This window comes from Dysgonomonas sp. ZJ709 (assembly GCF_011039195.1).
In the GTDB taxonomy this organism is placed as follows: domain Bacteria; phylum Bacteroidota; class Bacteroidia; order Bacteroidales; family Dysgonomonadaceae; genus Dysgonomonas.
This window is the reverse complement of the sequence record NZ_JAAKEM010000003.1, coordinates 1-57671: the sequence shown is the minus strand read 5'-3', so window position 1 is coordinate 57671 and position 57671 is coordinate 1. Positions and strand designations below refer to the sequence as shown.

Below are 57671 nucleotides of genomic sequence, written 5' to 3'. Positions count from 1 at the left end.
ATTTTGATATAACCAATTTTATCGTCCAACATATAGGCAGCATCAACACTTTTTACCGGTACATCTGCACGAGTAACAGTGAAAGAAAGAAGTTCCTTACTGGTTAATCTTTTGATGCCGAGTTCTATCTTAGTATCTTTGGGGCCTCTTAAGCTACGGAAAACTTTTTCGTTGCTTATGCCTTTACCGACAAGTGTACTATCGTTTGCAGTAACGATACGGTCGCCGGGCATAATGCCGGCAGCTTCGGAAGGACCTCCATATATAACATTTACAATAGTTACAGTATCATTTTGTATCATAAATTCGACACCGATACCAGAGAAATGCCCGTCGAGCTCATCGCCTGTAAGTGCCATATCTTCTGCAGATATATATGTAGAATGTGGATCAAGTCCCGAAATAATGCCTGGGATTGCATTTTCTATTAACTCGTTTATATTTACAGTGTCCACATACGATTTGTTGATGTAGTTAAAGATGTCTTCGAGTTTGTTTTCTTCTTTACCAAAAATGCTACCAATGGAATTTATTCCGGAAAATTTATTGCCTATAAATATACCGGCAGCTATACTGAAAGCTATGATTAAAGGCAACCAGAGGTATATTCTCTTATTATTGTTCATTCTCTTCTCTATTTATATCGTCAAAATTATCAATATCTATGTATGTAGTTTCTATACCGGCTCGTTCCAATAGGGCACAACCATCGGTACGCCTGTATTTTTGGTTATATACCACTCGTTTAATGCCTGCCTGAATAATTAATTTTGCACATTCGATGCATGGCGATGTTGTCACATACATTGTAGCACCCAAGCTACTGTTGTGCGAGCATGCAACCTTACTGATGGCATTCGCTTCGGCGTGTAAGACATATGGCTTGGTTTCGTTATCTTCATCTTCACAAATGTTCTCGAATCCGGATGGGGTGCCATTATATCCATCAGAGATGATCATCTTATCTTTCACGATAAGGGCACCAACTTTTCGACGTTTGCAATAAGAATTTTCAGCCCAGATAGTAGCCATTCTCATATAACGCTCGTCCAATAGTCGCTGTTTATTTTCACTCATATTTTTACGTTATCAAATTGCGACACAAAAGTACAAAAAACTGGCGTATTATACTGGAAATAAAACAAAAAAGAATCCATAATGTTTTATGAATCCTTTTTTGTTTGATACCATTTGGTCAATAATTAAATTGAAAGGGTTTTCAGTGTATTTAATAAATCCTCTTGGATTGGTTTGTTTTTCTTAATTGCTTTAGAAAAAGGAACATATACTATTTTGTCGTTTTGAATTCCAATCATCACATTGCGTTGATCGTCTTTCAATGCATCTATAGCAGCGGCTCCCATTCTACTGGCCAGAATACGATCGCTGGCAGTTGGCGATCCTCCTCGTTGTACGTGTCCTAATATAGTTACACGAACATCATACTGAGGATATTCTTTTTTCACACGTTCGGCCATTGACATGGCTCCCCCTGTAATATCTCCTTCAGTAACGAGAACAAGGCTACTGTTTTTACTCTTTCTAAATCCGTTAGAGATAAGATCTCCTAATTGGTCTTGTTGGAATGTCATTTCAGGGATAATGGCAGCTTCAGCTCCCGATGCAATAGCACCATTCAGAGCAAGGAATCCGCATTCGCGGCCCATTACTTCAATAAAGAATAAACGTTCGTGTGAACTCGCTGTATCTCTAATTTTGTCAACAGCTTCCATAATCGTATTCAAAGCAGTATCGTATCCGATGGTAAGGTCTGTTCCCGAAAGATCATTATCTATGGTTCCCGGTAAACCAACTATTGGTAAATCGAATTCTTGAGCGAAAATACGTGCGCCGGTAAGTGAACCATCACCACCAATAACAATTAGAGCATCTATTCCTTCTCTTTTAAGAGCTTCGTATGCAACTTTACGACCTTCGGGAGTCAAGAACTCCTGACAACGTGCAGTTTTCAATATAGTTCCGCCTTGTTGTATAATATTACTTACACTGTTTGTTTTAAATGGGACAATTTCGTCAAATATAAGACCTCTAAAGCCACGCATGATACCTTTGACTTCTATGTCATTATAAATTGCAGCACGAGTGACAGCGCGAATAGCAGCATTCATACCCGGGGCGTCTCCCCCTGATGTTAAAACTCCAATACACTTAATGTTAGCCATAATCCTTGTTTATATAAATTGTATAATTGCTATTATTCTTTGCTATTTCAATAAAGATATGCAAATTTAAAAATAAAATCAATCTCAAACGTAATTTGAGTAGCAATTTGTAAAAAAACTGCTCCGAATTTTAACTTTCGGAGCAGTTGAAGGATTTTAATCCCTATTTCTTATTTTGTGAGTAAAATGAGAAGTTTGTGATAACTGTAAATCTCATTTTACAAAAGTTTCAATCTTATTTCCTCGATTTTTGCTTCCACATCTTCCATTTGCCATTTTGGAGTAGATGTAGCACCACATATTCCTATCGAAGACGATTTGTTAATAACACTGACATCTATATCGTCTGGTGTTGTGATAAAGTATGAATTAGGATTATATTTTTTACATTCACCGAATAATACTTTTCCATTTGAACTTTTTTCGCCGGCAACAAAGAATATGATATCGTGTTTTGTTGCAAATTCTTTAATATTTGGAATACGATTCGATACTTGACGGCAAATTGTGTCGAAGAATTCGAATTTGGCATCACCTATCATACGGTTCTGCATAATCTCTATAATTTCACTAAAACCGTCCAGAGGTTTTGTTGTTTGTGAGAATAGGCATATATTTTTTGAAAAATCCAGCATATCCAGATCCTCTTTTTTCTCAATCACTACAGCATTCGATTCTGTTTGCCCAAGCAATCCATTTACTTCTGCATGTCCGTTTTCCCCGTAAATGACAATTTGAGTCTCATTTCCAATCTCTTGGCTGTATTTTCCATGAATCTTCTTTTGAAGACGAAGTACTACAGGACATGACGCATCAATAATTTCTATATTGTTCTGTTTTGCTACTTCGTAAGTCGAAGGTGGTTCACCGTGAGCTCTTAATAATACTTTTGCATTTTTTAGTTGAGCAAATTCTTCGTGATTAATTGTACGAAGGCCCAGTTTCTCTAAACGATCTACTTCTAAATTGTTGTGAACTATGTCTCCTAAACAATATAGAATTCCTCCTTTTGCCAGTTCTTCCTCTGCTTTTTTTATTGCATTTACAACTCCAAAGCAGAACCCTGATTTTGCATCTATTTCTATGTTACTCATTTAACTTGTTGTTTTTGTTTAAACTTATCTAAAAGCCATTGCATCTGTTCGTCAATGGTCATATATGAATTGTCCAGCTCTATTGCATCGTCAGCTTTCTTCAGTGGACTTTCTTTTCGTGTCTGGTCAAGATGATCTCTGTTTTTAATATTCTCAATAACTTCATCGAAAGTTATTGTTGTATCTCCTTTAGAATGAAGCTCGTCTAATCTGCGTTGAGCTCTTATTTCCGGTTTCGCCGTTACAAATATTTTCAACTCCGCATCAGGAAAAACAACTGTACCTATATCTCTTCCATCCATTACAATCCCTTTTGCTTTGCCCATCTCTTCTTGGAGAGCCACCATTGCATGCCTCACAGCAGCAACAGCACTTACTTGACTTACTTTGTTGGATACCTCCATACTTCTTATCGCGGCTTCTACATTTTGCCCGTTTAAGTATGTATCGGGGGTCCCTGTGATGCTATTTATTTTAAACTCTACCTTTATGTTATCAATCTCTTTTGATAATATTGCTTCATCTAGTTGATCATCATTAAACAAATTGCGTTCTATGCAATATAATGTAATAGCTCTGTACATAGCACCACTATCTATATAGATATATCCAATTTGTTTTGCCAGACTTTTGGCCATAGTACTCTTTCCACACGAAGAAAAACCGTCAATTGCAATTGTTATTTTTTTCATTCATCATTGTTTATAATACAACACTCCATCAAAATAAATGTTTATCAGAATAGCTTAATAAATATTTAAGGTGCTTAATTCTAAATAATGCACAAAGATATATTTTAAATAAATATGAAGATTATAATATTTGATAGAAGAGTGTTGGCATTACAAAAAAATCCTTACTTTTGCACACTCAAATATCTCGCTCTTAAATATGATAAATCGCGTTCTTATCCGCATTAGAGTAGTTCAAATATTGTTTTCTTGTAATCAGAATGAAACCAATGATTTGAAAAAAGCTGAAAACGAACTCCTCTTCAGTCTTCAAAAATCGTATGATCTCTATTTTTACTTATTATTGTTGCTTATCGAGTTAACAGATGCCTATGAACAGAGGGTCGATGCTCGTAAAGCCAAATTGTTGCCAACCCAAGAGGATATGAGTCCTAACACAAAATTGTTGGAAAACAAGTTTATTAATCAATTACGTGTTAACAGGCAATTAAACGATTATTTGAAAGAAAGACCTTTCGATTGGACAGAGCATGATGCTTTTCTGCGTAATACTTTAGATTCGATACTAGCATCGGAAGCCTATCAAGAGTATAGTGTAAATCCATCTGATGAATATGATGTTCATCGTGAATTCTGGCGAAACATTTTCAAACACATTATTTGTGTTAATGAAGATTTATACACGCTGCTTGAAGATGAAAGTTTATTCTGGAATGATGATGTTGAAATAGTGGAATCGTTTGTTATAAAGACAATTAAACGATTTGACGAAAGTAAAGGTTCTGATCAGGAATTATTACCAATGTTCAAAGACGAAACTGATAGAGAGTTTGCTGTACAGCTATTGAAAGAATCGATGCTGAATGCAAAAGAGTATCGTGAACTAATAGATCGATATACGAAAAATTGGGAATCGGAACGTATTGCAATTATGGATATGATAATAATGCAAATAGCTATATCCGAAATAATGACTTTCCCTTCAATTCCTATAAACGTTACACTGAACGAATATATTGATGTTGCTAAATCGTACAGTACAGTGAAAAGTGCATCATTTATAAACGGTATTCTTGATGCAATAGTGAAAGAATTGAAAGAGAAAAAGCGAATTTTTAAGAAATAATAATACTTATCATTGTTTTTCGATTAATTCTATTTCAAATTATTAAACTATATTTGTAGAACTGATTTTGGAATTACAATAATATAAACATAAATATCATTTTACAATTATGACTTTATTAAGTTTATTCTTACAAGCTGCGGCTGATGGAGCAGCAGAATCTCAAGGCTTTCTAGGTTTAGGAGGTTCAGGACAGATGCTAATTATGATGGTTCTTTTATTTGCCATTATGTACTTTTTTATGATCAGACCACAACAGAAAAAACAAAAAGCCATTCAAGAAGCTCGTAATTCGATCAAAACAGGCGACAAAGTTGTTACTGCAGGTGGTATTCATGGCAAAGTAAAAGATGTGAGTGATACATACTTTATCATCGAAATAGCGGAAGGAACAAAAATTAAAGTTGAAAAAGCTTCAGTATTTATTTCTGCTGAGGACACTCAACAAAGCAAGTGATCTAGATAAAAACAAAATCTATGGTATAGCCGTATGAGCAATACTGATGATATATTATTAGACAAAGTCAGAGCTTTTTTCAAGAGAATTCGATGGAGAAAGATTCTGACTTTTTCGTTTTTCGTTTTTTTATCCTCAATTTTTTGGATGATGCAGATTTATCGTCAAAAATTTGAGGTTACATATGTTATACCCCTCAAATATGTGAATATTCCCGATAGTGTTGTCTTTGAAACTGAATTACCAACTGTGATTACTACCAGAATAAAAGACGATGGTGCTACTCTTTTCAGATACTATTTTGCTAAACGAAACGATTCGTTGGAGATAGATATCAGGAAAATGATACACGAGTCGCAATCGCAAGTAATACAGGGGCGTGTATTTGAACAAATTATTCGAGGAAAATTATTTTTGTCATCAGAATTGATGAGCTATTCACCTGCCCAGTTATCCTACGCATACGCTGTCTTACAGCAAAAAAAATTAGCTGTAATATATGATGGCTATATAAATCTAGCTGCAGGTTATATTATAGATGGCGATTTTATTACATATCCCGATTCGGTTATTGCCTATGGAAGTAAAGCTTCTTTAGACACTATTTCATTTGCACATACGGTAGGCGATACGATAGATAATGTTACTTCAAGTAGAAATATCACAGTAGCAATAAAACCGATAAGAGGAATCCGATTTATACCTAATAAGGTTGAGCTATCGATACCTGTTGATGAGTTTACATCTAAAGAGATTGAAGTTCCTGTCACATGTGTTAATCTGCCGAATAACTTAAATATCAGATTTTTTCCTTCGACTGTGAAAGTTCCTTTCTTTGTCGGTTTGAAAAGACATAATGAAATTAAACCTGATGATTTTAAGGTTATTGTTGATTATGACGAAATTAAAAATTTAGAAGACCCATCATCCTCTATCCCAGTTCGTCTGATAACAAGTCCGGACTATATAAGGACAAAATTGCCTATTCCGGGTGAAGTAGAATTTGTTCTTGAAAAAGAATAATAAAATAACATCTTGTCAAAATGATTAAGGTTGGAATTACAGGTGGAATAGGAAGTGGAAAATCTATCGTAACCGAGATATTTTCTCTTTGTGGTATTCCTGTATATATAGCAGATGTAGAGAGTAAGAAGTTAACAGCTACATCTCCTAATATAAGAGAAAAGCTGATAGAATTATTCGGAAACGAGTTATACGATGGTACTACGCTAAATAAAACTTTACTTGCTTCACATATTTTTACTGACAAAAATAAATTAGAGGCAGTAAATCATATAATCCATCCTGAAGTAGAAAGAAATTTTCGCGAATGGGTTATTAATAATAAAAAATATCCAATCGTAGCTAAAGAAGCTGCTATCTTATTCGAGTCTGGTCTACAAGGACTTGTGGATAAAGTTATAATGGTATATACTCCTTTAGAGACTAGGATACAACGAACAATGGATAGGGATCATGTAAGCCGGGAGAAAGTTTTGGAGCGTATTCAAAATCAAATGCCGGACGAAGAAAAAATGAAACTTTCAGACTTTATAGTTGTTAATGATGGAACACAGTCATTAATAGAACAAGTTCTAGAAATTATTAAACAACTAAAAAATGAATAATTATGCCTTTTAAAAGTTCATACAAAGAAATATTTACTGCTAATAAAAAATGGATAGAGCGAAAATTGTCTGCAGACCCTGATTTCTTTAAACATCTTTCGCAAGAACAAAATCCTGATTATCTCTATATAGGATGCTCGGATAGCCGTGTGCATGCTAACGAAGTAATGGGCTTAGAACCTGGAGAGGTGTTTGTACATCGTAATATAGCTAATCTGGTTGTGAATAACGATCTCAATGCGTTATCTGTGATAAATTATGCAGTCGAGTATCTGAATGTAAAATATATCATTGTTTGCGGACATTACGATTGCGGTGGTATTCGAGCTGCAATGGAACCCCGCGATTTAGGGATTCTCAATCCATGGTTACGTAATGTGCGGGATGTATATCGCCTGCATGAAAAAGAGTTGGATGCAATAACAGACCAACGTGAGAGATATAACAGACTGGTAGAGATAAATGTATATGAACAGTGTCTGAATGTAATTAAGACAGCTGAAGTTCAGAAGTCATATATGGAAAGTGGTTACCCGCTTGTTGCGGGGTGGGTTTATGACTTACACGATGGACTATTAAAAGATTTAGAAATAGACTTTGAAAAAGAATTAAATCGCATTCGTAAGATATACGATTTAACAAAAGGTAAATAAAATGAGAAGAGTTGCAATAATAACATCTTTACTGACAATCATACTATTCGTAGGCTGTAAGCCCCCTAGAGCCGACAAACCTGCTACTCTGTCTGTAACTATTAACCCACAGAAGTATTTTCTCGATAAAATTGTTGGCGATAAATATAGTGTTAATTGTGTTGTGCCAAGCGGGTCAAATCCAGAAAGCTTCGATTTAGCTCCATCTCAATTGATGATATTGGATAAAAGTATCGCTTATTTTAAAGTAAGTTATTTGGGTATAGAAAATACATTAATAGAAAAGATTAGTCATAATAATCCGGATATGAAATTAATTGATTGTTCGATTGGTATTACGCCTATCGAAGGGAGTCATATTCATGAGCATGCAGATGGAGAACATCACGATCACGGGCATGATGGAGCAGATCCGCATATATGGAGTTCTCCGGCTACAGCTAAAATTATAGCAGACAACATGTTTAGGGCTGTTGTTGACCTAGATAAGGCTAATGAGGATTTTTATACTACAAACTATAACGAGCTAATTGCTGAAATAAACGAAACAGACAGTATATTGAGAACGTATATAGACAAAGCCCCTAGCAAAGCATTTATTATCTATCATCCTGCTCTTAGTTATTTTGCCGAAGAGTATGGTCTGACTCAGTATACAATCGAATATGAAGGTAAAAATCCTTCGCCCTCGCAATTGAAGCAGTTGATAGATACTGCAAAAGCCGAAGGAGTGAAAGTTGTATTTATTCAACAAGAATTTGATACAAAAAATGCAGAGACTGTTGCTAATGCTATTGGTGCTAAAACAGTTCCTATAAACTTGCTTTCTTATTATTGGAAAGAAGAAATGATTAAAATTGCTAAAGCTTTAGCATCTGACAATGAATAAAGTACTCGAAATAAGAGATCTTACAGTTGGATACGATAATAATCCATTTGTTTTGAAGAATGTCAATTTGGATGTTTTTCAAAATGATTTTCTAGGTATTATTGGCCCCAACGGAGGAGGTAAAACAACACTCCTCAAAACAATACTAGGTTTAGTAAAGCCTAGTAAAGGTATTATATCTTTCCCTAAAAAACATGTTGGTAGTACTAGGATAAACATAGGCTATCTACCACAAATCAATCAGATAGATAAGAAATTTCCAATATCTGTTTATGATGTAATATTGTCAGGATTGACTATGAACCGTAAATTCTTCACATCATATTCGACTCTACAAAAAGCTAGAGCGCAGGAAGTAGCAGAAAAAATGGGCTTACAGGATTTTCTTCATAAAGCTATTGGTGAACTATCGGGTGGTCAATTACAGCGGGCCTTATTAGGTAGAGCGATTGTTGATAATCCTGATTTGCTAGTGCTTGATGAACCTAACTCCTATGTAGATAAGCGTTTCGAAACAAATTTCTATAAATTATTGGAAGAGATAAACAAAGATACAGCAATTATTCTTGTTTCTCATGATGTGGGCACTGTTGTGTCGATGGTCAAAAATATAGCTTGTGTGAATGAAGGATTACATTATCATTCGGGAGCTAATATATCAACCGATTGGCTCGAAAAATCGTATAACTCCTGCCCTATCGAAATCATTGGTCATGGCGATTTTCCTCACCGTGTATTAGAAAAACATGAGGGGTGCGATTGTTGCAGTGACGAGTAAAATCTTATTATCAGCTGATAATAAGATTATAAACTGTTCTAACATTATCTATTGCAACCAATGATGGAATTCTCATTGTACCCGGAAGCCAATCTATAGAACCGGGAAAAGGCATCCTCGGATTTCTAGGACCAAGAGTGATGGTTCCACTTCCATTACCCTTCTCATTAAATTCAATACCGGATAAAGTCTTTATATCTATCGATTGTATTGATTTACTGAAAATACCCGATTTTATTATAATTCTCTTTTCAGTTATCCCATAGATGGTGTTCTTACGATGGATTATGTCTATAATAAATCTTCCTATTAAAAGAAAAAGAGCCATACAAAAAAATCCTGCTTTCCAAACAGTCAGAAATAAACTTCCTGAAACATTATTGGTTGATCCAGAGTCGAATGAGCCAAACATAAATAATGCAAATATACCCATACCTGCCCATAATAAACTGAAAGGAATTAAAAAGCTGTCATAAGCATGAAAGACCAGCCCTTGTTTAGGTTGTCCTATCCACAACAAATTCTCGTTCATGTCTAGATTTGGTCTTAACTCTTCTTCTATATCTCTACTGTTTCTATTCATAATTGCTTTTATTTCAATACTTATTCTTCCATAACTTCTTCAACCATTCCACTATCTTAGCTTCCGAAGCATTGGGCTGTGGTTTCCAGAACTGTCTGCCTTTTATTTCTTTAGGAACATAATCTTGTTCTACAAAGTTGTTCTCAAAATCGTGAGCGTACTTATAGTTTTTACCATAATCGAGTTCTTTCATCAACTTAGTTGGTGCATTGCGTAAATGTAATGGCACGGGCAGATTTCCTGTTTCATTTACAACTGCTATTGCTTCATCTATTGATAAATAGGCAGAATTGCTTTTAGGTGACGTCGCCAGATAAACAGTTGCTTCTGCTAAAACAATACGACCTTCAGGCCACCCTATTTTTTGTAAGGTGTCGAAGCAAGCATTGGCTAATAATAATGCATTTGGATTGGCTAGACCTATATCTTCGGCAGCCGAAATAACTAATCGTCGGGCAATAAACTTAGGATCTTCTCCACCGGCGACCATACGGGCTAACCAATAAATGGCTGCATCAGGATCGCTACCTCGAATCGACTTGATAAATGCAGAAATAATGTCATAATGCATTTCGCCACCTTTGTCGTAAGCAGCAGGATTTTCTTGTAAACGTTCGGTTACAATCTTATCATTAATGATGACCTTGTCGCTAAAGTCGGCCATGATAACTAAATCGAGTATATTTAACAGCTTACGGGCATCACCACCTGAAAAACGAAGTAAGGCATTAATTTCTTCTAACTCTATATTACGTTCTTTCAGTATGTAGTCTTCTCTGATAGCACGGTGCATAAGTTCCTCTAAGTCCTCTTTCTCTAGCGATTTGAGTACATACACCTGACATCGTGACAAGAGCGGACGTATTACTTCGAATGAAGGATTTTCTGTTGTAGCACCTATTAATGTTACAGTTCCGGTTTCTACTGCACCTAGTAACGAATCTTGTTGAGATTTGGAGAAACGATGTATTTCGTCAATAAACAAAATCGGACTGCGTGTGTCGAAAAACTGACTTTTCTTTGCTTGCTCTATAACTTCACGTACATCCTTCACCCCAGAATTTATAGCACTTAGTGTATAGAATGGCGTATCTAATGTATTGGCTATGATCTGTGCCAGCGTAGTCTTCCCTACTCCGGGAGGTCCCCACAGCAAAAATGAAGGTACCCTACCCGACTCTATCATCTTGCGAAGCACTGCTCCTTCTCCTACAAGATGCTTCTGCCCGATGTATTCGTCTAAATTGCGCGGACGTAGTCGTTCTGCTAATGGTTGGCTCATATTCTAATATTGTTATTCTTCAAAAATACAAAAAGTTTATGTTAATCTGCCAATGGATAAATGAACAAATATGAAATTCTTATTTTAAATAAGTTGTCATGTGAATTATATTTTAGTTTATCTATTGATATAAGTATAAGTAAAAAAGTAACAGAAAATGAGAATTTAAAATAAAGTAATAGGTGTCACTTTTGTAACTTTTTGAGTTTGTCATAGATTATTGGAACCAACTGTAGTACCTAACAGTTGTTTGTTTCGATATACTTTAGAAAGCAATAAAGCTGATGATAATTTATTCATAAAACGAAACTGTCAAATCGTCATATTTTGTCATATTTCATTTTTGGCACAGCATTTGAATAATGAAGAATGTCGGTAAAATGACAAGAATAGAATAATAACAAGTTAATATATAAAAAGAAATGGGAAAAATAATTGGAATTGACCTTGGTACAACAAACTCTTGTGTTGCTGTACTAGAAGGTAACGAACCACTCGTTATCGCAAACAACGAAGGAAAAAGAACTACACCATCTATCGTTGCATTCATCGAAGGTGGAGAACGTAAGATAGGTGATCCTGCTAAACGTCAGGCTATAACTAATCCTGAAAAAACAGTTTCTTCTATAAAGAGACTGATGGGTGAAACTTGGGAACAAGCACAAAACGAAATCCCTCGTGTACCTTACAAAATAGTAAAAGGAGATAATAATACACCTCGTGTAGATATCGATGGTCGTCTTTATACTCCACAAGAAATATCGGCTATGGTTCTTCAAAAAATGAAGAAAACTGCCGAAGATTATTTAGGACAAGAAGTAACAGATGCAGTAATTACTGTACCTGCATACTTTAACGATGCTCAACGTCAGGCAACTAAAGAAGCCGGTGAGATCGCAGGTCTTAAAGTTCAACGTATTGTGAATGAGCCGACTGCTGCTGCTCTTGCTTATGGTCTTGACAAAGCTCATAAAGACATGAAGATTGCGGTATTCGACCTTGGTGGTGGTACATTCGATATTTCTATCCTAGAATTAGGTGATGGTGTATTCGAAGTGAAATCTACAAATGGTGATACTCACTTGGGTGGTGACGACTTCGACCAAGTAATAATTGACTGGTTGGCAGACGAATTCTTGAAAGACGAAGGTCTTGATCTACGTAAAGATCCGATGGCTCTTCAACGTTTGAAAGAAGCTGCTGAAAAAGCCAAAATAGAACTTTCAAGTTCTACTTCTACTGAGATCAATTTGCCTTATATTATGCCTGTTAATGGTATTCCAAAACATTTGGTGAAAACATTGACTCGTGCTAAATTTGAGCAATTGGCTGACAAATTGATTCGTGCTTGTATCGAACCTTGTCGTAACTCATTAAGAGATGCAGGTTATACAGCTTCTGATATTGACGAAGTAATCCTTGTTGGTGGATCGACTCGTATCCCTGCTATTCAGGCAGAGGTTGAGAAATTCTTCGGAAAAGCTCCATCTAAAGGTGTAAATCCTGACGAAGTAGTTGCCGTAGGTGCTGCTATTCAAGGTGGTGTATTGACAGGAGAAGTAAAAGATATACTATTGCTAGATGTTACTCCGCTTTCGTTGGGTATCGAAACTATGGGTGGTGTGATGACTAAATTGATAGAGTCTAATACAACTATCCCAACAAAAAAGAGCGAAACATTCTCTACTGCTGCAGACAATCAACCATCAGTACAAATCAATGTATTGCAAGGTGAGCGTCCGATGGCAAGAGACAATAAACAAATCGGAGTATTTAATCTGGATGGTCTGCCTTCTGCACCGCGTGGAGTACCTCAAATTGAAGTAACGTTCGATATCGATGCTAATGGTATTCTTAGTGTATCGGCTAAAGATAAAGCTACAGGAAAAGAGCAATCTATTCGTATTGAAGCTTCATCGGGATTAAGTGATGAAGAAATCAAACGTATGAAAGAAGAGGCTGCTGCTAATGCTGATTCTGACCAAAAAGAAAAAGAAAGAGTAGACAAATTGAATCAAGCGGATTCATTAATATTTCAAACTGAAAAACAATTAACAGAACTTGGAGATAAGATTCCCGCAGATAAAAAAGCGCCTATTGAAGGAGCTTTGAGTAAATTGAAGGATGCGCACAAATCTCAAGATATTGCAGCTATTGATACTGCAATAGAAGAATTGAACAAGCTGTTGCATGCTATGAGTGAGGAAATGTACAATGCTCAACAACAAGCAGGTGGAGCTAATCCGGGTCAAGATGCAGGAAATGCAGGAAGTCAATCGAATGATGGTGATGTAACGGATGTTGACTTCGAGGAAGTAAAATAATAAGACATTACATATTTAGGAATATAGGGCTGCCACAATTTGGTAGCCCTTTGTTTTTCTGGAATAAATAAGTCAACTTTTTTGTTTTAGGCTTGTTTAGTATATAAATCAAATATAATAAAATGAAAAAAATAATCTATCTGTCATTATCACTAATACTCGTTATGGCTTCGTGTACTTCAAATAAAACAGTTAAATACACTATTGCTTCTCAAAGTGCCGATTGTGTTGGCGTTGGCCCTCAAAAGTGCATGCTAGTCAAAAAAGGAAATGCTACTGATTGGCAATACTTCTATACCAATATAGAAGGTTTCAATTATGAAGAAGGAAACGAATACGTAATAGAAGTAAAGGAAGAGAAGCTCGAGAATGTTCCGGCTGATGCGTCTTCAATTAAATATATTATGGTAAAGCAGCTTTTGAAAACACCTGCAACTTCTACTAATCTACCTGCTTCTATCGCATCTGCAACAGGCTATCAATGGACCGGTAAAGTATTGTCATCAGATTCGGAGAATTTAGGTAGAGGCGCTGCTGCAGGAAGAATGAGAGCTACTGTTTTAGCAATTGAGGTAACCAGTTCTTCTGCACCTGAATTTAAAGAAGGTGATACCATTTACTGCGAACTTATTGCTTCGCCTAAAGTTGTACCTGTAGTTGGCGAAGAATATGCATTCAAAGCTAAACATATCCATCCGGCACATGCCAAAGGCATTTATATGCTCGAAACTGACGTTATGGATTTAGTTCAGTAAAATTAATTTCTACGAAAATAAAAGGGGCTTATTTTAAAAGTAAACCCCTTTTTATATTTAACAAATGTCGTTGTTTATCGTAACTGTGCACCTAACTCACTTTCGAGTGTAGTCTGCATTTTCTTCATAATTGCATCAATCTGTTTGTCGTTCAATGTTTTTTCATCATCCTGAAGCACAAAATTTACAGCGTATGATTTTTTTCCTTCCGGTAGATTCTTGCCCTCATAAACATCAAACAGCGTAACATCTTTCAAAAGTTTGTGCTCTACTTTATAAGCTATTTTTTCTATATCTTCAAATAATACATTCTTATCTAGTAGTAGAGCTAAATCACGTTTTACTGACGGGAACTTAGATATATCGGAAGATATAACAGCATGTTTCTTAATTTCCTTCATCAAAGCATCCCAGTTAAGTTCAGCGAAATAGACTTCAGTATTAATATCGACAGTTTTTAAAATCTTCTTATTAACGATACCTAGTGTACCCAATAATTTATCTTTTCCTTTAGATTTGATGGTTACAGCAGTGCTATAAATATCACTAGAGAATTGCTTGTACTCAAGTTTTCCGTAAGCTATGCCTAAGCGTGTCAATATATTTTCAACATATGCTTTGAGTTGAAATACGGATGTTTTGTCATCTGCAGCTGCCCAACTATTACTTACATTGTTTCCGCTAAGCCAGATACCCAAATGAAATTCCTCTGAATATTCTCTTAGTGCTTCACCTTCGACTTTTTTATCAGCATCGTAAAAATAGCAGTTCCCAAATTCGTAGAACTTGATATCGGAGTTCTTACGATTGCGGTTGTAAGCAATGCTTTCCAATCCTCCAAACAGAAGTGTTTGGCGCATCACATTTAAATCAATACTTAAAGGGTTGATTAAGTAAACCGAGTTTTTGATAGGATACGAAATAGAATCAGTATAGTAAGACTCTTTGGTAAGAGAGTTATTCATTATCTCATTAAACCCACTACCGGTCAATTGTTCCGATATAATATTTTGTAAGTTATATCCTTTGTCGCTTGGCGTTTGATAAGACAAATTCGATTTAAGGTTATCCCCTATCTCAACATTATTATATCCGTAGATACGAAGAATATCTTCTATCACATCCACATCGCGCAACACATCCACACGGTATGTGGGGATTGACAATGTAAGAATGTCATCAGTTTCTTTTTCAATATATATTTCAAGACTTTTCAATATGGATTTTACAGTCTCTTTTTCTATATTTTTACCAATCAATGAATTTACTTTCTGATACGATAATTCAACAATAGGTTTAGCGATTGGACTTGTATATATATCTTGTGTATCACCTGCAATCTGTCCTCCTGCTATCTCTTGTATCAACAACGCTGTACGTTTCAGTACGTATAGAGTATCATTCGGATCGCAGCCACGTTCGAAACGGAAAGATGAATCAGTACTTAGGCCATGGCGTCGGGCCGTTTTACGCACCCATGTAGGGTTAAAATAAGCACATTCTAAGAATACGTCAGTAGTTTCTTCTGTTACACCCGATTTCAAGCCACCAAATACGCCGCCTATACAAATGCCCTCCGTATCGTTACAGATCATCAGGTCTTTGTTGCTTAAGGTACGTACTTGTTCGTCAAGGGTTGTAAACTTACTTCCTTCGGGTAATGTTTTTACAATAACTTCACCGCCTGTGATATATTTTGCGTCAAAGGCATGAAGAGGATGCCCTAGTTCGTGAAGGACATAATTTGTAATATCTACTATATTATTTATAGGTCGTAATCCAATAACTGTTAAACGATCTTTTAACCAATCAGGGCTTTCTTTTACAGATATTCCTTTAATAGTAACCCCTGTATAACGAGGACATGCGTCGATATTTTCAACCTTTACTTTTATACCTCCGTCAGTAATATCAATTTTGAAACTGTCTATGGAAGGCTTTGTAAGGGTAGATTCCTTGCCATTTTGTTTGAGATATGCAGCCAAATCGCGTGCTACACCAAAGTGTGATGCTGCATCCACTCTGTTGGGAGTGATATCTACTTCAAGTATATAATCGCTTTTTACATTATAATAATCTTTGGCAAGTGTACCTACCTTTGCATCAGCAGGAAGAACGATGATACCCTCGTGGCTTGTACCTATTCCGATCTCGTCTTCGGCACAAATCATACCAAAAGATTCCTGACCTCTTATCTTTGATTTTTTAATAGTAAAAGATTCTTCACCCGAATATAGTTTAGTACCTACCGTTGCAACCACTACTTTTTGTCCGGCGGCTACATTGGCAGCACCACAAACAATTTGTAGAGGTTCGACTTCACCCACATTTACAGTTGTAATGTGCAAATGGTCAGAATCGGGATGATCTGTACATGTTAATACTTCTCCTATAACTAGTCCGGCAAGACCGCCTTTTACAGTTTCTACTTCATCTATACCGCCTGTTTCGAGCCCGATAGATGTTAGTGCAGCAGATGTTTCTTCTGGTGATAAATCAAATTTTAGATAATCTTTCAGCCAATTGTACGAGATATTCATATATGATGTTGTTTTAGTCAAAAAGTTTGTCAAAAATACAAAATATATCAGATGTGTGAAACTTATGCTGTGCTAAAGACATAAAAATATTATATGATAAACAATTTATCTATTCAAAAGTCAAGGGATGGATACCTTGATATCGATATCCATCCCTTCTTATGCATATAGATTTATCACTATTTATTTAGGAATTCCATTTGAATAATTAATACCATTGGTAGTTGCTTGTCTCAGAGCCCATGCCATGATGTTGGCAAAGAAGTATGAGTTATATCTGTTTCGCACTTGATTTACATCATATACATCATACGCCGCGATAGGCATGTTGTTACTATCCACTTGGAAAGGATAACAGCATGTTTCAGCACGAAGATAACCTGATAAGAAGCCACCATCACCAATATAGAAATAATTTAATTTTTTATCTCTAAAAGCTACAACCAATCCATTGGTTGGGCTGTAAGAATATATAATAATCTGATCTAAAGGTACATTCTGTATTCCTTGAGTTAGACTAGCATCTTCAAACCAAGTTTTTCCAGCCAGAGTACTACCGGTAAGAGGTTTAGAAAAAGGGCCATTTACTATTTCGTCGTTTACATTTTCAATGGTACGCGGTCCTGCCCCTCCTGAATCTGTGCTAGAAGTTGCTGATGTGCCATATAATGCTCTCACTCCGGCATTACTTTTATTATTGTTATCATTTAAGTCGATAAATATACCTCCTGCTTCAAGATATGTTTTTAAGGCGGCAGATACATTATTACTCATAGCATTGTCAAAGCTTCTAATTATAATATCTGGTTTTGAAGCAAAAAGGGCACTCCACTCCGCATCACTTCGGTATTGGTAGCTTACAAAATTAAATCCTGATGTGGGCACTACAGCACTTGAAGAACTGCCAAATGCAGCAGCGCTGCTCATTAATGAGTAAGATCTCGAATTGACAGATTTACTTGCAGGTTGATAGTTTTCAGCTCCGACCCCTACAATTCTTAATACAGGCAATGTAACTCTCACCTCAAAAGGACAATTGGAATTTGTTGTATTACTACTATTAGATACAAGAACGAAGTCTTTATAATTATAAGATGAAATGGTGCCAGATCCTCTAAGTGTTACAGTTTGTGTTCCACCAGTCAAGGTTATTCCTTCATCCGTGCTAAAGCTTATCTCGCTGTTTCCTTCATAATATCCTTTTAATACAATTTTTTTGCCTGTTTCACTACTAGGCGAAGTAATACTAACAGTTACAGTATTTGATGAGCTTAGAGTTTGATTGTAATTATAGCTGCCATTTATGGATATCGTACTACAATTAATAGTAAAATCAGGACCTGGTCCACATTCTAATATATTATAATTAGGAGCAGGATAAGGATTCAGTGGGGTCCATTTTTGTCCATTCCAAACATGAAGTCCTTTGCATAGTTGAGTTTCAGCAGATGCCGTATTTTCTGCACCTACATTATAGACACATAAACCTATGTGTGATGCTTTATTATTAGCATCATTAGCTTCCACATCAGTTTCTAAACAAGGTTTTAGCGACGAATTGCTAACAAGTGCAACGCGTGGCATACCCAGACCTTTACTTGCGGTCTGTCCGTTAATATACACTCCTTCATCTTTCAGTTGAAGTATAGCGCCCTGAGCCGGACTTTCTTTTGCACCAATAGTGACTTGTGCACTAAGAGCGAGCGGGAATATTGTAGTTGCTACAATACCCAATACTAGAAATATCTTTTTTGAATACATTTCTTGTCTTAGTTTTTTGGAAGTTTATTATCTAAATACATTTTGTGAATGTGAGTATGTTTTTATTTTTTCAATTTGATATTAGTTAAAGTTTATTTATGAATTTAACATATATATCGCCCATTAAGTTCAATTTTAAAAAAAATAATTACGTCTTTTTATTGCTGTTGAGATCTTCCTATTTTTTATAAGTATATCCTTATATTATGTTGTAATAAGATAAAGGTAATAAAAAGTTATGGACTAAGGTACAGGTTCGAAAAAAATTCTTAGTTTTGTATAAAGCTATTTACCTAAAATAAAATACTTATATGAAAGAATTTTTCGACGTCATGGAGCCTACAGAGCGCTTTTACTGGTATGTTGCTATAGGGGCAAGTATCATATTTGTTATTCAGACAATTATGACCTTTATAGGTGCGGACTCGGATTCGGGGGTAGATGCTGAGTTTGAAGGCAATTTGGATAGTGTAGACCATCCTTTCCAGCTTTTTTCGCTTCGTAATTTGATCAACTTCTTTCTCGGGTTTGGTTGGACCGGAGTTTCTCTGTATGGTGTAATCGGTAGTAATGTGTTGCTGGGTGCTATTGCTCTTGTTGTAGGGATGATATTTATTGCAATATTTTTCCTTGTAATGAAAAGCCTGATGAGATTGGCAGAAGATAATTCATTTAATATTGATGATACAATAGATAAAACAGCAGAAGTATATACTACAATTCCTGCTGGCAAATCAGGTAAAGGTAAGGTATCTATCAGTGTGAAAGGGGCAATGCACGAGTTGGAGGCAGTGACTTCGAATGAAGAAGCCCTAAGACCCGGTACTCTTGTGAAGATAACAGGTGTAAATAACAATATACTTATTGTTAGCCCAATGATTTAAATCAACAAAAACAATCATAAACAATTTAAAACTTAAACAAACATGCCAAATGAAATTATTGTAGTTGCTGCTATTATTATAGTCGTTTTTGTACTTATCTCGGCTATGGTATCAAGGTACAAACGTTGTCCGTCAGACAAAATATTGGTCGTTTATGGAAAGACAGGTGGAGCCTCTGCAAAGTGTATACACGGTGGAGGAGCATTTATTGTGCCTGTTGTCCAAGATTTTGCCTATTTAGATTTGAAGCCTATTTCTATAGAAGCAAATCTGACGAGTGCGCTGAGTAAACAGAATATACGTGTCGATGTACCTTGTCGATTTACTATTGCCATTTCGACAGAAAAGGAAAATATGAATAATGCTGCCGAAAGACTACTAGGATTGGCTACGGCTCAAATTCAAGAATTGGCGAAAGATATATTATTTGGACAATTACGTCTTGTTATTGCAACGATGATGATTGAAGAGATCAATTCGGATCGTGATAAATTTCTAGACAATATATCTAAAAATGTTGATACAGAATTGCGTAAAATTGGTTTGAAGCTGATAAACGTAAACGTTACCGATATTAATGACGAATCGGGTTATATTGATGCTTTAGGAAAAGAAGCTGCTGCAAAAGCTATTAATGAAGCGAAGATTAGTGTAGCTGAGCAAGAAAAAATAGGAGAAACTGGTAAGGCAATGGCCGATCGTGAACGTGATGTTCAGATTGCTGAAACTCATAGAGATCGCGATGTTAAGATTGCCATTACACAAAAAGATAGAGAAGTGAGTATTGCTGCTGCTGCAAGAGATGAGTCTATTGGTAAAGCAGAAGCAACCAGAGATACTCGTGTTAAGACAGCCGAAGCAAATGCTATTGCGGTCAAAGGTGAAAATGAATCTAAGATCGAAATTGCAGGTTCAGATGCTTTAAGACGTGAAAAAGAAGCAGAAGCAGCACGTGTTGCGGTTTCTGCAGAAAAAGTACAACAAGCGAAAGCTCTTGAAGAGGCTTATGTTGCTGAGCAAAAGGCAGAGCTTGCCCGTTCGGAAAGAGAGCGTTCGACTCAGATTGCGAATGTGGTAGTTCCTGCAGAGATAGAGAAACAAAAAGCTATTATCGAGGCACAAGCTCAAGCAGAGCAAATTCGTGAGAAAGCACGCGGAGAAGCAGATGCTATTTATGCTAAGATGGATGCAGAAGCTCGTGGTCTATTCGAAATATTGACTAAACAAGCCCAAGGTTATAAAGATGTAGTAGGTGCCGCAGGTGGTGATCCTGTTGCTGCTTATCAATTATTGTTAATAGAGAAACTTCCTGAGTTGGTTAAAACACAGGTGGAAGCTATTAAGAACATTAAGATTGATAAGATTACTGTATGGGATTCGGGAAATGGTGCTGATAATGGAAATACTAGTACAGCCAACTTTATGTCGGGTCTTATGAAGTCTGTTCCTCCATTGAATGATTTGTTCAACATGGCTGGATTGAATCTCCCTTCGTATCTGAAAGGTAACTCAGAAAAGAATGGCATAACTATTCCTTTAGCTCCTGCAGAAGAGGTGAAAGAAGATAAAAAGAAGGATAAATAATAGTTTATTTTAATATAGAAGCAGGGGTATCATATTGGTATCCCTGCTTTTTTATATGTGGTTTTCATCCTGTTGTTACATTGTTTAGGTACGGTGCAGTTGATAAAAAAATAAGGGTTACCCAATCGGGTAACCCTTATTTTAAATATATAATTGTCTAATTACTCATTAATCAACGAGAATAGCTCTTCAGCTGCTAATCTAGGACCATCTTTAGCTTTGCCATCAATAGCAAGTGAAGTATGTATCTCTCCTATTTTAACACCTGCATCTTTCATGTCCTTGAAGTAAGAGCGTACAAGAACTTCTGTTTCAGCTTGCTCTTGAACCGGACCAAACGGATTTGCAAAATATGATTTTACAAGACCTTTTTCTGTTGTTGTTCCTTTAGCTTTACGTGCCCCATCTTCAAAAATCGGAATAGATTTTTCTAGACTATCGTATATAAGGATTTTCTTCTCAGCTTCGTTGTAATTGTTAGCATATAAGAAGTAGTCGATAGGATAGCCTCTTGAGATGATTTCGTAAGTAGAAATCGGAATAGTTACACGTGCATTTATTTGATCCATATTGGTATATACACCTCTATCCAATTGCTCAAAAGCATATGCAGGGTCAAGGTCGTCAACACGTACAAATGCACCGATTTCAGTTCCATATCCTTTTATTGAACCATCTTCTTCTTTCTTAAGATATCCCATATCATCGAAAATGATTCGCATATGGCGGATATAATTTTCGTTTAATGTACGGAATGCTTCAAGGCTTTCTGATTTTCCGGCACCGCTATCACCCATAATAATGATGTTAGATTCTTTACCATTCTTAAGAACGATATTAACCATAGCACCATGAATAGGAAGACGGTTTTGCTCTATTTGTTTCACATTGTGAAGTGTTAAAAGCATTTTCTTCATATAACCGAAATAGTCGATATCGTCGCAATAATTAGCATATCCGATAAGGATGTCATTCTTTTTATCTTTATAGTAGAATGTGCGTTTTTCTTCTTCCCCATCAGGATAGCCAAATACGTAGATAATATCCGGTTTTTTGCCGATATATTCACTTTCTTTCGCTAGTTCGAAAAGATTAGCTAAGCCAATTCCGTGAACCATAAAGTCCTTGTGGAAATAAACGAAAGTAAGCATGCTTCCTACTTTTGCAGGAAATACAAACCAATCATCTTCGTTAAGTACAATATTCTCTAATGGATTTTGTTGATGTTCTTGGAAGATACCATCTCGTGTATTTTTCTTAGTATAAGAGATGAATGGTGGTTGGAATACTACGGTACTAATAAAAGGTATTGATGTCAAACCTTTATATTCTATCGGGCAATTCCAGTTTACTTCGTTAAGAGTAAGTCCTGCATTTGCACCGGCTGTCATCTGGCGATAAACTCTGGTTTCATGACCATTTATCGTTTCTTGTATTCTACGGAATGTGGCAAGTAGCAGATCGTTAAACATATCGTTAGCTTGGATAAAACGAACACTTTGTAAGCCATCCCCTAAGCGATTGTTTCGAACAACAGTATAGCGTTCAAGTCTTTTCCAATATGTAAATAATAATTCTGTCAATTCGATAAATAAGTCTTTATCTTCAAAGAATTTAGAATATTTATTATCTACTGCTACAACTTCATCTATGCTGAAAACTGTTAATAGTTTGAATACTTCTATAATAGAGTCAATTAAATCATCTTCCGATTTGAAGTCTTTAATATAATAATCATAGATTACTTGCTCCTCTTTCTTTAATACTTGTTTTACGAAAGATTCTATAACGCGTCTAAATCCATAACTATTTAAGAGTTTCTGTTTTGTGTCACAATATTTCAATGTAAAATTGATCATTGCTCTTCCACGTGAAAGTGTAAATTCATGTAACATAATGTAATATATCTGGTTAAATTAATATTAAGAAGAAATCTTATTCCCCAAATCTTAGCAAAGATAGCGAAATATTTTATTTTTGGAGTTATTTTGATTCGTTTTAAATAAGCCCGTTCGTTAATTTTTGTTTTAAAATATGGCATATAATGCTTATTTCAAAACTAATTCGAATGACTACTTGTTTACTCTTTATATCACAAATCTAAAACTAAATAATTATGGCTTCAAAAATTTCTACACTACTAGGAGATCAAAGTGAATTGTTATTAAACCATGTTTGTAAGACTATCGATAAGTCGTTAATTCATGCTCCTCAATCGAATGTAATCGATGATATTTGGATTAATTCGGATCGAAATATACCGACACTTAACAGTTTGCAGCGTTTATTTGGACATGGGCGTTTGGCCGGTACCGGATACTTATCAATTTTACCTATCGATCAAGGAATAGAACATTCAGCAGGTGCTTCGTTTGCTCCTAATCCTATATATTTTGATCCTGAAAACATTGTAAAACTTGCTATTGAGGCTGATTGCAATGCAGTTGCGTCGACTTATGGAGTATTAGGTTCAGTAGCTCGTAAATATGCTCATAAAATTCCTTTTGTGGTTAAGATCAATCACAATGAACTTCTATCCTACCCTAACTCGTATGATCAGATAATGTTTGGTACAATTAAGGATGCATGGAATATGGGAGCTGCTGCTGTTGGTGCAACGATTTATTTTGGTTCGCCCGAAAGCAGACGCCAAATTGTAGATGTAGCTAAAGCTTTCGAATATGCTCATGAACTAGGCATGGCAACTATTCTTTGGTGTTACTTAAGAAATAGTGGATTTAAGAAAGACGGTGTGGATTATGATTCTGCTGCGGATCTTACCGGACAAGCAAACCATTTGGGAGTAACTATAAAAGCAGATATAGTGAAACAAAAATTGCCTACAAATAATGGTGGATTTACTGCAATTAACTTTGGTAAGTCTGATCCTCGTATGTATACGGAATTATCGACCAATCATCCAATCGATCTTTGTCGTTATCAGGTAGCGAATGGTTACATGGGACGTGCAGGGTTGATAAACTCTGGTGGAGAATCTCATGGTTCTTCGGATCTTAAGGATGCTGTATTTACTGCTGTTGTAAATAAACGTGCTGGAGGTATGGGGTTGATCTGTGGACGTAAAGCATTTCAAAAGCCAATGAAAGAAGGTATAGAACTTATTCATACTATTCAAGATGTTTATTTGGATGATAGCATAACTTTGGCATAAATAAGATTGACGAGATTTATTTAATTAATACAAAAATATAGCAGTAAGATAGTCTTACTGCTATATTTTTATCTATCCTTTCTATGTCCTTTTAATCAGACTAAATTCTTCCATATACAAAAAAGAGCTACCCATTGGATAGCTCTTTTTATATATTACACTTGTATTATTTTGCTGTGAAAATAACTACACGATTCCAAGCATCGATTTGGAATGGTTGTACTCTGTCACCACTTGCTTCAACAGTTATACGAGATGCAGCGATACCATATTTGTCAGTAAGGATATCGGCAACAGCTTTAGCACGTTGCTCAGATAGACGTTGGTTGATAGCGGCTGTGCCTGTACTCTTATCAGCATAACCTGTAACAGTGATGTTCACTGAAGGATTTTCTTGTAGATATTTGGCAGCATTGTAGATATTGATATCTTGATTTTGCTCTAGTTTAGCACTTCCTAGGCGGAATACTACAACAGCATTCATCAATACTTCTGTATCGCCTACTACTTGTTTAACAATTGGAGCTACCGGCTCAGGTTTAGCAGCTAACGCAGCTTTAACTTCAGCTATTTGCTTGTCTTTTTCGTTTAATTGAGCTCTTTGTTGATTAATTTGGTCATTTAATGATCTAATTTGTGCAGGATCTAGAACATCAACTGTTTCAAAACCTTTTTTGTTAAATCTGTAAGTCAAACCAGCTAATACATTTAGAGTACCATCATAGTTCTTTCCTTCAACATTACCATTGAATCTATCTGGCATTAAATTACCTATAGCTTCTAAGTTGATACTTAGATCGTCATTTAAACGAAAATCACCTTGTAAACCAATACGTGGGATAATGCTATTCGTTCTAGCAGCATAATAAGTAGTAGTATTTTCAAAACCATGAACATACGCTACCCCTAAGATACCTATTAGATTGAATGGTTTATCACCTTCATATGTTGTGAACAGATTTGTTAGATTCAATAATCCGTCAACACTAGTTTGGATATAATTAATCTTGTAAGATTTATCAAGAGGCGCAAAATAATTTTTAGACTCCCATCCACCTACTTGTAAACGAGCACCTATTTCAGGAGAAAAGTATTTACCTGCAGATAATGCTACATGTGGGCTTAGAACATCGCCTAATGAAGCGTCACGGTTATATTCACTAAAAGTGTATGAACCTCCGACTTGTCCTTGAATAAACCAATTATCTCCAAAGCCATACTTTTTTAGACCTTTTTCTTGTGCAAAGCCTGATATTGCCAACGATAGTGCAGCAACTGTTAAAATAATTTTTTTCATCTTGTATTTACTATGTTAATATTAAACTACCTAATAGAACACCTTATTGTTTATTTTTGTTCTATACTTGAGGTAATAATACGCCAAATGTAACAAGTTTTCTAGTTACTTTTTTTCTTTTTTCACTATATTTTTTGATTTGTATAATTTATTTTAATACATTTGTATATATGTATATACAAATAATAATACTTAATAACAATACTAATAATCACTTATATCTCTAAAAAATGAAAATACATTTTCGTCAGTTGATAAACGGTTCTGCTCTATTTCTCATTTCGATGTCGTTTATAGCTTGCAACAATACAAATACAGCTATGAGTCCGGAGCTATCAGCTAAAATTAGTGCTGATGAAAGACTAAGTACTGTGTCACAGAAAGCGGAAGATCTCATCAAATCAGGTTTCAATGCGGGGGACGGATATTCTGAAGTTTGGATTCGCGACTTAAATACTTTTGTAGAACCGGCTTGCAAAGTATCAGATACGGAGAAATTGAAAGATGCATTGCTTACGTTTTTTAAATTTCAAGGAACGGATGGCAATATAGTAGATGGATATACAGCTATCAAAAATGCAAATGGCGGTACATTTTTCTTTAGCGAATTAGCCCCCGAATTTGCAGCTCATAAGAATACTGTAGAAACGGATCAGGAGACTTCTCTTATTCAGGCTATATATAAATATGTAACGACTACCGGAGACAAAGACTTCTTGAAAGAAGAGATTGCAGGAAGGTCGGTACAGGAACGTATGTCGGATGCACTGAACTTCTTGTTGAAGGAAAGATACAATGAAGAGTATGGTCTGCTATGGGGAGCTACAACAGCCGATTGGGGCGATGTGCAGCCTGAACATGACTGGGGTGTGTACATCGATAGTTCGTCACACTTTACAATTGATATATATGACAATGCAATGTTCCTTATCGCTATTGATAATTATATAAATCTCGTTACAGACCAGAATATAAAAGATATGTGGGCAAAAACACATAAAAAAATAGCTGATAATACACGTAAGCACCTATGGGACGAAGCCAATCAAAAATTTATCCCACATATTTATCTAAATGGTTCACCATTTCCTGCCGACTTTAACGAAAATGCAATCTACTATCATGGTGGAACAGCTGTGGCTATAGAAGCAGGCTTATTAAGCAAGGAAGAAATAAAGACTGCATACAAAAAAATGCAGGAAAATGTAAAAGCAGCAGGAGCGCAGACCATCGGGCTGACAATGTATCCTGTATATCCGAATGGTTTTTTCAAAAATCCGGGCATGCATGAATATGGCTACCAAAATGGTGGAGATTGGACATGGTTTGGCGGACGTATGGTTCAACAGTTAGTAGCTAATGGATTTTATGACGAAGCCTACGAAGCATTATCTCCTATGTTGGATAGAGTTATCAAACATAATGGTTTCTACGAGTGGTGGACGCCTGCGGGTGAGCCTAAAGGCTCAGGAATGTTCAGAGGTTCAGCAGGTGTATTGTGGAAAGCAATAAAGATGCTTGAAGAGAAGAAATAAATTTACTTACAGACAGAAATGCAGCAATTAGGAAATTTCCTAATTGCTGCATTTTATTTTATATTAATATGCGAGTTATGAATAATTAGTTTTTCATACAACGGATATAAGCCATTCCACTGCTAATACCAAAATCTCCTTGAAAAACATGGTTTTCGGTATCATATAACCGACGAAAATATCCGTTTGTTGCGGATTTAGTACTACTAGCCCATAAGGATATGTTAGAACCCAAACCATACCGTACACCAACATTTATATGTCCTGTGAGCAATATATTAAGTCCTGCACCGTGACATATAGGATAGCTCAATCCTCCTGTCGCTGTAGTAAGTACTTTAGTTGTAGATTTCATATTAATGGCAACATCAGTTACCGCTGTAGATTTACCAGAGCCATATAATGTGGGATTGGCCGCAACCTCATCAATCAAAGTTTGCCAGTCTTTATTGGAAGGTAATTTCCATCCATCGGGACAAATACCTTGCACTGCTGCATGGCCTAGAGCTCCTTCATCGACTGTTCCCGTTTTTCCATTTGTGGCTGCAGCCCACGAATATAGTAATCCGTATTCAGGATGCAACTGAAATGTAGAGCCCGTATTATTGTCAGGATATTGATAATATTTATCCGATGCATTTGCAACAAATCCCTGAGTCAAAGATATACCTGTTGCATACTGTTTTACTCTCAAGTTTTCAAGCATCCAAGTGCCGGCATTATTGAAAGTTCGTGCCGGATATGAGTTCCCATCTTTATCTGTTACTATTTCAAAACCTTTATTTTCACCTGATATAGATGTCCACTCAATACCGTTCCAGACAAATACACCTGTGCATAGCACATTCTTTTCTGTTACGTTATACAAGATTAAACCAATATGATTATCTTTTAATGACAGTTTATTATTTGTATATTCAACTGTTTCCAAGCCAGTCTTTGCATCAATAAACATTGGATATAGTTCGTACTTATTAGTAAGAGCGACACGGGGTGCGCCTAAGCCTTTGGTGGCATTAGAACTACCATCAGTTACTCCATCTACATTTTTTAATTGCAACAGAGAGCCTCGACTTGGAGTCTCATTTGAACCTACTGTCACCTGAGCACTCAAGTCTAATATTAAGATGTTCAAAATAAGAAATGTAGATACATACATTATTTTAAATGTGTTCATAATCTGTTTGCGTAATGATTTTAGGACGTAATTTAATTTGTGAATAGGTTTTATATATTGTCTATGCGCAAATAATTAATTGAGCAAAAACTATTAAAATATTAGATAAAGGTAAAATAAAAAAGTAAGCAATTATATTTTTATCGAGCAAATTTTCAATTCATTAAAAACTTAAAATGTTTAATAATAATATGTTATCAGGTATGAGTCTATCTCAAGCTTATACTATTAATTCAAATTCTCTATAATTCAGGGAACCGGATCGTATCCATGCCCTCCCCAAGGATGGCAACGGCTAATTCGCTTTGCTGCGAGCCAGAAGCCTTTGATTGGACCATATTTCTTTATCGCTTGCACTGCATAGTCAGAACAGGTGGGCGTATATCTACATGCTGCTGGCAGCATTGGAGAAATAAAATAGCGGTAGAAATATATGGGTCCTAAAAGAATATAAGAAAGTAGCTTTTTCATTTATTCTCAAATCTATCTGATAGCTGGTTGATTGTCTTTAACATCGATTTTTCTATTTCCCCGTAGGTCGGCAACTCGTCTTTTAGGTATAGGAAAGCAATCTCCAACCTTTTTCCATTTACTTTCAGCAGATCATGAATAGGCTGCTTGTTTAATCGATATGCCTCTCGGATTAGGCGCTTTACTCTATTTCGTTTAACTGCTCTCTTAAACTTCTTTTTCGACACACTGGCTAATACAGTTGGCACCTGTTTTTCTTCATTCAATTCATCCTCTACGAAATAGACTACCCGCAACGGATAGGCTATGAAAGACTCTCCTTGTGCAAAAAGTCGGTCTATAGACTTTTGGCTACATAATTTCTCATTCTTTGGAAACGTATTTGAAGGAGTTGAATTTTCTATCATCTATATAAGCTTATACGGACAAAGGTAACAAGTTATAGTATTTCCAACAACTGTAACATACCAATATTTGTTGCACGCATAATATTTGATTCCCGATACTTACCTAATTGATATTTTCGGGAAAGACATTTATTCTTATACATGGTACATATCCAGACTGTTCCAACCGGTTTCTCGTCTGTACCACCGTCTGGTCCGGCAATTCCTGATACTGCAATAGCACAATCTACATTAAGCGCTTTTTGTACACCCTTTGCCATTTCTATCACAATTGTTTCACTTACTGCTCCAAACTGATCGAGAGACTGTTGAGAGACATTCAGCATATTTACTTTAACTTCGTTGGCGTAAGAAACAATACTGCCTTTAAAATAGCGAGAAGAACCTGCGACAGACGTAATGAGATGGGCAATATTTCCCCCTGTGCAACTCTCAGCAGTAGCTAGAGTCAATCCTTTCTCAAAAAGATGCTCTCCCAGTATTTTTTCGATCGAAATATCCTTCTCGGCTAAAATAGCTTCCCCTAGTAAGTCCTCCAATTTCTTTACTTGCGCATCCAATTCAGGTCTGCGATGCTCGCCTTTCACAAATAAGCGGAGTTTCATCAGACCAAGAGAGGGAAGGTAAGCTAAACCAAATCCTTCGGGTAAGTCATTTTCAAAATCTGTCAAATGAATAGCGAGTGCAGATTCGGTATATCCGCCAACTATAAGCACCTTGTTCACATACGATACTGTTTCATATTTTGCTTTGAGACGAGGTATTATCTCACACTCCATTACATATTTCATTTCGTAAGGTACGCCCGGTAAAGATACCAGAACTTTATCTTTATAATCGAACCATGTAATAGGTGCAGTCCCTACCTTATTTTGAATCACAGTACAATCCATTGGTACATAAGCTTGATTGCGCGTTAATTCGTTCAGAGAGGTGATATTGGTTATTACATTATTAATATTTTCGAGCACAGTATCATCAAAAACAAGCGATGTTCCGAAATAGTCACAAAGTGTTTTCTTTGTTATATCGTCTTTTGTAGGTCCTAAACCTCCGGTCATTAAAATAACATCAACACGTTGAAAGACATCGTCTATGGTATTTTTGATTTGTTGGGCATCATCACCAATAGCAACCTTCTCTTCAATTTCAAATCCGGCTAAAGTCATCTTCTGTGCCATCCAAGAAGAGTTGGTATCTACAATTTGTCCGATAAGTATCTCATCACCAATAGTTACAATTGCTGTTTTCATTATTTATAGTTGTATTGATCGTTATAAAAATTAGAAGCCGGTAACCAAAAGTCGCTTGGCTCCGTTTAATCCGCATTTTTGATATTTATTGTAGGCTGTAGCAGCGCTAATTCTTACAGCGGCATCATCGCCACCATTTATGTAAGTGTCTATTGCATCATGAAGGGTATATGCTTCGGGACACATCAAATGTGTTGTCCAAAGCAGCGGATTTACCTTTGCTGACCTGAGATAGGGAGCAAAATACTGTTTACTGGCACATGCCAAAATTATAGCATCGCGCTTTTGATCATCTTTACTTTGATATGTATTTTGCAGGGAGAAATCCATCAATCCGTTATGTCCGATATAAGATACCAACTTGGCATTGCCATTCAGCCCGATAACAGTATTACCAACCATCAATGTATCTTTCTTGGCACCCGAGCATGAATTAAGAAAATCAATGGTACATTCTTTTATATTTTTACCATCATAAGCATCAGCTACAAGGTAGAAGTTCTTCGTTTTATGTTTAAAAACGATTCGTTCCAACCGTATATCATCTACTTTATATCGTTTTACTTCTTTCCAATCGGCACTTTTTTTAAAATAAGTGCGAATACCATATCCGCATCCCCAATACAGATTTGTATGCGGATCTTGACCGTTTCCTATTCCTTTGGGCACTTTTACTATACCTTGATATTGGTTGTCGCAAAGAGCTACCATTACATGTATTGCCTGTGTAGATTGAGAGTAAAGAGAATAATAGGCAAGTAAGCAGAAACTGATAACGATTATTCTTTTAAGCATATTTTAATATCATTAATATTATTCATTAGGAAGATTCAATAAATGGCTATATATAAGGGAGATAAAAGCTTTTTGCTCGCTGCCATTCTTCTTTATTATCTTATTCCAAGCACTAGGCTTATATTTTATATCATTGCCATTGCTATCTTTATATACTTTATTATCAAATACATCTTTGGAGAGAGATGCTGAATTGTTCTTATTATTTTTGAACTTGAGGCTATCGAAAATATCGACAGAGTACTCTTCCTGATACCTTTCTATCTTCCAAAAACGGTCTAGTAACCAATAAAGTATGTTGATTTCATCACCATGAAAATCGGCATATATTTCTGGCCAGAATTCTTTGGAATAACTTACCTTATTCCCTCTGCTATCCTGATATATTTTATTGTCAAACACATCTTTCGAAAGAGAAGCGTTTAGACCATCATTCCCCTGATATTGTAATGCTCCGAAAATATCTATCTTGTAACTTTCTTTATTATTAGTTTTACGTTGATGGCTATCTATAAGCCAATAAAACAGTTCATATTCATCATCTTGATAATAGCCTAAGAATTTTGGCCATAGTTCTTTTGAATATATTATTTCATTGCCATTACTATCTTTGTAAGTATGGTTATCGAATATGTCTTTTGATAGCGATGCTGTAAAGCCTTTTTTATTTTCATATTGTAGATTGTCATGTATATCTAATGAAATTTTTCCGGCGGGTCGGCGATTATTATGACCTCTGGTTTGAGCGGAAATACCCAGAGTAAACAAAGCTAAAATAAAGAAGATTATATATCGTTTCATAGTTTTCAATTTGTGCCTAAATGTACATATTCTATGAATGATGTTGATCTAAAAAGAAGAAAATATTACTCTTATTTTTGAAGCATCTTCATACGTTGCAGCAAAGTTGGATGTGAATAATAGAAAAATACATACAACGGATCGGGATTTAGATTGCTTAACGATTTGACTGATAATTTCTTTAATCCGCTTACCAAATATTCTGAATAGCCGAAACTTGCAGCATAAGCATCTGCTTGATATTCATTTTTGCGGCTAAGAACACTCGATAATATACCTAAAAATAAGGAGATTGGGGTAAATAGTAATGAGAATGCTATTAATCCTAAGTGAAACAATGGAACATTGCCACCCAAAGCCATTGCAATGTATGGATTTCCTAAGAATAAAGAAAGGATAAACAATACTGCCCCTGCATAAAGTATAGAGATAAGCATACTTTGCAATGTATGTTTTTTCTTATAATGACCTATCTCGTGAGCAAGTACGGCTACTATTTCGTCCGTAGTAAGATCATTGATCAATGTATCGAAAAGTACAATACGTTTCTTTGAGCCAAAACCGGTAAAATAGGCATTTGCTTTTGACGAACGTTTCGAAGCGTCCATCACATAAATATTATTGATACCGAAACCTGCTTTTCGTCCGAAAGCTTCGATCTCGTTTCTTAACTCTCCCTCTTCGAGTGGAGTTTGTTTGTTGAAAAGAGGTACAATTATATTTGAGTAGAAAAGCGTCATGAACAGTGAAAAGATGGTAATCACACCCCATGCATATAACCAAGCAAGAGAACCTAAACTGCTGTATAGCCATGTGATCAAAGCAAGTATAACTCCACCTAAAATGATTGTAAGTAGAAGACTTTTAAGCTGATCCAGCCAAAATATTTTCTTCGTGGATTTATTGAAACCGAATCGTTCTTCAATCACAAATGTTCCGTAATAGCTAAAAGGTAAAGATATAATCTCATTGGCTACGTAAATAACTCCGAAAAATGAAAGAGTAAGACATATTTCATTATCAATATATTGCCTCAATAAATTATCTAACCAACCAAAACCGCCTAACAGCAAAATACCCAATAATACAACGAAAGAAAATAGGCCGGTGTATAAACCGAATCGGCTGTTAACTTTCTGATAAGCCTGCTGTTTTGTATACTCTTCTTTATCGTATATTCCTTCGAGTTGTGGAGGAATCTCAGGACTCATCCTTTTGCGATTGCGGTAAGACAGGTACTGTGTCCAGAAAAAGTCGAGAACGAAAATAAAAATAATTAGGAGGAAATAGAATGTTTCGTTTTTCATAATTTAATCCATCAGAAATTTTAGTTGCTCGCTGGTCATCGTGGGCATAAATTCAATTATCTCGTAGTTTGCTATGTTATTCTGATTGAAAGGGTCTTCTGACAAAATTTGCTCAAAAGCCCTCCTATCACTACATTTTGCCAAGATTACGCCACCCGTTCTGGGTAGTTTTCTACCCGATGCCATAAAATGACCTGATGCGTAATATTTATTTAAATATTCGACATGCCTGTCAATATATTTTTCGACCTCCTCAATAGGAACTTTATACGATAACAGAGCAATAAACATACAATTTCAGTTTGGTTATCTATTTACATTACAACGCGCGAGAAAGGAGCAGCACTCATTTCGCAAAACTCACCATCCAGATATTTAAAATAGCCTGTCATGGCTATCATAGCTGCATTGTCGGTAGTGTAACCAAATGGAGGAATGTGTATCTTCCACCCGAAACGCTTGGCATGATCTTCGAAGGCTGCACGCAATCCCGAATTAGCTGATACTCCTCCGGCTACTGCAACTTCTTTGATATTTAAATCTTTGGCTGCTTTTCGCACTTGGTCCATCAGTACATCGATAATTGTTTTTTGAAGTGATGCGCATAAATCTTCTTTGTTCTTTTCTATGAAGTCAGCGTCATTTTTTAGTTCGTCGCGCAATAAGTAAAGGAAAGAGGTTTTTAGTCCGCTAAAGCTATAGTCGTAACCTTTTACATGCGGTTTATTAAACTTAAACCTGTTTGCGTCTCCAAGCTTAGCCAAACGGTCTACAACTGGTCCTCCGGGATAGCCTAACCCCATCACTTTGGCGCACTTGTCGAATGCTTCACCTGCGGCATCGTCTATGGTCTGCCCTATTATTTCCATTTCTTTATACGATTTTACAACGATAATCTGGGAATTACCACCCGATACCAATAAGCAAAGAAAAGGATACTGCGGTTGATTGTCATCGTCTTTATCTTCTTTGATAAAATGAGCCAATACATGCGCATGTAAGTGATTAACATCCACCATCGGGATATTTAAAGCCGAAGACAGACCTTTAGCAAAAGATGTGCCTACAAGCAACGAACCCATCAATCCGGGGCCTCTGGTGAAAGCGATAGCAGTCAGGTCTTCACGTTTAACACCTGCTTTTGCCAATGCTTGATCTACCACAGGTATTATATTCTGCTGATGTGCACGCGAAGCCAGTTCGGGTACAACGCCGCCGTAGCTTTCGTGTACCTTCTGGCTAGATATTATGTTTGATAAAAGAACGCCATCTTGTATGACCGCCGCAGCTGTATCATCGCAAGACGACTCTATTCCTAATATAGTTATCATATATTTAAAAATTCACTTTAATATGAATTATATTGATTCGAAAATTTTTCTTAGATGCATCAATTCAGTTTTCACCTGATTCATTCCGATCAAACCACCTGACATACCAGATGTCGCTTTCGCCACTCCTACTTTTATTTCTTCCGGATTGCTAGCATCTAGTGATACCTGAAATTTGAAATATTTAGACATAGCACCCAATATTAATCTCATTATGCGATTACCCTTTTCATATAAGCCATTGCCTAAATGTTTATATCCGATAGATAGCATTTTCTCATTAATTATGTTTTCTAATTCTGATTGTGATGTGCCTGAGTATACATATACAAATCTCTCGCTGGAGTTAAGATCAACTCCTCTAAAATATCCCATTGTTTTTTACGTTATTAATTAATAAATAAATGTAAGTTTGTAGTTCATTAGGCAAAAGTAGAAAATAAAACTATCAGCACAAAGTAAGAATACTTAAAAGGTTAGATATGAAAAAAATTAGTTACCTACTCATTATACTATTCTCTTTTATCGGTTGCTCAAGCACGGTGAAAAAGGATAATGAACAACAAGATAAAGTGTCGATAATGCGTTTCGATAGGGATTTGAATGACTATATACAAAACCCTGCGACAGAAAAAGAATCTGCTCTAAAAAGTAAATATCCGGCCTTGCTTCCTGCGCTAGGACAAATAACAATCAATCAGCTAGCAGCAAACGATCCGGCTTTCTTTCCTGATCTTCGCGAATATTTTTCGCATGCAGCACTTCAAAAAATATATAAAGATGCATTAAAGACTTTTGATAACACTACTTCTTACGAAGAAGAATTAACTAAGGCTAATGCATTGATAGCGGAAAATTTATCCGGTGCTTCGTTACCTCAGTTAGCAATGCATGTTTCCGGATTTAAAGAGAATGTAATCATACTGAATAATATGATCTCAATATCTACAGATAAATATTTGGGCAGTAATTATCCTGCTTATCAAGAATTTTTCGCTCCTTATCAGCGTCAGCAAATGACACCCAAAATGGTTGTCAGAGATTATCTGAAAGCCTGGATAATGAGTGATATTATTAAATCGGACAATGATGATCAGGAAACACTTTTATCAGCTATGGTCGAAGAAGGAAAAATCCTTTATATATTATCTGTTCTCCTACCCGATTATAATGCGAACGATTTAATTGGTTACACCGCTGACCAAACTAAATGGTGTGTAGAAAATGAGAAGTCTGTTTGGCAGACAATGATCAAGCAGAGTAATATATACACAAGCGATCATATGATTATAACAAGATATGTCAACGATGCTCCTTATACTTCTACTCTTTCTCTCCAATCTCCTGGGCGTGTAGGTGCGTGGGTTGGCTGGCAAATCGTGTTCCAATATGCAAAAAAAACTAATGCGTCAATACAAGATATTATAACTCTTGATCCTCAAGAAATATTGAAAGAATCGAAGTATAACCCTTGATCAGATATTATCGAAATAGTTAAAATGCAGCCTTAAATTAAGGCTGCATTTTTTGTATTTAAAAAGTTATTAACAGCCTGTTTATAACTTAACTATTTATTCAGCGTAAAAACTATTATCTTTGAGTATAAAATCAAAAATATACATGGTCGACAATAATTATAAGAATCAGCGGAAAGGAAAACCGAAAGAAATGCAACAGATGTCTGATATAGGCAGAGTACAACCTCAAGCCAGAGAGCTGGAAGAAGCTGTATTAGGAGCATTGATGTTAGAGAAAGACGCTTATTCGCTTGTGAGTGATATACTTAAACCCGATAGTTTTTACGATCCTATTCATCAGATAGTCTACAGAGCTATTGTAGACTTAGCTGTTCGTCAGGCTCCTATCGATATGTTGACAGTTGTAGAGCAACTTAAAAAAGACGGAGAATTAGAGACAGTAGGTGGTCCTGTATATGTTGCCCAACTTACAGAAAAAGTAGGTTCGGCAGCACATATCGAATTTCATGCCCGTATCATTGCACAAAAATATCTGGCTCGGGAATTGATAGCTTTTTCTTCTTCAGTTACAAACAAGGCTTTTGACGAAACATCAGACGTAGACGATTTGATGCAGGAAGCTGAAGGTAAGCTTTTCGAAATATCGCAAGGTAATGTAAAGAAAGATGTTACACAGATTAATCCTGTTATAAAAGAAGCCCTGAACTTGCTCGAGATTGCCGCCAATCGCGATGATGGATTAAGTGGTTTACAAACCGGATTCGATGCACTGGATAAAATAACATCAGGGTGGCAGAATTCTGACCTTGTTATTATCGCAGCACGTCCTGCGATGGGGAAAACAGCTTTCGTACTTTCGATGGCTAAGAATATGGCTGTTACTTACAATTACCCTGTTGCTTTGTTCTCACTCGAGATGGCGAATGTACAGCTTGTAAATCGTCTGATTGTTAACACTTGCGAGATTCCCGGAGAGAAAATAAAGAACGGTAGACTAGAGCCTTATGAATGGGAACAACTCGATTTTAAGATAAAAGAGCTGTACGATGCCCCGCTATATATTGACGATACACCCAGTTTATCGGTATTCGAATTACGTACAAAGGCACGTCGCTTGGTTCGTGAACATGGAGTAAGAATGATTATTATCGACTATCTCCAATTGATGAACGCCAGTGGTATGCAGTATGGTAGCCGTGAGCAAGAGGTAAGTATGATTTCCCGTTCGTTAAAAGGATTAGCGAAAGAACTTAATATTCCTATCATTGCTTTGTCGCAGTTGAATCGTGGAGTAGAAGGACGTGCAGGAGCGGAAGGTAAACGACCACAATTATCAGACCTTCGTGAATCGGGTGCAATCGAGCAGGATGCCGATATGGTTTGCTTTATTCACCGTCCCGAATATTATAAAATACTCGAAGATGAGAAGGGTAATTCGTTGATAGGTCTTGCGGAAATTATTATTGCCAAGCATCGTAATGGTGCTACAGCAGACGTATTGCTCCGATTCAAAAGTGAGTTTGCCCGTTTCCAAAATATAGACGACGATTATAATATTGGAGGAGGTCAATTTACATCTAAAATCAATATGAATGGAAATGCAGCACCTAGCCCTACTGATTTTCAACCAATGGCGGGTGGAAGTGATTTTGTTCCATTCTGATGTTTTAAATTACACATAAAGAAGTCGTCTTGACTTTTTGTTTTTCGTATTATTTTGTCATCCTGAGGAACGAAGGATCTGGGTTAGGAGATGCTTCACTATCGTTCAGCATGACAAAGAGAGTAAAAAACAAACAAAAAGAAAATCTTTTGAAAAGTCAAGACGACTTCAAAATTAATATCCTAAGAGGCTTTATTTTAAAGAAAAATCTCTTAGGATATCAAAAAATGAAAGTTCAAATTTATTTGTCTTTAAACCAATCTTCAAATCCTTTACGGGCATCGGACAGTTTGTCCTCCCAATGTTTTACCGAATTTTCCCCTATAATATCTGTAACATATTTAATAGCTAAAAAAGGTATATCAAATTCACGGCAGACAATGGCTTGCGCAAACGCCTCCATATCTACAACATCTCCGTCCATCGATGTAATCTCCGTAACAAAGCTGTCGCCTGTGTTACATGTTCCCACTCTACCGTTTGTTGAAGTCCAGTCCTCTAATATTTTCTTCTCTTTGTGTATAGGAGTGAAATCAACTTCGAACTCAATTCCCGGAAGTTTTACCATTTCATAATCCCGATCGATAAAACGGCGGCAAACAAATATGTTTCCAATTCTATGATTATGTGTCCCGGCTGTCCCCATATTTAGAACTAAGTCGGGACGGTTTTCGCATAGAGCTTTTGTAAGCATCATTGCAGATCGTATTTTGCCAATACCTGTATGAAGATATTCTATCTTGCATCCATTGATTGTAATAGGGACAAATTCTTCTTTAACAGCGTAAGTAACTAATATCTTATTCATCAGATTATATTTTTTGTACAAAAATAATATAATTATATATCAGATCAGGTCTTAATTTTCAGAGAATGAAAATTCATCGTTTTCCCATCAAATATAAGGATGCGGTTCAAGATCAAATCTCCAATCCCCGTTAGATACTTTATAGCTTCTGTAGCCTGTATGCTGCCTATAACCCCGGCAATAGAACCAAGTATGCCTATCTGTGCCGAAGTCGGAACAGTTCCTTCTTCAGGCGGATTATCAAAAACAGACCTGTAATCGGCATACCCCGGAATATAAGTCATTATTTCGCCCCGCAGAGCTAAAACAGCCCCATGAGAATATGGCTTTTGTTCTTTTACGCAGACATCGTTAATCAAAAATTTAGTGGTATAATTATCACAGCAATCAACAACAAAGTCGTACTCTTTTATGATCTCCGCTGCATTATCTGTTGTAAATTTGAAACCATAAGTATTGACCTTAACTTCGGGATTGAGAGCCGTCAGTTTTTCCTTAGCCGATTCGATTTTATTTTTTCCTAAATCAGTAGTCTGATGAAGTATTTGTCGTTGGAGGTTTGAAATATCCACTACATCATAATCAATGATACCTAGTGTGCCCACACCTGCGGCAGCCAGATAAAATAAAACAGGTGATCCCAATCCTCCGGCTCCAACTACTAAGACTTTTGATTGTTTAAGTTTTTGTTGACCGTCCTCTCCAAAGCCTTCTATCAATATATTTCTTGTATATCTATCCATATTTTTCTTTTAAATAAAAAGGTCTGAGATCTTATTGAAGACTTAAATCCCAATCTTTCCATACAACGTCATATCCTTGATTCTTAACTGCCGATAATACTGCGTCAGGACAACGGTCGTCATTTACAGCAAATTGTTCTAATTCGTCTTTATAGACCGCATATCCACCCGGATCGGTTTTTGAACCTGCGCTTAGCGACGTAATACCAAGCGTAGTCATATTATCCCTGAATAATTTATCTTCACGGGTAGATAAGGCTATCTCTATATCATGATCAAAAATGCGGTAAGCAAAGATGATCTGAGCCAGTTCTTTGTCAGACATAACTACATTCGGCTGAAACTCTTCCCCTTCATGTGGGCGCATACGTGGAAATGAAACCGAATATTTGGTCTGCCAATAAGTCTTTTGCAAGTATCTTAGATGTAGAGCCATCATTGTAGCATCAGTTCGCCAGTCTTCCAAGCCTATCAGTACACCTAATCCAATTTTATGTACTCCTGCCTTCCCCATCCGATCAAAACCATCAAGACGCCAATCGAATTTTGATTTCATTCCTTTAGGATGGTAGACCTTATACCTGGCTTTGTAGTATGTTTCCTGATAACAATATACTGCATTAAGTCCGGCATCAGTAAGTGTCTTATATTCTGTTTCTTTAAGCGGTTGTACTTCTATTGATATCGACGAGAAGTAGGGTTTTACCAAGCGGATTGCATTCTCCAGATAATCGACCCCTGCGTCTCGTGGGTTTTCTCCTGTAACTAACAAGATATGTTGGAAATCGCCAATCTTTTTAATAGCTTCTACTTCACGCATAATCTGTTCGTCGGTAAGAATTATACGTTTGATATCATTATTATGATTGAATCCGCAATATACGCAGTGATTAACACACGAATTGGTAAGATATAGCGGTACATAAAACTGTATAGTTTTACCAAAGCGCTGCTGTGTATATTTTCGGCTCAATACAGCCATCTGTTCCAAATAGGATTGAGCAGCGGGAGAGATTAATGCCATAAAATCATCCGTGTTAAGTCGGCTTTTGTTCAAAGCAATCTCTACATCTTTTGCTGTACGGGTATAGATTCGGGATTTAATATCATCCCAATCATACTCATTTATTAATTCTGTAAATTCCATCGTTAACATTCGTTGAGTTTAGCACATTCGTGCATTTCTTTTGTCAATTTCATTGCACAGAAATGAGGGCCACACATGGTACAATGATCACTCTCGTTATCCAATCTTCCTATTTTATAATACTCCAAAGCCTTTTCGGGATCTAATGATAAATTAAACTGATCTTTGCATCTGAAATCGTATCGAGCCTTGCTTAGTGCATTATCTCTTATTGCTGCTCCCGGGTGCTCTTTCGCTAGGTCTGCCGCATGAGCTGCTATTTTGTAAGCGATTACACCTGCTCTTACATCTTCTTTGTCGGGTAATCCTAAATGTTCTTTCGGGGTAACATAGCAGATCATAGCCGTGCCATACCAGGCAATTTGCGCTGCGCCAATGGCTGATGTGATATGATCGTAACCGGGAGCAATATCAGTAGTCAAAGGCCCTAATGTATAGAACGGAGCACCATGGCAATGAGCCAATTGTTCATCCATGTTTGCTTTAATCTTATGCATTGCTACATGCCCCGGACCTGAACATGGTGTCGCCACCCTTTCTTTGTTAATTCGCCTAAAACAGACAGTTCTGCAAACTGAGCGGCATCGTTTGCATCGGCAGTACAACCGGGGCGTAAACCATCGCCTAGCGAAATAGCTACATCGTATTGTTTCAATATTTCACATATATCATCGAAATGAGTGTAAAAGAAATTCTCCTTATTATGCATTGTCATCCAATTGCCGATAATAGATCCGCCACGTGATACAATACCTGTAGTGCGTCTTTTTACGAGTGCCAGATGAGACCGAAGTAATCCCGCATGAATGGTGAAATAATCTACTCCCTGCTCGCACTGTTCAATTAACGTATCACGATATATCTCCCAGTTAAGGTCTGCAATCTTGCCATTTACTTTTTCCAATGTCTGATATAAAGGCACAGTTCCTACAGGAACAGGAGTATTGCGGACTATCCATTCACGAGTCTCGTGGATATTTTCACCTGTCGATAAATCCATTAAGGTATCGCCTCCCCATTTGCAACTCCATACTGCTTTTTCCACTTCTTCGTCAATGCCTGACGAAAGGGCTGAATTACCTATGTTCGTGTTTATTTTAACTAGGAAATTTGTTCCGATAATCATCGGTTCGGCTTCGGGATGGTTGATATTAGCCGGAATAATGGCTCTGCCTGCTGCTATTTCGCTTCTTACAAATTCAGGGGTAATATGTGTTTTTATACCTAGTTCACCATTTTGCTGATTTTCACGGATAGCTACATATTCCATTTCTGGGGTAATGATTCCCTGCTGTGCATAATACATTTGTGTGATACTTTTACCTGTTTGTGCACGGCGAGGATAGTTTATCAAAGGAAAACGGATGGCATCTAATTTTTCATTAACCAAACGTTCATTACAATAATGAGATGTAAAAGCCGGTAACAGCTCTGTATCGTTTCTATCATTTATCCATTGCTCACGTATGCGTTGTAATCCTTTTGTTATGTCAATGGGAATATTAGGGTCGGAGTATTGACCACTTGTGTCATAAATGGTAACAGGAGCATTATATTCTTTTACCTCTTTTCCGTCGACAACTGTAATTGTATCCAACAATGATACCGAACGCATAGCCACGTTTATATCGTGAATTTCGCCTTTTACATATATCTTTTTCGATGAGGGGTAAGTAATACGATGATTTGTTTTCATAATTATTCTAAGTAAATGTAAATATTTAATGGGATATTTTATATCAATGACTGCCTATTGCTGTTATAGATAGAAAAGCAATAAATAGGTCTGCGACCTTACATTAAAAATGAGGTTAATGGACTACTTGCTTCTGCAAAGTTTAGTTGATTTGCCAATTGTGCTTCGAAAGCCATGCGTCCGCTTTCAACAGCGAGCTGAAATGCTTTTGCCATCGCAACGGGGTCACCTGCAATAGCAATCGCTGTATTTACAAGAACAGCATCGGCACCCATCTCCATAGCTTCTGCTGCATGCGACGGCGCACCTATTCCTGCATCTATAATTACAGGGATATTACTTTGCTCTATAATAATCTCAAGCAGATCCCGTGTCCGCAATCCTTTATTTGTTCCTATGGGAGCACCCAAGGGCATAACGGTTGCGGCTCCGGCATTTTCAAGTAGTTTGCAAAGTACAGGGTCTGCCTGTATATAAGGTAATACGATAAAGCCAAGTTTAGCTAGTTCTTCCGTTGCTTTCAATGTCTCTATCGGGTCGGGAAGAAGATATTTAGGATCGGGGTGAATTTCTAATTTCAGCCAGTTTGTTTCAAAAGCTTCACGAGCCAGTTGTGCAGCAAATACAACTTCTTTTGCATTGCGTACACCCGATGTGTTTGGCAGGAGTTGTATTCCCGGCTTTTTGATATGGATCAACATATTGTCTTGCTTATTTTCAAGATCAAGCCGTTTCATTGCTACTGTTACCATTTGTGTTTGTGAGGCAACAATGGCTTCACTCATTACATCATTGGAACTGAACTTGCCCGTTCCTAAAAAGAGTCGTGACTCGAACTCCTTTCCTGCTATCACTAAATTTTTCATAGCTGATATTTATTGATTAAGTTGATAATTTTCTGTGTTTCTTCTATCGGATTATCTGCGGATAGAATGGTAGAGGACAGTGCGATTCCGGATACTCCTGCACGCATAATGTCGGGAATGTCATTGATTGTTATTCCTCCGATAGCGAGTATAGGCAGATTTATGTTGTTTTCTTTGCATTGCCTTATAATTGATTGATAACCATTCAGTCCAAGAATAGGACTCAGGTTTTTCTTTGTTGTTGTAAAGCGGAAAGGACCCAAGCCGATGTAGTTCACACCCTCGTCATAGAGCCGTTTTATATCATCGAACGTGTTGGCTGTGCCTCCAATAATGAAGTCTTTCCCCAGTATTTTTCGTGCTTCACTGGGGAGCATATCTAACTTTCCGAGATGCACACCTTTAGCTTGCACCTTTTGGCAGACTACCACATGATCGTCGATATAAAGCAGTGCATCGTATTCGTTGCATAAGTCTTTTGCAGCTAAAGCTGTTCTTATTATATCATCTATGGGAGTATCCTTCATTCGTAATTGTATCTGTCGGCATCCCCCTTTTAATGCAATTTCTATCGATTGCAGGTAATCGAATTGTTGTGTTCGATGTGTTATAAATAAGAGTCCTTTCATTATTGGTTGCATATGGATTTAAGTTTATTAAATCGTTCTAACAGAGCATTCTCATCTCTATTCTCTTTGAAGTTTTTCCATAGTCCGCCTAAAACGGCTACTCCGCCAAACCCATAGGATACAGCAATTGGAATAGTATCTGAATCAATCCCACCCAGAGCAATAACCTTCTCTGTTATTATATTCAGATTCGTAGCTTCTATTAATTCTTCATGCGTAAAAGCACGGCTATACCCTGACTTTGATATACTATCGAAAATAGGACTCAAGAATACATAATTAAAATCATCCGAAGTTTCTAAACAATCAAGAGAGTGACAAGAACGACTAACAGAAAGCAATACTTTATTTGGTCGAATTGTATTTCTGCTGTTCAGATGTACTCCTTTCAGATCGAAATAATTAACTAATGAGAAATGATCATGTAGCACAATCCTATCGTGATATTTCGAAGCTATCTGAGATAGCAAAAGATATACTTCCTGTTCGGAGGATAAAGGTTTACGCAGATGCAATGTCAATACGCCGTTTTTGAAAAGTTTATTGAGAATTTGGGCTTCATTTTCAATTATCTCTTCAAGAGTGATTACTACTAAACTAATCATAGTTATCCTCCCGATACGGCTTGTATCAACATTAATTCATCATTCTCCGATAATATAGTTTTTGCCCATTCGTTTTTAGGAATAACTTCATAATCGATAGCAATGGCAATACCTTGCGATTTTAGCCCAAGATCTTCAATAAAAGAAGCTATAGTTGCTCTCTCTTTTATTTCATGATTTTGGCCATTTAACTTAATAATCATATTGTTTAGTATTTAATGGTTCTGGTTTGAAAAAATGATTAAGTGGACCGCAGCCTTTTCCTGTGATAATATCTTTTCCGGAATATATGGCATTGGTAATGTACTGCTTTGCAGCTCTGACAGCTATTTCAATATCCATACCTAAAGCCATGTATGCCGCAATAGCAGATGATAGGGTACAGCCTGTACCATGCAAATTACTTGTTCGGATATTTTTGGAAGAGAAGGAAACTGGAGCTTTATTCTGGCTGAAAAAGATATCGACAACATTAGCCTTTGGCAAATGTCCTCCTTTTATTAAGACGGCATTACAACCTTGATTAAGTAACACATCAGCAGCTTTTTGCATATCTGATTCCTGAGTAATTTTAATTCCGGAAAGTATTTCAGCCTCAGGTATATTGGGTGTGATAAGTGTTATTCGTTTGTATAATTCTTCCCTGAAAGAATGAATTGTTGATGCAGATACGAGCTTACTTCCAGTAGTAGAAATCATTACCGGATCCATAATCACCGTTTGAAGATTATACCTATCTATAATCGAGGCAACTATTTCTACTGTATCGGAATTAGGAAGCATACCTGTTTTGACAGTATCTATTAGCATGTCGTCTAGTACGGTTTCAAGTTGTTGACGTATGATTGAAGGGGAGAGAGTTTCTATAGCCCTTACTTCTTGTGTGTTTTGGGCAGTAATAGCGGTAATGACTGATATCCCAAAGACACCTATTGCTGAGAATGTCTTTAGGTCGGCTTGTATCCCTGCACCGCCGCCACTATCAGAACCTGCAATTGTTAATGCTGACAGATATCTCTTCTTGTTATTCATATTGGTTATTTAGATAATAAAACCAATCAAGAGATATCCTAGCTAAAGGAGAAGTATTCTTTTGTCATTCCTACGGCGGCATTACCCGCATCAGGTTTTAAGGGTATAATCTCAGCTTTTTAAAGCACCCCTTGATTGTTGTGTGACAAATGTAATGGAAATTTTAAATAAAATAGGTACTTGAATATATTTTTTACGATTATTTTAATTTGGATATTCTTGTCAACTTTAAGGTGCTAATGATATAATTTATGTGAAAATATTAGAGCCACAGGGGCTTATTTTCCTGTGGTTCTAATATTTTTAATCTTATAAATTGATTACAATTTTAGTATGTATATTATATGAAAACGTACCTCATAGTTCTCTCATGGATTCAACAACTACAAAACAAACGGATTTAATTATCCTTCTTGCAACGTACGGAAAACAAACTGTGCCGAACTGACGCATAACGGGTAACATTCATTAAGTTTTTAGGTATCTTTCGAGACCACGCTCCGGAAGGAAGAGGACTACCGCTGGCACTCCAGAAGATGCCTGTTTCTCCGTATTCCTTGGCTTTGGAGCCGTTGGCATAACCGACTAATAATACTCCGAAGCCACTGCGAAGCGTGGAAGAAATAATGTTGGATGAACCGTTGGGGACGATTGTTTCATCAGGAGCAGGGCATGAGTCTTTCATGCCCTGACCGTGAGTAGTGCCACGTTCATTATCACCTACGGTAATTGTTCCGTTAGCATCAGCGATTCCGCTATATTGGCTGGTATGGAGGTTGATTTCCTGTTCCAATTCTGTATATTCTGCATCGGACGGGAGATGCCAGCCATTAGGACAGATGCCTTGGCGCTTAATAGTGGTTTTATGTAGTTCTTCACCCTCATTGATACCTTCTTCGCCGGTAGTAGTATTTCCTTTAGAGTTGGTTGCAGCTGCCCAATTGTATAAGCGACCTATGCGAGGATTGTTGTTGAATGTGGTGGCTGTGGCACCATCGGTGCCTCCGTTAGGATAACACCAAAGTGGATTTAGAGAATTGTTGGTTGCAGATGGGCTAGTGCCCAAATTTTGTAGTACGGTATCATCGGTCCCGGTACGATCTGTATCAGCAAAACTGGTGGCGGCAAGGTTGGTAATCATCCAACGACGTTCTTTAGTGTTAGTGGGTGCATCTTCGTAGCCGAAGTTCCCCGAGAAGAAAATATTATCATTTTGGTCGGTGTGCCAAGCTATTTTGGTGATAGGGTGTGGGACATCTTTCGCAAATCCGGCGAGGTCGGCGCGGATTTTCCATTCTCCCATATTAGGCTCGGTGGTGCAGTTTAGTATCGATACAGTAATATCGTCGAAGCGTTTGATAGTTTGTGTGTCTTTAAAAGTGATATCTGCAGTTTGGTATTTATTTCCTGCCGCAACGGTGTACTGGAAGTTGGAATTGGCTGTAGTGCCGTCTTTTCTGTCACTCCCCTGAGTACTGCCAACTATCGGGCTGGTGCTTGAGAGAATATTACTCGGGTCGGTTTTAACGGTTGTCCATGCCACATTTCCTTCTACAGGCAACTTAACGTTTCCGGCAGTGGTATAGATACTTTGATTGCTGCTAAACTGATTATTGACTTTGAGGGCATAATTGGTTTGGTTGAGGGTTATGGTTTCGGTTGCAGTTTCGCCACATTCGTCCGTTATGGTAAAAGTCAATGCAGTCTCTCTCGATTGCCAGGGCGAATCAGGATTGCTAATATTCATCACATCAGGTATCATGCTAAAGATTGCCGGGCTTGCTTTCAGAGGGCTAGCGGTTCTATTTACATTGCTAAAAAGTACACCGCCGTCTTGTAAACTAGCACCTGTTATTGCTTTTTCAGTATAAGTCAGCAATCTGGTAGGAGACCATGTTATATCAAAACTTTGCATGTTGATAGCTCCGCGAGCATCGCGTCCACTGGGTAGGTCATAATATCGTTTTGTGCCCAAGTCGATGGAGACAGGTTCATCAGGACTCCATATACTTCGCCATTTTTCGCCATCCCACGAATATAAGCCATCGGGTATAGGGGCACATCTGGGTATGGATTCTCCCGATATGTTATAAACGATTAAGCCGACATGACTCATTTTTTGAGTTGCATAATCTGATTCGTCTCCCGTAAACATAGGATAGAGATTATCCATATCAGTGAGTTTTACCCGAGGCATTGCAAAACCTTTATTTGCTGTCACTTGTGGATTGGTGTGGGAGTCGCTGTCTTTTAGGTCTAGCAATGCGCCTTTGCGAGGAGCAGTACCGGAGCCAATCGTTACTTGTCCGACCAAAGTGGCAGGAATGAGAAATAGCATTGTACAAAGTATGGGCAACGTAAAGTTTTTGATTTTCATTTTGATAAAGTATTTGAATTAATTGTTGATAAGGATGGCATAGAGGTGTATATGTTATTTCTATACAGATATAAAAAAAATCGGGTAGACTGTGCGCAAATTTGCACGATATGTATAAACTATTTAAACCTCTCTTTGGAAGGGGTTGGTAAAAACTAGTTTCCCATTTTTTTAAAATAGGATTAACTATAAAATATTCAGAAATAACAACGACGTGGGAAGTCATTTAATTTTGACCGAAATTGAGCATTTAATTCTTTAGTATTATAAATATATTAAGTTCCTTAACAAACTTATTTTTATAATTATTATGATGCTAAGATAATATTTATTTAGTTTATGCAAGCTTTTTTATGTTAATATCGACTTTTGGTTGTTATTCATAGAATCAAAACCAATATTTAAATTATTAATTTTTCTTGCAACGAACAAAAAACATAAAGGAGCGAGAATTCTCGAATCGGTACACCGATGCATTACTATCTGTCAGATTCCGGAACCATGCGTTGCTATTACTACTGCTACTTGACGACCAAAAGAAACAACCGTAACCGTAATTGCCAGTGGAGCCACCGGAAGCATAACCGGCAAGAAGAGCATTAAATCCACCTAATAACGCAGAGAAACTTTTGCCATTGGTGACCGTGCTGCTACCATTTGGTGGACATACCGATTTTATAGCCGCTCCTTGGGCATCGGTAGCGGTCGATGATGGACGCCATCCATATCCAGGAAATGATGTACCGTATTCCCAAACAGTTTCCCAAGGAACCCATACATTTTTTTCCGATTCGCTATAGCTGCTGTACAAATGAGCATTATTATAAATGTGGCGTTCCAAGTCATTCCATTCTTTATCACTTGGCACATGCCATCCATTAGGACAAATACCTTGAACAGAAGCTACCGGATCGGTACCTGTAGGTGTTTGTCCTTGATTAGCTACGGAAGGGTTTTCTCCGTTGGTAGCAGCTGCCCAGTTGTATAACAAGCCGTTTTTTATCTTTAGCCTCCAGTCAGAAGATGGATGGTTAGCAGGAATATAAGGATTTGTATCTCCTTCAGCATAAGCAAAATATTTGTTGGTATAAGGGGATACCGCAGAATTTGCGGTATGCGTGAAACCAGTAAAATCGGTATAAGGATGGATAATTGGATCGTAACGTATATTTTCAAGCATCCAATCACCAGCTGCTCCGAAGCTACGTGCCAGATACACTTCACTATCACGTGGGTCGGATACCTTATAAACACTGGGAGAAGGTTGGTTGGTTTGTCCCAAATATTGCCAGGTTTGTCCGTTCCAAACATATAAACCCTTATAGATAGGGGTAGCTGCGCAACGATCTTCATTTGTGTTATACACCATTAAACCTATATGCTCATTGATGTCCCACGGAATACTACCTACAGATCCATTTATTGTGATTTTAAGATCTGTAACCGTAGTAGTTAATGAATTTAGAGCAACGCGAGGCAAAATTAATCCTTTATTAGAATTTCCATCTACAGTTTCTTTCAGATCTAGCAAAGCCCCTTTGTTGGGTGCGTTGTTACTGCCTATTGTTACTTGACCCTGTGCATGCAACACCAGTAGTCCGGAAATGAGAAATGTTAATTTTTTTAAATGTATTGTTCTCATTGTTGATGTACATTTTAATTTGTAAGTTCAAATTGATTAGTTTTGTAATTTTTCAATTTTTATGATTTCATTTGTCTTTATATTTTATCCGTTAAAGGAATAATAGAACAATGAAATAAATTAAAAATCAGGTGTAAATGTACTACTTTATATATTTCTATCAAGTTTATTTATCTTATTTTTTTAGCCACTAAACATGTTCTTTTGAGTAAGTTATCTGGCTGATCATTTTACCGACTTTGAATTTGGATTATTCATTATGTAAGCTAAAATATTGAAGGAGTATTTTCCTTTCAGGATCAAGATCAAATAGAGTGTTTTAAAGGTACAAGCTCGTTAATATTCGGACAATTTTTTCTAAGGTAGAAAATGTTTCTAAAAGTTATTGTATAAATATCATAGACGAATCATGGAATTATTTGACGAATAGTTATCATTTTTTACCGATATATTTGGTTTCGATTTGTTGTCCTAATTTGATATTCTACTGTCATAAGAGGTGTTTTTGTAAAAAACCTCTATAGATAATTAATTTATAGAGGTTTCCTTAGATTTTATTTAATATACTCCAAAGCCTAAAATTGATGTTTTTACACTATTATTTAATTTTACTTATGTTTTAGGCTGTCTGTTTATTTCTTATAACTATTATATTCTTCATCAGTTACAGGTTCTAGCCATACAACAGCACCTTTACTTGACTGTGTGCCGATTGCTATATGCTCAAATTCACTATCGGGTGTTGCACCATGCCAATGGATGATATCGGGTAAGATTTCAACAACATCGCCTACAGTGAGCAGTTGAATCGGTTTCCCTTTTTCCTGATAGTAGCCTGTTCCTCTTGTGCAGAGTAATATTTGACCGCCTGGATGCGAATGCCAATTGTTTCTGACTCCGGGCTCGAATATCACGTTTCCGACAGTTGCATCAAAGTTTTCTTTATCGGTAACCAACATTTTCAGCCATGCTTTTCCACTGAAATAATCATTATTGATTACATCTCCTTTTGGAAAAATCAGAGTTGTTTCTTTGTTATTTGCTGTTTCCATTTCATTTGTGTTTTTTTGATTATTGCAGCATGCAGTGAATCCAAATGCTATAACAGCTACTAATGCTATGCTAATTTTTTTCATGATTGTTATTTAAGATATTGTTTAAAGAATGAATCCATTTTGGGTAGTGATACCGTCGCCTAATCCCTGTCTGCGGGCACGCCCCATATCATACATGCTGATTGTTGCGAGTGCTTTTATTCTGTGGTCGATTTGTGCTGCGCTGACCGAATAGCCACCACCTCCACAAATACCGATCACACCAATACGGTTTTCATCTACATTTTGATGGTTACTTAAGAAGTCTACTGCTGCACTGAAATCTTCAACTCGTGTTTCGGGCGATTCTATGTAACGGGGATATCCACCACTTTCGCCATAATGAGAAGCATCGAAAGCAAGGGCTATATAGCCCAATTCTGCCATTTTTTGAGCATGCAGACCTGATGTTTGTTCTTTAACGCCACCGAAAGGATGCCCTACAACAATAGCTGCATATTTTTTGCTGGCATCATAATTTGGAGGAAAGTATAGGTTACCGGCTACATTAATTAGAAATCTGTTAGGGAAAGAGATTTTTTCTACTTTTACGCCATTTATCATTTCAGTTGTATTTACGTCGCTTTTCAAACCTTTGCTTTGTAATACTTCATTCAATACAGGCTTAGCTGCATCTGCTACCTCTTTACCTACATTCACTTCTATTACATTTATTAATTGACTTAATTGTTCGGGAGTTATTCCTACATTTAAAGACAGATTCATGTGTGAACTCAGCATCGGCTCTACACCTCCGATACTTATAAGTACGGATACTGTAACCATTTCTCTCTCAGCATAAGTGAGCACATCGCGTTCAAATATATCGGCGAAGAGATGTTCTTTAAGGAAGGTTTCTATTTCAGGGCTGAATGCTGCATAGCCTGTTGTTGGTCGTCCTTCGGATGGTGTAACTCCCGATAGTTCAGCAAGTATATCTTTACCACGTTCGTATTTATCGCGGGTATCGTTTATCGGTGACGCTTCACGCCCCCAATTATCGCTTATGCCTTTAGCTTTGCGTTGATCTAGAACTGTCATAAAGGTTTGTAATCCACGAAGACTTCTCGGAAATCCACAATAGGCATAAAGATGTACCAATACTTCTTTTATTTCGTTGACCGTTAGTCCGGCATCGAGTCCGGCATTCAGTTCTATTTGCAATTTATCAAGCTCTCCCCTAGCTGTAAAAGCGGAGATGGTAATTATCTTTTCTTGTTTTTTACTTAACATGTTGTTCTGTTTATTCTGTGCATTTATACCAACAGTAAATCCAAGGATCAATATTAGTGCACTTATTATTACTCTTTTCATAATTCAATATTCTTATATAATTATTTAGTCAGGCCTATATCTTAGAAAACAAGATTTTGCTTGAGTTGTTCTACAAATAGGTCGATACGCTGCATTTGCTGAGGAATTTCAATACTTTGCGGGCAATGCGGAACACATTGATTACAATCGATACAATGGCTCGCCTGCCGCAAACGTGGAACATCTCGGTCATACCCCACTAGAAATGCTCGTCGTGCTTTGCGATAATTTTTGTCCTGCGAGCTGGCTGGAACATTGCCTTCGTTAATACATTTATTATAGTGTGCAAAAACTCCCGGAATATCGATACCATATGGACATGGCATGCAATACAGACAAGCAGTGCATGGGACTGACGGGTATTTTAATATTATTTGAGCAGTGTCTTCCAGCAACTCAAATTCCTCTTTAGTGCAAGGATCAAGCGGGGCGTAAGTTCGGATATTATCTTGCAAATGTTCCATATAAGTCATACCACTCAATACAGTAAGCACATTAGGAAAGGAGCCTGCGAAGCGGAATGCCCAAGAGGCAATGCTTTCATCAGGACGCTGTTGTTTAAGCCGTCCCATCAGATAATTATTCATACTCGCCAGCCGTCCCCCCAATAAAGGCTCCATGACAACGGCAGGAATATCCCGTTTTTCCAATTCGCTAAGTAAATATTCAGCATTTGTATTCCATCCCGATGCATGCAGCCAATCTACATAGTTCAACTGTATCTGAACAAAATCCCAGCTTACTTTACCTTCATCTTGTTGAGATAACAGAAAATCAAAGGTTTCTATATCTCCATGAAATGACCATCCCAAATTACGGATTCGCCCTACTTCCCGCTCCTTTATCAGAAAATCCAACATTCCATTGTCGTAAAAGCGTTCCATTACAGCTTTCATTCCTCCTAGACCAATAGCATGTAGCAAATAATAATCGATATAATCTATCTGAAGGTTTTCCATCGATTTACGATATAAGGCTGTTGACCCTTCAAAAGTTCTCAATTGCGGATCTTCCCGATGAGTAGAAAGTTTTGTAGCAATAAAGAATTTATCTCGTGGGTGGCGTTTAAGGGCAATGCCTGTCGCAGCCTCCGAAAGCCCCCTGACATAAGGCGGAGCAGTGTCAAAGTAATTTACTCCATGTGCTATGGCATAATCTATCAAATCGTTTACCGCATCCTGATCTATTACTTCTCCACTTCCGTCTGGGGAGGCTTTCATAGGCCATCGCATGCAACCAAAGCCGAGAAGTGATACTTTATCACCTGTCGTAGGAGTGATCCGATAGGTCATTTTATCAGTCGGCACATCACCTATATTCGTTGTTCCTCCGCCTAAAGATTTATTCTTGGGATCACAACCGTAAAATGCTGCTGTGGATACTGCTGCACCAGCACCGAGCACTTTGAGAAAATGTCTGCGACCTATTTCTTTTTTATTCATAGCCATTCATAACAATTAAAGAGTTATTAGTTGTTTTATTATATTAAGCTATTGAGTTTAAATTTAATCGAGTATTTTTCATTTTTTCAATGAATTCCTCTATCGAAGGCAAAATGGCTTCAACTGATTTTCTCTCATAACAAATTTTTTCCATCGGACACCAATCTGTTTGATCTCGATTTTGGATATATGGGACTTCTTGGGCAAAGGATATTTCTATATTTGTTTCTTGAAATAATGCCAATGCCGAAGAACTAATTATATCAGTATACACTTCTTTAATGCCTCCCAAAATCATAAGTGATGCGGCTGCCTTTCCTACTATCTTGTCAGCGATTAGTGCGCCTTTCAAAAAATCTGGATCATTTTTTAGCAAATAGAATAAATCTGCAACTCCTCGTTGTGAAAATGTGCGAATTACTCCTTTGTTTAGAATCACACAGGAGTAATTCTCCTCATGAAGCATTCTTATTATTTCTTTCATATCGAATATTATTTAAATCATTTTATGTCTTTCGTGCCCCTCTACATAAATAGCACTAAATGGACGTGCCGGACATAGGCTTTCGCAGGCTCCGCAACCAATACATCGCTCTGTGTCTATAGCTGGTATTATAAGAGATTCAGAATCTTCTGAGAGTGGAATTAGCTGTATTGCCCCTGTCGGACAATGACGCTCACAATTCGTACATCGTACTTTGTCACGGATAACCACGCAGTTTTTTTTAATCCATACGGCGTGTCCTATTTGAATAGATGATTTTTCGTCAGTCGTAATCGGTTTTATGGCAGCAGTTGGACACACTTCCGAGCATTTTGTACATTCGGGGCGGCAATAACCATGCTCAAAAGACATTTCGGGTTGCATGAATGTTGCCAGTTTACTTGATGGTCGTAAGATATGGTTCGGACAAACAGATACGCAGAGTCCGCAAGCGGTACAATGACGCTCCATATTACGACTGCTTTCAGAACCGGGTGGGACAATTGGGGTAGCACGCTTCGGTATTTTTTTATCCTCAATTACAGCTAATCCTCCGTCAACTGCTTTCTCCTGTACTTTCAATGCAGATGTTAAAGCGACCAAGGTTGTAACTGAAAGGAAATTACGGCGGGATGAATCATTGCCTTCGGCAATTTGTGTTGTATCTTCTTTCTTTGATCTTCTTTTTCGTGGAGCATATACTATTGCGCCACTTTTACATTTTTCTATGCAATTCATACAAGTTACACAACGGCTGTAATCGATTGTATGCTCCTTTGAATCAATACAAGCTGCCTTACAGTTTCGGGCACATAATCCGCATCCGTTACATTTATATTCAATGAAAGCGGGTCTGAAAAAAGAGAATCTCGATATAAAGCCTAGCACCGTACCCACAGGACAAATCGTATTGCAATATGTACGTCCATTACGCCAGGCAAGGATAGCTAGAATGATAAAGGTAGCAATCGATATTGTTAGTGTTAATACACTTCTCATCCATACATCTATGGAATAAAAGGTATAGCTATCTGCTCTTTCTGCTAGATAGGCTAATAAGTTATTGCCCCATTGGTAGATAGGAGCAAACAGATTCGATGCTATACGGCCATAAGCGCTATACGGTTCGAGAATCGTAAACACTGAACTGATACCTAATATTAAAGTAATTGCAAAGAGTATAAGTATACCGTATCTTAGCCATGAAAGAGCTGGCGAGTAAGAAAAACGATTTTTCTTTCGTTTTGAGGCTATCCATGATATAGCATCCTGAAATATACCTAGAGGACATATGACAGAACAATAAATACGTCCGAAAAGTAAAGTTAATAATATCAATATTGCTACGACCCCGACATTGAGTGCCAATAAAGCCGGAACAAATTGTATATTAGCCATCCATCCAAACCATGTATGAACCGTTCCTGTAAAATCAAGGAATAATACCGTGATTAATATGAAAAAGAAACTGGCGAGAATAACCCTGATCTTTCGTAACATAGTAAAATCTTTTATTTTCTAGACATTTTTACCCATCTCATAAGCCTCTTTCATAGCAGGCTTCTCATCAATAGTACCTCGTTCTCGTGCTCCGTTTCCATAGACTATACCTCGTTCCTGACCATTGTAAAGGCAACGGACGAATCCCCGGAATCCCATAATTGTGCCGTCGAGCGCTTCTTTTTCCTTATCGGTACAAGTGACGATATAATAGAACTCTTTATTCTGCAAATCTTTTTCGTAGTTATACACACGGTCGATCAAGGCTTTCATTTGAGCGGTCATCGAATAAAAATAAACAGGAGAAGAAAGTACAATCACATCTGCGGCTGCCATTTTCTTTATGATTTGAATGGCATCATCATTATCGTTGCTCTCTCCTCTTTCGTACTCTGTCTTTGCGAAAAACTTAATGTCATAGTCATTAAGGTTCAGCATCTCTACCTTGTGTTTAGATTCTTCAGCACCTTTCATAAATTGTAAACAAAGAGTTTCCGAATTACCGCCTCGTCTAGGACTTGATGAAATAATCAATACTGATTTAGGTCCTTTTTTTGATATAACTGTATTTTGGGTGTTTGCTGTTTCTTCTTTTGCTTGATGATTTCCACATGAAGAAAACAGTATGGTTATAAGGGTAATAGCTGAAATTAAAAATTTATTTTTCATCGTTTTTATTATAGTTATTATTGATGCAATAGTTGTATTTATTTTCATGCCGCTTATTCGCCAAGTAATCTTGTAAACGAGAGCGAACCCAATTTCCATTTACCGTCTATTGGCACATATACCTCCGTAACCATAAAAGGATTAACAACCTCATTGCCACCGACTACGGCTGTCAGGCGAATTCTGTCTAAGATGATAGCTGTGTTACCAACAAAGCGAACCGATGTTTCTTTTATTTCTGCATACTTATAGTGAATACCACCACTTTTGATGGTTTTTAGCTCTTGCTCTTTATTCATGGCTCCGCCCATATGGACAAAGATTGCCTCTTGGTGAAATAAGGCATCCAGAGAATCTACATTGCGTTCTGCCATCCATTGCCACTTTTGCTTGGACAGATTGATAAGTTCCTGTTTTGTGCTTTCATCATACTTTTCTGCTTGTGCATACAAACAATGTACACCCATCATTAATAAACCCAGTATCAGAATTGATACTTTCCTACTACTGTTTAATACTACTTTTTTCATGATATGATTTTCTTTATTATTAAAACTAACTAGTAACCATTCTTATATTAATCATTCATCTTAAAATTGACAAATCCTTGTTTTTGTTCAAGAGTCATGTTGAAAAAGCGTTTGTCTTTGTTCAATGAGCGCATTGCCGCCATTTCATCTGCGCTTAAAGCAAAGTCGAAGATGTTGATATTCTCTTTAATATAATCGAGATTAGTTGCTCCGGGAATCACAGATAACCCTTCTTGGATATGCCAACGAAGGATTATTTGCACAATAGATTTATTGTGTGCTTCTGCAATCTTAGCAATCATAGGGTCAGAGAGCAGACCTTTATCTCCATGTCCTAACGGATACCAACATTCTATGGCTATGCCATAAGGCTTTACTTTCTCTCGCACGTCATTACGTTGAGCATAAGGATGACATTCTATCTGCATCACAGCGGGCTTTATTTTCATATTATCTACTATGGAATGGAATACTTCATCATTGTCATCAAAATTGCTGATACCCAATGCACGTACTTTTCCCGCCGCCACAGCTTTCTCCATATCTTTCCAAGCACCTATAAAATCCCCGACAGGTTGATGAACATACAGCAGGTCGATGTAAGTTGTTTGCAGTCGAGCCAGCATCTTATCTATAGCTTCCATAGTTATGCCCTCTCCGTATTCGGACGGCCAAAGTTTGCTTGTAATCCATATTTCTTCACGAGGGATGCCACTCTCTTTAACTGCTGCACCTACTCCCGATTCGTTTCTGTAAGCATGGGCGGTATCTATATGGCGATAACCGTTTTTTAATGCAACAAGGCAAGCATCCTTGCATGCTTCATTGGATGCAGTGTATGTACCCAGACCGAATTGAGGCATCTCGATACCATTATTCAGTTTTAGCATAGGCACATTGGCTTTCACATCTTGTGCATTTGCAAGACTAATATTTCCAAATAGCAGAAATGCTATCACAAATAGGTAATTTTTCATATTTTTCATTTTAGTTACTTGTTACTTAATTATGCCTATCTCTTTTAACCAAGGCTCTAAATCAGCATTTTTATTAGTTGTGCCAAAACTGTATAATATAATTGAAAAGTAGTCCACTAAAATAATTGAAAAGTATACCACCGGTTAAGTAAAATCCGCTAGAGCTTCTAATAAAGCCCTGCATTTTACTAACAAATATTAACATTATAAATTCCT

The 57671-nt window shown here is 37.0% G+C and carries 53 protein-coding genes, 2 pseudogenes and 1 riboswitch (1 of these 56 running past the window's edge); of the genes and pseudogenes, 15 read left to right on the top strand and 40 right to left on the bottom strand.

Features of this window, described 5'->3' with window-relative positions; all coding sequences use genetic code 11:
- From G7Y56_RS03615 to cmk, 5 genes are all read right to left on the bottom strand, one after another.
- Positions 1-626 carry the start of a S41 family peptidase gene (locus G7Y56_RS03615; protein ID WP_165041173.1) on the bottom strand. The gene continues 1015 nt to the left of window position 1, outside the view, so the window shows 626 of its 1641 coding nt (coding positions 1-626); it begins with the start codon at positions 624-626; its stop codon lies off the left edge, out of view.
- On the bottom strand, positions 616-1077 hold the full coding sequence (locus G7Y56_RS03610) for a dCMP deaminase family protein (RefSeq protein WP_165041171.1): 462 nt from the start codon (positions 1075-1077) through the stop codon (positions 616-618). The genes G7Y56_RS03615 and G7Y56_RS03610 overlap by 11 nt, the downstream gene beginning before the upstream one ends.
- Positions 1078-1202: 125 nt before the next feature.
- The gene (pfkA, locus tag G7Y56_RS03605; RefSeq protein ID WP_165024706.1) at positions 1203-2183 is read right to left on the bottom strand and encodes a 6-phosphofructokinase; all 981 of its coding nucleotides are present in this window, start codon (positions 2181-2183) and stop codon (positions 1203-1205) included.
- A gap of 218 nt (positions 2184-2401) precedes the next feature.
- Positions 2402-3277, bottom strand: coding sequence for a 4-hydroxy-3-methylbut-2-enyl diphosphate reductase (locus G7Y56_RS03600; RefSeq protein ID WP_165041169.1), 876 nt, complete (start codon positions 3275-3277; stop codon positions 2402-2404).
- On the bottom strand, positions 3274-3969 hold the full coding sequence (cmk, locus tag G7Y56_RS03595; protein ID WP_165041167.1) for a (d)CMP kinase: 696 nt from the start codon (positions 3967-3969) through the stop codon (positions 3274-3276). The genes G7Y56_RS03600 and cmk overlap by 4 nt, the downstream gene beginning before the upstream one ends.
- A 199-nt stretch (positions 3970-4168) precedes the next feature.
- On the opposite strand from cmk, the gene nusB reads away from it, so the two are divergent.
- The 7 genes from nusB to G7Y56_RS03560 all read left to right on the top strand — a co-directional run bounded on the left by nusB (position 4169) and on the right by G7Y56_RS03560 (position 9500).
- Complete coding sequence (nusB, locus tag G7Y56_RS03590) at positions 4169-5095, top strand: transcription antitermination factor NusB (RefSeq protein ID WP_165024698.1); 927 nt, start codon at positions 4169-4171, stop codon at positions 5093-5095.
- Positions 5096-5204: 109 nt separating this feature from the next.
- Positions 5205-5552, top strand: a complete 348-nt coding sequence (gene yajC / locus G7Y56_RS03585) for a preprotein translocase subunit YajC (RefSeq protein WP_165024696.1) — start codon at positions 5205-5207, stop codon at positions 5550-5552.
- A 147-nt stretch (positions 5553-5699) separates the two neighbouring features.
- Complete coding sequence (locus G7Y56_RS03580; protein ID WP_255498628.1) at positions 5700-6575, top strand: YbbR-like domain-containing protein; 876 nt, start codon at positions 5700-5702, stop codon at positions 6573-6575.
- 20 nt (positions 6576-6595) lie between these two features.
- Positions 6596-7180 (top strand): dephospho-CoA kinase, encoded by a 585-nt coding sequence (gene coaE / locus G7Y56_RS03575; protein WP_165041163.1) that lies wholly within the window; start codon positions 6596-6598, stop codon positions 7178-7180.
- A gap of 2 nt (positions 7181-7182) precedes the next feature.
- A complete protein-coding gene (locus G7Y56_RS03570; protein WP_165024687.1) occupies positions 7183-7833 on the top strand; it encodes a carbonic anhydrase in 651 nt (216 codons plus the stop codon).
- A 1-nt stretch (position 7834) separates the two neighbouring features.
- Entirely contained in the window at positions 7835-8722 is an 888-nt protein-coding gene (locus tag G7Y56_RS03565) for a metal ABC transporter solute-binding protein, Zn/Mn family (protein ID WP_165041161.1), read from the top strand.
- Positions 8715-9500, top strand: a complete 786-nt coding sequence (locus G7Y56_RS03560) for a metal ABC transporter ATP-binding protein (RefSeq protein ID WP_165041159.1) — start codon at positions 8715-8717, stop codon at positions 9498-9500. Before G7Y56_RS03565 ends, G7Y56_RS03560 begins: the two co-directional genes overlap by 8 nt.
- Before the next feature lie 10 nt (positions 9501-9510).
- Here the strand turns inward: G7Y56_RS03560 and G7Y56_RS03555 are convergent, their stop codons facing one another.
- On the bottom strand, positions 9511-10083 hold the full coding sequence (locus tag G7Y56_RS03555) for a PH domain-containing protein (protein ID WP_165041157.1): 573 nt from the start codon (positions 10081-10083) through the stop codon (positions 9511-9513).
- 13 nt (positions 10084-10096) lie between these two features.
- Entirely contained in the window at positions 10097-11365 is a 1269-nt protein-coding gene (locus tag G7Y56_RS03550; protein WP_165024678.1) for a replication-associated recombination protein A, read from the bottom strand.
- 422 nt (positions 11366-11787) lie between these two features.
- On the opposite strand from G7Y56_RS03550, the gene dnaK reads away from it, so the two are divergent.
- A complete protein-coding gene (gene dnaK / locus G7Y56_RS03545) occupies positions 11788-13689 on the top strand; it encodes a molecular chaperone DnaK (RefSeq protein WP_165041154.1) in 1902 nt (633 codons plus the stop codon).
- Between the two features lie 122 nt (positions 13690-13811).
- A complete protein-coding gene (locus G7Y56_RS03540; RefSeq protein WP_165041152.1) occupies positions 13812-14444 on the top strand; it encodes a DUF4377 domain-containing protein in 633 nt (210 codons plus the stop codon).
- 74 nt (positions 14445-14518) lie between these two features.
- Here G7Y56_RS03540 and pheT read toward each other — a convergent pair whose 3' ends face one another.
- Positions 14519-16984, bottom strand: coding sequence for a phenylalanine--tRNA ligase subunit beta (gene pheT / locus G7Y56_RS03535; RefSeq protein WP_165041150.1), 2466 nt, complete (start codon positions 16982-16984; stop codon positions 14519-14521).
- 183 nt (positions 16985-17167) lie between these two features.
- The gene (locus G7Y56_RS03530) at positions 17168-18745 is read right to left on the bottom strand and encodes a hypothetical protein (RefSeq protein ID WP_165041148.1); all 1578 of its coding nucleotides are present in this window, start codon (positions 18743-18745) and stop codon (positions 17168-17170) included.
- Positions 18746-19056: 311 nt separating this feature from the next.
- Here G7Y56_RS03530 and G7Y56_RS03525 point away from each other — a divergent pair, with 311 nt between their 5' ends.
- Positions 19057-19629 (top strand): NfeD family protein, encoded by a 573-nt coding sequence (locus G7Y56_RS03525; protein WP_165024665.1) that lies wholly within the window; start codon positions 19057-19059, stop codon positions 19627-19629.
- A gap of 42 nt (positions 19630-19671) precedes the next feature.
- Complete coding sequence (locus tag G7Y56_RS03520; RefSeq protein ID WP_165041146.1) at positions 19672-21213, top strand: flotillin family protein; 1542 nt, start codon at positions 19672-19674, stop codon at positions 21211-21213.
- A gap of 161 nt (positions 21214-21374) precedes the next feature.
- Here the strand turns inward: G7Y56_RS03520 and G7Y56_RS03515 are convergent, their stop codons facing one another.
- Positions 21375-23108 (bottom strand): phosphoenolpyruvate carboxykinase, encoded by a 1734-nt coding sequence (locus G7Y56_RS03515; RefSeq protein WP_165041144.1) that lies wholly within the window; start codon positions 23106-23108, stop codon positions 21375-21377.
- A 221-nt stretch (positions 23109-23329) separates the two neighbouring features.
- On the opposite strand from G7Y56_RS03515, the gene G7Y56_RS03510 reads away from it, so the two are divergent.
- On the top strand, positions 23330-24385 hold the full coding sequence (locus G7Y56_RS03510) for a class I fructose-bisphosphate aldolase (RefSeq protein WP_185153980.1): 1056 nt from the start codon (positions 23330-23332) through the stop codon (positions 24383-24385).
- 166 nt (positions 24386-24551) lie between these two features.
- Here G7Y56_RS03510 and G7Y56_RS03505 read toward each other — a convergent pair whose 3' ends face one another.
- Positions 24552-25682 (bottom strand): OmpA family protein, encoded by a 1131-nt coding sequence (locus tag G7Y56_RS03505; RefSeq protein WP_165041142.1) that lies wholly within the window; start codon positions 25680-25682, stop codon positions 24552-24554.
- 230 nt (positions 25683-25912) lie between these two features.
- Here G7Y56_RS03505 and G7Y56_RS03500 point away from each other — a divergent pair, with 230 nt between their 5' ends.
- Complete coding sequence (locus tag G7Y56_RS03500; RefSeq protein WP_185153979.1) at positions 25913-27217, top strand: amylo-alpha-1,6-glucosidase; 1305 nt, start codon at positions 25913-25915, stop codon at positions 27215-27217.
- A gap of 85 nt (positions 27218-27302) precedes the next feature.
- On the opposite strand, the gene G7Y56_RS03495 is transcribed toward G7Y56_RS03500, so the two are convergent.
- The 10 genes from G7Y56_RS03495 to G7Y56_RS03450 all read right to left on the bottom strand — a co-directional run bounded on the left by G7Y56_RS03495 (position 27303) and on the right by G7Y56_RS03450 (position 35134).
- The gene (locus tag G7Y56_RS03495) at positions 27303-28394 is read right to left on the bottom strand and encodes an FISUMP domain-containing protein (protein ID WP_165041140.1); all 1092 of its coding nucleotides are present in this window, start codon (positions 28392-28394) and stop codon (positions 27303-27305) included.
- A 249-nt stretch (positions 28395-28643) separates the two neighbouring features.
- Positions 28644-28865 (bottom strand): membrane protein insertion efficiency factor YidD, encoded by a 222-nt coding sequence (yidD, locus tag G7Y56_RS03490; protein WP_165025213.1) that lies wholly within the window; start codon positions 28863-28865, stop codon positions 28644-28646.
- On the bottom strand, positions 28862-29272 hold the full coding sequence (rnpA, locus tag G7Y56_RS03485) for a ribonuclease P protein component (protein WP_165025210.1): 411 nt from the start codon (positions 29270-29272) through the stop codon (positions 28862-28864). Before rnpA ends, yidD begins: the two co-directional genes overlap by 4 nt.
- A 32-nt stretch (positions 29273-29304) precedes the next feature.
- Entirely contained in the window at positions 29305-30525 is a 1221-nt protein-coding gene (locus tag G7Y56_RS03480; protein WP_165041138.1) for a CinA family nicotinamide mononucleotide deamidase-related protein, read from the bottom strand.
- A gap of 30 nt (positions 30526-30555) precedes the next feature.
- Positions 30556-31320: a hypothetical protein gene (locus tag G7Y56_RS03475; protein WP_165041136.1), complete on the bottom strand. Its 765-nt coding sequence runs from the start codon at positions 31318-31320 to the stop codon at positions 30556-30558.
- Positions 31321-31338: 18 nt separating this feature from the next.
- Positions 31339-32121 carry a hypothetical protein gene (locus G7Y56_RS03470; protein WP_165041134.1) on the bottom strand — a complete coding sequence of 261 codons (783 nt, stop codon included), beginning with the start codon at positions 32119-32121 and terminating at the stop codon, positions 31339-31341.
- Between the two features lie 71 nt (positions 32122-32192).
- The gene (locus tag G7Y56_RS03465; protein ID WP_165041132.1) at positions 32193-33428 is read right to left on the bottom strand and encodes a M48 family metallopeptidase; all 1236 of its coding nucleotides are present in this window, start codon (positions 33426-33428) and stop codon (positions 32193-32195) included.
- A gap of 3 nt (positions 33429-33431) precedes the next feature.
- Complete coding sequence (locus G7Y56_RS03460; RefSeq protein ID WP_165041130.1) at positions 33432-33719, bottom strand: YciI family protein; 288 nt, start codon at positions 33717-33719, stop codon at positions 33432-33434.
- Between the two features lie 23 nt (positions 33720-33742).
- Entirely contained in the window at positions 33743-34759 is a 1017-nt protein-coding gene (tsaD, locus tag G7Y56_RS03455; RefSeq protein ID WP_165041128.1) for a tRNA (adenosine(37)-N6)-threonylcarbamoyltransferase complex transferase subunit TsaD, read from the bottom strand.
- Positions 34760-34786: 27 nt separating this feature from the next.
- The gene (locus G7Y56_RS03450) at positions 34787-35134 is read right to left on the bottom strand and encodes a hypothetical protein (protein WP_165041126.1); all 348 of its coding nucleotides are present in this window, start codon (positions 35132-35134) and stop codon (positions 34787-34789) included.
- Between the two features lie 107 nt (positions 35135-35241).
- Here G7Y56_RS03450 and G7Y56_RS03445 point away from each other — a divergent pair, with 107 nt between their 5' ends.
- On the top strand, positions 35242-36234 hold the full coding sequence (locus tag G7Y56_RS03445; RefSeq protein WP_165041124.1) for a hypothetical protein: 993 nt from the start codon (positions 35242-35244) through the stop codon (positions 36232-36234).
- 145 nt (positions 36235-36379) lie between these two features.
- Complete coding sequence (gene dnaB / locus G7Y56_RS03440; protein WP_165041415.1) at positions 36380-37900, top strand: replicative DNA helicase; 1521 nt, start codon at positions 36380-36382, stop codon at positions 37898-37900.
- Positions 37901-38141: 241 nt separating this feature from the next.
- Here the strand turns inward: dnaB and G7Y56_RS03435 are convergent, their stop codons facing one another.
- From G7Y56_RS03435 to G7Y56_RS03345, 19 genes and pseudogenes are all read right to left on the bottom strand, one after another.
- Positions 38142-38708, bottom strand: coding sequence for a nucleosidase (locus G7Y56_RS03435; RefSeq protein ID WP_165041122.1), 567 nt, complete (start codon positions 38706-38708; stop codon positions 38142-38144).
- A gap of 44 nt (positions 38709-38752) precedes the next feature.
- A complete protein-coding gene (locus G7Y56_RS03430) occupies positions 38753-39451 on the bottom strand; it encodes a HesA/MoeB/ThiF family protein (protein ID WP_165041120.1) in 699 nt (232 codons plus the stop codon).
- Positions 39452-39482: 31 nt separating this feature from the next.
- Positions 39483-40598, bottom strand: coding sequence for a 2-iminoacetate synthase ThiH (thiH, locus tag G7Y56_RS03425; protein WP_165041118.1), 1116 nt, complete (start codon positions 40596-40598; stop codon positions 39483-39485).
- Positions 40599-40600: 2 nt separating this feature from the next.
- Positions 40601-42213, bottom strand: a pseudogene (gene thiC, locus G7Y56_RS03420) (phosphomethylpyrimidine synthase ThiC).
- Positions 42214-42392: 179 nt separating this feature from the next.
- Positions 42393-43160 (bottom strand): thiazole synthase, encoded by a 768-nt coding sequence (locus G7Y56_RS03415; RefSeq protein WP_165041116.1) that lies wholly within the window; start codon positions 43158-43160, stop codon positions 42393-42395.
- Positions 43157-43789 carry a thiamine phosphate synthase gene (locus G7Y56_RS03410; protein WP_165041413.1) on the bottom strand — a complete coding sequence of 211 codons (633 nt, stop codon included), beginning with the start codon at positions 43787-43789 and terminating at the stop codon, positions 43157-43159. Before G7Y56_RS03410 ends, G7Y56_RS03415 begins: the two co-directional genes overlap by 4 nt.
- Positions 43789-44394, bottom strand: coding sequence for a thiamine phosphate synthase (locus G7Y56_RS03405; RefSeq protein WP_165041114.1), 606 nt, complete (start codon positions 44392-44394; stop codon positions 43789-43791). The genes G7Y56_RS03410 and G7Y56_RS03405 overlap by 1 nt, the downstream gene beginning before the upstream one ends.
- Before the next feature lie 2 nt (positions 44395-44396).
- Positions 44397-44597, bottom strand: a complete 201-nt coding sequence (gene thiS / locus G7Y56_RS03400; protein WP_165041112.1) for a sulfur carrier protein ThiS — start codon at positions 44595-44597, stop codon at positions 44397-44399.
- Positions 44587-45426 carry a bifunctional hydroxymethylpyrimidine kinase/phosphomethylpyrimidine kinase gene (thiD, locus tag G7Y56_RS03395; RefSeq protein WP_165041110.1) on the bottom strand — a complete coding sequence of 280 codons (840 nt, stop codon included), beginning with the start codon at positions 45424-45426 and terminating at the stop codon, positions 44587-44589. The genes thiS and thiD overlap by 11 nt, the downstream gene beginning before the upstream one ends.
- 50 nt (positions 45427-45476) lie before the next feature.
- Positions 45477-45568: riboswitch (TPP riboswitch) on the bottom strand.
- Between the two features lie 258 nt (positions 45569-45826).
- On the bottom strand, positions 45827-47803 hold the full coding sequence (locus tag G7Y56_RS03390; RefSeq protein WP_165041108.1) for an FISUMP domain-containing protein: 1977 nt from the start codon (positions 47801-47803) through the stop codon (positions 45827-45829).
- 409 nt (positions 47804-48212) lie between these two features.
- Entirely contained in the window at positions 48213-49445 is a 1233-nt protein-coding gene (locus G7Y56_RS03385) for an FISUMP domain-containing protein (protein ID WP_165041106.1), read from the bottom strand.
- A 632-nt stretch (positions 49446-50077) separates the two neighbouring features.
- Positions 50078-50581, bottom strand: a complete 504-nt coding sequence (locus G7Y56_RS03380; protein ID WP_165041104.1) for a cupin domain-containing protein — start codon at positions 50579-50581, stop codon at positions 50078-50080.
- Positions 50582-50626: 45 nt separating this feature from the next.
- Positions 50627-51853: pseudogene (locus G7Y56_RS03375) on the bottom strand (carboxymuconolactone decarboxylase family protein); the annotation flags it as partial.
- Positions 51854-51894: 41 nt separating this feature from the next.
- Positions 51895-53295, bottom strand: a complete 1401-nt coding sequence (locus tag G7Y56_RS03370; RefSeq protein ID WP_370457670.1) for an aldo/keto reductase — start codon at positions 53293-53295, stop codon at positions 51895-51897.
- 43 nt (positions 53296-53338) lie between these two features.
- The gene (locus G7Y56_RS03365; RefSeq protein WP_165041098.1) at positions 53339-53779 is read right to left on the bottom strand and encodes a DUF1893 domain-containing protein; all 441 of its coding nucleotides are present in this window, start codon (positions 53777-53779) and stop codon (positions 53339-53341) included.
- A gap of 12 nt (positions 53780-53791) precedes the next feature.
- A complete protein-coding gene (locus G7Y56_RS03360) occupies positions 53792-55279 on the bottom strand; it encodes a 4Fe-4S binding protein (protein ID WP_165041096.1) in 1488 nt (495 codons plus the stop codon).
- 18 nt (positions 55280-55297) lie between these two features.
- Positions 55298-55948 carry a flavodoxin family protein gene (locus G7Y56_RS03355; RefSeq protein WP_165041094.1) on the bottom strand — a complete coding sequence of 217 codons (651 nt, stop codon included), beginning with the start codon at positions 55946-55948 and terminating at the stop codon, positions 55298-55300.
- A gap of 53 nt (positions 55949-56001) precedes the next feature.
- Positions 56002-56478: a nuclear transport factor 2 family protein gene (locus G7Y56_RS03350; protein WP_165041092.1), complete on the bottom strand. Its 477-nt coding sequence runs from the start codon at positions 56476-56478 to the stop codon at positions 56002-56004.
- A gap of 47 nt (positions 56479-56525) precedes the next feature.
- On the bottom strand, positions 56526-57455 hold the full coding sequence (locus tag G7Y56_RS03345) for an aldo/keto reductase (protein ID WP_185153978.1): 930 nt from the start codon (positions 57453-57455) through the stop codon (positions 56526-56528).
- Between the last annotated feature and the right edge of the window lie 216 nt (positions 57456-57671).

What these genes read in the sequence shown, in the direction of transcription:
- G7Y56_RS03610 (WP_165041171.1), bottom strand. Translation starts at nt 1,077, where the DNA reads ATGAGTGAAAATAAACAGCGACTATTGGACGAGCGTTATATGAGAATG.
- pfkA (WP_165024706.1), bottom strand. Translation starts at nt 2,183, where the DNA reads ATGGCTAACATTAAGTGTATTGGAGTTTTAACATCAGGGGGAGACGCC.
- G7Y56_RS03600 (WP_165041169.1), bottom strand. Translation starts at nt 3,277, where the DNA reads ATGAGTAACATAGAAATAGATGCAAAATCAGGGTTCTGCTTTGGAGTT.
- cmk (WP_165041167.1), bottom strand. Translation starts at nt 3,969, where the DNA reads ATGAAAAAAATAACAATTGCAATTGACGGTTTTTCTTCGTGTGGAAAG.
- nusB (WP_165024698.1), top strand. Translation starts at nt 4,169, where the DNA reads ATGATAAATCGCGTTCTTATCCGCATTAGAGTAGTTCAAATATTGTTT.
- yajC (WP_165024696.1), top strand. Translation starts at nt 5,205, where the DNA reads ATGACTTTATTAAGTTTATTCTTACAAGCTGCGGCTGATGGAGCAGCA.
- G7Y56_RS03580 (WP_255498628.1), top strand. Translation starts at nt 5,700, where the DNA reads ATGATGCAGATTTATCGTCAAAAATTTGAGGTTACATATGTTATACCC.
- coaE (WP_165041163.1), top strand. Translation starts at nt 6,596, where the DNA reads ATGATTAAGGTTGGAATTACAGGTGGAATAGGAAGTGGAAAATCTATC.
- G7Y56_RS03570 (WP_165024687.1), top strand. Translation starts at nt 7,183, where the DNA reads ATGCCTTTTAAAAGTTCATACAAAGAAATATTTACTGCTAATAAAAAA.
- G7Y56_RS03565 (WP_165041161.1), top strand. Translation starts at nt 7,835, where the DNA reads ATGAGAAGAGTTGCAATAATAACATCTTTACTGACAATCATACTATTC.
- G7Y56_RS03560 (WP_165041159.1), top strand. Translation starts at nt 8,715, where the DNA reads ATGAATAAAGTACTCGAAATAAGAGATCTTACAGTTGGATACGATAAT.
- G7Y56_RS03555 (WP_165041157.1), bottom strand. Translation starts at nt 10,083, where the DNA reads ATGAATAGAAACAGTAGAGATATAGAAGAAGAGTTAAGACCAAATCTA.
- G7Y56_RS03550 (WP_165024678.1), bottom strand. Translation starts at nt 11,365, where the DNA reads ATGAGCCAACCATTAGCAGAACGACTACGTCCGCGCAATTTAGACGAA.
- dnaK (WP_165041154.1), top strand. Translation starts at nt 11,788, where the DNA reads ATGGGAAAAATAATTGGAATTGACCTTGGTACAACAAACTCTTGTGTT.
- G7Y56_RS03540 (WP_165041152.1), top strand. Translation starts at nt 13,812, where the DNA reads ATGAAAAAAATAATCTATCTGTCATTATCACTAATACTCGTTATGGCT.
- pheT (WP_165041150.1), bottom strand. Translation starts at nt 16,984, where the DNA reads ATGAATATCTCGTACAATTGGCTGAAAGATTATCTAAAATTTGATTTA.
- G7Y56_RS03530 (WP_165041148.1), bottom strand. Translation starts at nt 18,745, where the DNA reads ATGTATTCAAAAAAGATATTTCTAGTATTGGGTATTGTAGCAACTACA.
- G7Y56_RS03525 (WP_165024665.1), top strand. Translation starts at nt 19,057, where the DNA reads ATGAAAGAATTTTTCGACGTCATGGAGCCTACAGAGCGCTTTTACTGG.
- G7Y56_RS03520 (WP_165041146.1), top strand. Translation starts at nt 19,672, where the DNA reads ATGCCAAATGAAATTATTGTAGTTGCTGCTATTATTATAGTCGTTTTT.
- G7Y56_RS03515 (WP_165041144.1), bottom strand. Translation starts at nt 23,108, where the DNA reads ATGTTACATGAATTTACACTTTCACGTGGAAGAGCAATGATCAATTTT.
- G7Y56_RS03510 (WP_185153980.1), top strand. Translation starts at nt 23,330, where the DNA reads ATGGCTTCAAAAATTTCTACACTACTAGGAGATCAAAGTGAATTGTTA.
- G7Y56_RS03505 (WP_165041142.1), bottom strand. Translation starts at nt 25,682, where the DNA reads ATGAAAAAAATTATTTTAACAGTTGCTGCACTATCGTTGGCAATATCA.
- G7Y56_RS03500 (WP_185153979.1), top strand. Translation starts at nt 25,913, where the DNA reads ATGAAAATACATTTTCGTCAGTTGATAAACGGTTCTGCTCTATTTCTC.
- G7Y56_RS03495 (WP_165041140.1), bottom strand. Translation starts at nt 28,394, where the DNA reads ATGAACACATTTAAAATAATGTATGTATCTACATTTCTTATTTTGAAC.
- yidD (WP_165025213.1), bottom strand. Translation starts at nt 28,865, where the DNA reads ATGAAAAAGCTACTTTCTTATATTCTTTTAGGACCCATATATTTCTAC.
- rnpA (WP_165025210.1), bottom strand. Translation starts at nt 29,272, where the DNA reads ATGATAGAAAATTCAACTCCTTCAAATACGTTTCCAAAGAATGAGAAA.
- G7Y56_RS03480 (WP_165041138.1), bottom strand. Translation starts at nt 30,525, where the DNA reads ATGAAAACAGCAATTGTAACTATTGGTGATGAGATACTTATCGGACAA.
- G7Y56_RS03475 (WP_165041136.1), bottom strand. Translation starts at nt 31,320, where the DNA reads ATGCTTAAAAGAATAATCGTTATCAGTTTCTGCTTACTTGCCTATTAT.
- G7Y56_RS03470 (WP_165041134.1), bottom strand. Translation starts at nt 32,121, where the DNA reads ATGAAACGATATATAATCTTCTTTATTTTAGCTTTGTTTACTCTGGGT.
- G7Y56_RS03465 (WP_165041132.1), bottom strand. Translation starts at nt 33,428, where the DNA reads ATGAAAAACGAAACATTCTATTTCCTCCTAATTATTTTTATTTTCGTT.
- G7Y56_RS03460 (WP_165041130.1), bottom strand. Translation starts at nt 33,719, where the DNA reads ATGTTTATTGCTCTGTTATCGTATAAAGTTCCTATTGAGGAGGTCGAA.
- tsaD (WP_165041128.1), bottom strand. Translation starts at nt 34,759, where the DNA reads ATGATAACTATATTAGGAATAGAGTCGTCTTGCGATGATACAGCTGCG.
- G7Y56_RS03450 (WP_165041126.1), bottom strand. Translation starts at nt 35,134, where the DNA reads ATGGGATATTTTAGAGGAGTTGATCTTAACTCCAGCGAGAGATTTGTA.
- G7Y56_RS03445 (WP_165041124.1), top strand. Translation starts at nt 35,242, where the DNA reads ATGAAAAAAATTAGTTACCTACTCATTATACTATTCTCTTTTATCGGT.
- dnaB (WP_165041415.1), top strand. Translation starts at nt 36,380, where the DNA reads ATGGTCGACAATAATTATAAGAATCAGCGGAAAGGAAAACCGAAAGAA.
- G7Y56_RS03435 (WP_165041122.1), bottom strand. Translation starts at nt 38,708, where the DNA reads ATGAATAAGATATTAGTTACTTACGCTGTTAAAGAAGAATTTGTCCCT.
- G7Y56_RS03430 (WP_165041120.1), bottom strand. Translation starts at nt 39,451, where the DNA reads ATGGATAGATATACAAGAAATATATTGATAGAAGGCTTTGGAGAGGAC.
- thiH (WP_165041118.1), bottom strand. Translation starts at nt 40,598, where the DNA reads ATGGAATTTACAGAATTAATAAATGAGTATGATTGGGATGATATTAAA.
- G7Y56_RS03415 (WP_165041116.1), bottom strand. Translation starts at nt 43,160, where the DNA reads ATGAAAAATTTAGTGATAGCAGGAAAGGAGTTCGAGTCACGACTCTTT.
- G7Y56_RS03410 (WP_165041413.1), bottom strand. Translation starts at nt 43,789, where the DNA reads ATGAAAGGACTCTTATTTATAACACATCGAACACAACAATTCGATTAC.
- G7Y56_RS03405 (WP_165041114.1), bottom strand. Translation starts at nt 44,394, where the DNA reads ATGATTAGTTTAGTAGTAATCACTCTTGAAGAGATAATTGAAAATGAA.
- thiS (WP_165041112.1), bottom strand. Translation starts at nt 44,597, where the DNA reads ATGATTATTAAGTTAAATGGCCAAAATCATGAAATAAAAGAGAGAGCA.
- thiD (WP_165041110.1), bottom strand. Translation starts at nt 45,426, where the DNA reads ATGAATAACAAGAAGAGATATCTGTCAGCATTAACAATTGCAGGTTCT.
- G7Y56_RS03390 (WP_165041108.1), bottom strand. Translation starts at nt 47,803, where the DNA reads ATGAAAATCAAAAACTTTACGTTGCCCATACTTTGTACAATGCTATTT.
- G7Y56_RS03385 (WP_165041106.1), bottom strand. Translation starts at nt 49,445, where the DNA reads ATGAGAACAATACATTTAAAAAAATTAACATTTCTCATTTCCGGACTA.
- G7Y56_RS03380 (WP_165041104.1), bottom strand. Translation starts at nt 50,581, where the DNA reads ATGAAAAAAATTAGCATAGCATTAGTAGCTGTTATAGCATTTGGATTC.
- G7Y56_RS03370 (WP_370457670.1), bottom strand. Translation starts at nt 53,295, where the DNA reads ATGAATAAAAAAGAAATAGGTCGCAGACATTTTCTCAAAGTGCTCGGT.
- G7Y56_RS03365 (WP_165041098.1), bottom strand. Translation starts at nt 53,779, where the DNA reads ATGAAAGAAATAATAAGAATGCTTCATGAGGAGAATTACTCCTGTGTG.
- G7Y56_RS03360 (WP_165041096.1), bottom strand. Translation starts at nt 55,279, where the DNA reads ATGTTACGAAAGATCAGGGTTATTCTCGCCAGTTTCTTTTTCATATTA.
- G7Y56_RS03355 (WP_165041094.1), bottom strand. Translation starts at nt 55,948, where the DNA reads ATGAAAAATAAATTTTTAATTTCAGCTATTACCCTTATAACCATACTG.
- G7Y56_RS03350 (WP_165041092.1), bottom strand. Translation starts at nt 56,478, where the DNA reads ATGAAAAAAGTAGTATTAAACAGTAGTAGGAAAGTATCAATTCTGATA.
- G7Y56_RS03345 (WP_185153978.1), bottom strand. Translation starts at nt 57,455, where the DNA reads ATGAAAAATTACCTATTTGTGATAGCATTTCTGCTATTTGGAAATATT.